Below are 56,337 nucleotides of genomic sequence, written 5' to 3' on the forward strand. Positions count from 1 at the left end.
CGGCGCGGCCGAGCACGACGACGCGTAGGCCCGCAATGTCCCTCGCCGCGCGGATCGAAGACCCGAAATCCGATTCTCGCGACGGGGAGGCGGCCGTGCGTGAGGGTCCCGAGAAGAGCGCGGGCGCCTTCCGCACCATCAAGGAAGCCGCGGACGAGCTCGACGTGCCCCAGCACGTCCTGCGTTTCTGGGAAACGCGCTTCACGCAGATCCGCCCGGTCAAGCGGGCCGGCGGCCGGCGCTACTACCGGCCCGACGATCTCGACCTCCTGAAAGGCATTAAGCACCTGCTGCACGGGCAGGGCTACACCATCAAGGGCGCCCAGCGGGTCCTGCGGGAACGCGGCCTGCGCTTCGTCCAGTCGGTGGGCCGGGGTGAGGCCGTGGCGGCCGCCCCCTCGCTCCAGGATGCCGAGCACGAGGCGCCCGCGGCCGACCTCGCCCCCGGGGACGGCCTCACCGCCGCGCAGCGGGCTGTCCTGGCGGACGCCCTCGCGGACCTCCGGGCATGCCGCGCCGCCCTGGCGGGCCTGCGCCTGCCTCCCGAACCCATCGGCGACGCCTGAGGGCGGAGCGGTGATCGCGGGGAGGGCGAACGCCCACTCGACGGCCGCGCCTGCGATCCCCACATCCGCTGCAGCCGGGCCGAATCCACCGCGTCCCGCGCGGATCGCCCGGCGTGATCGGAGTTCGTCCCGCATGCTGCTCGCCCGTTCCCTCACCTTCCTGGCCGCCGGCACCCTCCTGGCGGGGCCGGCCCTGGCGCAGACCACGGTCACCCGCAGCGAGACCGCCGCCAGCGGCAAGAGCGTGCGCCTTGCCATCGTGCCGAACCTGAAGAAGGATTGCTCCACCGGCCCGATGCCCGAGATCCGCGTCAGCGGCGCGCCGAAGAACGGCTCGCTGATCACCAAGGTCGGCAAGATCAAGACCCCGGCGAAGTACCGCTGCCCCAGCAAGGAGGCCGCCGTGCAGGCGGTGTTCTACCAGAGCAAGGACGGATTCACCGGCAGCGACGAAGTGACGGTGGACGTCAAGGATTCCGACGGGAACGTCCAGACCCAGAACATCAAGATCACGGTCGGCGCCGCCAAACCCGACGCGACCAAGCCGGACGCGGCGAAGAAGGATTCCACGGACCTGTGAGCCTCCCCCGGGGCCGCGGTGGTCTGCCATCCGCGGCTCCGACACCGAACCCGAATGGCAGGGCCGCCTGGTGCACTGTGGCACGCATCCCACGCCCAAGTTCCGTCGTGAATGCGCTGCGACAAAACTGGGCCTGTCAGTTGCATCCAAGGCGAGACAGGATGAAGCTGTCGCTGTCGTGAGGGGATCGGAAAGCCTATGCCGTCGACGAACGACCTGTTCCAGAGCTTCGCCCGTGGCTACGAGGCGCGTCGCGATACGGAGATGAGCCTCTCCGAGTATCTCGAAGCCTGCCGCGACGAACCGTTGATGTACGCCTCCGCCGCGGAGCGCATCCTCGAGGCGATCGGCAAGCCCGAATTCGTAGACACCGCGAAGGATCCGCGCCTCGGGCGCGTGTTCATGAACCGCACGATCCGGGTCTATCCCGCCTTTGCCGAGTTCTACGGCATGGAGGAGACGATCGAGCGGATCGTCTCGTTCTTCCGCCACGCGGCACAGGGGCTGGAGGAGCGCAAGCAGATCCTCTACCTGCTCGGCCCCGTTGGCGGCGGCAAGTCCTCCCTAGCCGAGCGCCTCAAGGCCCTGATGGAGACGCACCCCATCTACGTGCTGAAGGCCGGCAACGAGGTCTCGCCCGTCTTCGAGAGTCCGCTCGGATTGTTCGACCCCGAAACGATGGGTTCCGAGATCGAGGAGCGTTACGGCATCCCCAAGCGACGACTTACGGGCCTGATGAGCCCCTGGGCCCTCAAGCGACTGGACGAGTTCAACGGCGACGTCTCGAAGTTCAAGGTCATCAAGGTCCGCCCCTCGCGCCTGCGCCAGATCGGCATCGCCAAGACCGAGCCCGGCGACGAGAACAACCAGGACATTTCCAGCCTCGTCGGCAAGGTCGACATCCGGCGCCTGGAAACGCTCTCGCAGGCCGATCCCGACGCTTACTCCTACTCCGGCGGGCTCAACCGGGCGAACCAGGGCGTCCTCGAATTCGTCGAGATGTTCAAGGCGCCGATCAAGATGCTGCACCCCCTGCTCACCGCGACGCAGGAGGGCAACTATGTCGGCACGGAAAACATCGGTGCGATCCCGTTCACCGGCGTGATCCTGGCCCACTCGAACGAGTCCGAGTGGCAGACCTTCAAGACCAACAAGAACAACGAAGCCTTCATCGACCGCATCTACGTCATCAAGGTGCCCTACTGCCTCCGTGTGACCGAGGAGCAGCGCATCTACGAGAAGCTGGTCTCGGGCTCCGAACTGTCCGACGCCGCCTGTGCGCCGGGAACCCTGGAGATGCTGGCCCGCTTCTCGGTGCTCTCGCGCCTGCGCGAGCACGCCAATTCCAACGCCTTCTCGAAGATGCGGGTCTACGACGGCGAGTCGCTGCGCGAGGTCGATCCCCGCGCCCGCTCGATGCAGGAGTACAAGGACGCCGCCGGCGTCGACGAGGGCATGGACGGGATCTCGACCCGCTTCGCCTTCAAGGTGATGGCGGCGACCTTCAACCACGACACGACCGAGGTCTCGGCCGATCCAGTCCACCTCATGTACGTGCTGGAGCAGGCCCTGCGGCGCGAGCAGCTGCCTCCCGAAACCGAGAAGCGCTACCTGGAATTCATCAAGACGGAGCTGGCGCCGCGCTACGCGGAGTTCATCGGTCACGAGATCCAGAAGGCCTACCTCGAATCCTACCACGACTACGGTCAGAACCTGTTCGATCGCTACATCGACTACGCCGATGCGTGGATCGAGGATCAGGACTTCAAGGATTCGGAGACCGGGCAGCTTCTGAACCGCGAACTCCTGAACCAGGAGCTCACCAAGATCGAGAAGCCGGCGGGTATCGCCAATCCGAAGGACTTCCGCAACGAGGTGGTGAAGTTCGCCCTGCGCTCGCGGGCCCAGCACGGCGGGCGCAACCCCTCCTGGACCAGCTACGAGAAGCTGCGCGAGGTCATCGAGCGGCGCATGTTCAGCCAGGTCGAGGAGCTCCTGCCGGTCATCTCCTTCGGTTCGAAGAAGGACGGCGAGACGGAGAAGAAGCACGGCGAGTTCGTCGACCGGATGGTGGCCCGCGGCTACACCGAGCGGCAGGTCCGCCGTCTGGTCGAGTGGTACATGCGGGTGAAGCAGGCGGGCTAGGGCATCGACCGAGCCTTGTCCGCACGGTGACGGGGCGGCCGCCACGGGTGGTCGCCCCGCTCCGCCGATCCCACATTGGTCTCGAGGGCGAAGGCACACACATCGGATGCACATCGTCGACCGCCGTCTGAATCCCGGGGGCAAGAGCCTCGCCAATCGCCAACGCTTCCTGCGCCGCGTGAAGGACGTGGCCCAGCGGGCCGTGCGGGAATCCGCGCGGGAAAAGGACATCAAGGATCTCGGCAAGGACGGCCGCGTCTCGGTGCCGGTCGATGGGGTTCGCGAGCCGCGCTTCGCCCGCCAGTCCGGCACCGGCTTGCACGACCACATCCTGCCCGGCAACAAGACCTACGTGGAGGGCGACCGGATCGAGCGCCCGCCGTCGGGCGGCGGCGGGAAGGGCTCGGGGGAGGGCGGCGAGGGCTCGGAGAACAGCGAGGACGCCTTCCGCTTCGTCCTGACCCGCGACGAGTTTCTCGAGCTCTTCCTCGAGGATCTCGAGTTGCCCGATCTCGCCAAGCGCCGGCTCTCGGTGGTGGAGACCGAAGGGCTTCGCCGGGCCGGCTATACGATCTCGGGCTCGCCCGCCAACCTCGCCCTGACGCGCACCCTGCGCAATTCCATGTCGCGGCGCATCGCCCTCAAGCGGCCGAAACCCGACGAGATCGCCGCCCTGGAGGCCCGCATCGCCGCGATGCCGTCGAGCGATCCCGACCTGCCGGACCTGCTCCTGGCGCTCTCGGGCTTGCGCGAGCGCACCAAGCGCATCCCTTACGTGGACCCCCTCGACCTGCGCTACCGCCGGTTCGAGACCTATCCGCGCCCGGTGGCGCAGGCGGTGATGTTCTGCCTCATGGACGTTTCGGGTTCGATGACCGAGCACATGAAGGATCTGGCCAAGCGCTTCTACATCCTGCTGCACATCTTCCTCACCCGGCGCTACCGGCACGTGGAGATCGTCTTCATCCGCCACACCGACAAGGCGACGGAGGTGGACGAGGAGACGTTCTTCGGGTCGCGCGAGACCGGCGGCACCCTGGTCTCCTCGGCGCTGGTGGAGATGAAGCGCGTCATCGCCGAGCGCTACGATCCCAACGACTGGAACATCTACGCCGCCCAGGCCTCGGACGGCGACAACGTGTCGAGCGACGGCCCGACCTCGACGGAGCTGCTGCGCGCCCACATCCTGCCGGCCTGCCAGCACTTCGCCTATCTGGAGGTCGGCGACGAGAACGGCCCGCGGGCCGGCTTCGTCGAGCATCGCACCACCCTGTGGCGGACCTACGAGGGCCTGGCGAAGACGGGCGCACCCATCGCCATGCGCAAGGTCAATCACCGCCGCGACATCTACCCGGTCTTCCGCGAGCTGTTCGGGCGCAAGGACGCCCGGGCGGAAGCCGAGGCCTGAACCTGGCGAGACGGGGCATGGCCAAGCGGGACCCGGACGCTTCGAGCACGGCCCCGTCGAGCACGGACCCTTCGAGCACGGACCCTTCGAGGAAGGCGTAAATCGTATGGTCGGCAGCATCATCCGCCCCACGCCCCAGCGGATCTCCGGTAGCCAGGAGCCGCTCTTCACGGGCAACGACTGGGATTTCGACACGATCCGGCGCATCCATGACGCCTGCGAGGTCGAGGCGCGGGCGCTCGGCCTGTCGTGGTACCCGAACCAAATCGAGATCATCACCGCCGAGCAGATGCTGGACGCCTACGCGTCGATCGGCATGCCGCTGTTCTACAAGCACTGGTCCTTCGGCAAGCACTTCGCCCAGCACGAAGCCGGCTACCGGCGCGGCATGATGGGGCTCGCCTACGAGATCGTCATCAACTCGGACCCGTGCATCTCCTACATCATGGAGGAGAACACGGCGACGATGCAGACGCTGGTCATCGCCCACGCCGCCTTCGGCCACAACCACTTCTTCAAGAACAACTATCTCTTCAAGCAGTGGACCGATGCGGAAGGCATCCTCGACTATCTCGACTTCGCCAAGGGCTTCATCTCGCGCTGCGAGGAGCGCCACGGCCATGCCGCGGTGGAGGCCGTGCTCGACGCCGCCCATGCGCTGATGAGCCAGGGCGTCCACCGCTATCCGCGCAAGAAGCGGCCCGACCTCGCCTCGGAGCAGCGCCGCGAGCGCGAGCGCGCCGAGCACGGCGAGCAGATCTACAACGACCTCTGGCGCACCCTGCCTCAGAAGGCGGCCGCCGGGCGTCCCGACATCGCGGCGGAGCGGCGCAAGGCGCTCCTCGAGCTGCCGCAGGAGAACATCCTCTACTTCCTCGAGAAGGCGGCCCCCCGCCTGCGGCCCTGGCAGCGCGAGATCCTGCGCATCGTCCGCCTCGTGGCGCAGTACTTCTATCCGCAGCGCCAGACCAAGGTGATGAACGAGGGCTGCGCCACCTATTGCCACTACCGGATCATGAATGCCCTGTCCGAGAAGGGCCTGATCGGCGAGGCGGCCTACCTGGAGTTCCTGCAGTCGCACACCAACGTCGTGCGCCAGCCGAACTACAACGAGCGCGGCTACAATGGCCACAACCCCTACGCCATCGGCTTCGCCATGATGCAGGACATCGCCCGCATCGTGGAACAGCCGACGGAGGAGGATCGCGCGTGGTTCCCCGAGATTGCCGGCACCGGCGACGCCATGGCGACCCTGTGCGACATCTGGGCGAACTATCGCGACGAGAGCTTCATCGCGCAGTTCCTGTCGCCCAAGCTCATGCGCGACATGCGCCTGTTCCACGTGGTCGATGACCCCGACGAGTCGGAGCTCTACGTCGAGGCGATCCACGACGAGCGCGGCTATCGCAAGATGCGTCGCTCCTTCGCCCGGCAATACGACGTGGCGTGGCTCGACCCGGATATCGAGGTGGTGGACGTCGATCTCGAAGGCGACCGGCGCCTCATCGTGCATCACCGCGCCCTGAATCGCATCACCCTGCAGAAGGACGATGCCAAGCGGGTGCTTCAGCACCTGGCGGATCTCTGGGGCTACGACGCGGTTCTCAAGGAGATCGATCCGGCCAACGACGCGGTGCTGGCCGAGCACCATGCCAGCGCGCGGCCGATCTTCTTCTGATCCGGGCTGCGTTTCCGCGAAGCGGCGCCCGTATCGGCAAGCCGGCGCGGCGCTCGAGCGAAGCCGAAATCCGCCAGCCCCCGGGGACAGGATTTGGTATGACAGAGCGGTCGCGGCCTAACGGCTCACGCAACAGCGCGGCTCATGAGAGGATTGGCGGCGGCCCCCAGCCGCGCTAGCCTGCGGCGATGATGAACGACGACCTGCGCGAATCGCGCGCCGCCCTGATCCTACTCGCCGCCGCGGTCAGCTCCGTCCTGATCTTCGGTGCCGTCACCATCCTGATCCAGCTCTGACGCGCCGGAGGCAGCGCCTCAGTGGGTCCAGGGAGCGGTGCGATTGAATTTGAAATTGTCCGAATAGGACAGGCCCTTGCGCAGGATCGGCTTCTGCGGCTCCTCGACCCGGTAGGACAGGCCCGCCCGCGTCGCGTAGGCCACGGCGTCCGCGCGCGTCTCGAACTCGAGATGGACCTGCTGTAGCATGTCGGACGAGCCGGTCCACCCCATCAGCGGGTCGGTCTCGCGCGGCGCGGTCTGATCGAATTCCAGCACCCAGGCCTTCGCCCGCGCCGTCCCGGACTGCGTCGGATCCTTCGCGGGCTGGTAGATGCGGGCGCTCGACATCGGGTCGTCCAACTCCAGGGAGCCTCGGCGGAAATGATGGTCGGGGCGATAGGATTCGAACCTACGACCCTCTGGTCCCAAACCAGATGCGCTACCAGACTGCGCTACACCCCGACACGCTTGCGCGTAGAGGGGACGTACGGTTTCGGGGGGCAAATGGCAACTGAATCATGCGCCGGCGTCGGCAATCGACGGCTCCGCCACGTGCAATGCACGGCGTCCAACCCGGCAGAGTGTTCTCACGGCCCGAACGGACGCCGCGAAGGAAGCTTCGCGGCCTCTTACGATGGGATCGAGCTACGACAGGCTCCTGAATGTCAGGGCCGCCGACCGGTCAAGCCAGTTCGGAGAGCCGCGCATTCGCCTCCGCGAGGGCGTCTTCCACGGAGGCATGCTCCGTCTGGGAGGCCTCGTAGAACATCGTCTGCGTGCCGTAGATCGTCCAGAGGTATCGGGACCGGTTGCCGGGCGCAGGGCGGACGCCGATGCGGTACGGCTTAGCGGACTGGGACGACATGGCAGCTCCTGGGCAAGCCTGACGATGGACCTTACGCAGACATCGCTGTCGGTGCCGGACGGGTTCCATCGCGAAGCCCCCGGACAGGCAGAATCATGGCCGCCCGGCCGCGGAAGGGGATCAGGCATGGCGAGCGACAAGCGCTGGACGGTTCACCGATCGGGACACGTCTTCCAAGATCGCTGGATCAGCCTCAGAGCGGATGATTGCTCGACGCCGGACGGCGTGGCGATTGCGCCCTATTACGTTCTCGAGTTTGCCGACTTCGTCCATGTTTTCGCGACGGATGAAGCCGATCGCGTCATCCTCGTCCGACAATACCGGCACGGGCTCCAGGGGATCAGCCTCGAGCTTCCTGGAGGCGTGATGGACGCTCACGACACGGATGCCGTGGCAGTCGGTGCGCGGGAACTCCGCGAAGAGACGGGATATTCCGGCGGGACGCTCGCCCATCTCGCCACGCTCAGTGTCGACCCGGCGCGCTATGCCAACCGCCTGCATCTCATCCGGGCGACGGGCGTCCGTCCTGGCGCGTCCCATCCGGAGCCGACCGAGGACATCGAGGTGGTCCTCGTCTCGCGCCAGGAAGCCAAACACCTCGCTCTGTCTGGGCAAATCGCCAATGCCGGGCATGTCGGGCTGATGCTGATGGCCCTGGCCGGCCCATGAGCCGAGGCCGTGCACCAGACCCGGCCTGGCCCGGCGGGAACATCGTGTCGCCCGACAGGCCGCCTGGGCGCCCATCGCTGGACAGCAGCGGTGCAGCCCCGCCACAACGCGGATGTGAGCCGAATCGACGGAGCCGGGCATGAGCGACGCGAGATACCGCGCCCTGGAGGCGCGCATCGACGCCTTGGAGGGCGAGGTGAAGCGCGCGCGCAACGACATCCAGTGGGCGATCGCCCTGATGTTCGTCGTACCGGTCGGCTTGCTCATCATCCTGCGCGTCTGGTCCTGACGGGCATTACCGGCGGGACGGCCGAACAAGATCTCGCGAACACAGTGCGCATTCGACCCCGAACGTTAACGCGGCGGTCACGATGACAGCAACCAAAGCCATCGCCGCGATCGAACCGTGCTATTGAAAGTTGGACGAGGGTCGATCGATGTTCTTGATTTTACTGGCCGCCATGGGCGGTGGCATGATCTCGACGGTTCTGCTGCTGCCATACGGCATCCTGACCGCCGTGATGGGTGCCCCCCTGAGCGCCAGTCTCTGCGCCGCCGCGGCCGGGGCCGTCATCATGCTGCGCCGGGGCGACGCCTGGAACACGGACGTGGCCTTCGACGAAGACACGGACGACCAGACGGACGCCATGGTCAAGATGCTGCGCGACATCGCCGCCAAGGGGCGCGAGAGCGGTACGGATGCCAAGCGCCCCGCCCGCAATTCCAAGGCGGCCTGAGGCAGTCCCGCGCCTGTTTCCTGAGACTTTTAAATCCAGCGAGAGGATCCAAGGCCTTTGGCGATCCGTGAGGCCTCGGACATCCCCCTGATGACATCGGGAAGGCCCTGAGACCGCAGGGACGGCCGGGCAAGACGCGCCCACCGGAGCGAGGCGCCCACCGCCACGACGAGGACCCCAGCTGACGCGCGTCCTGCGGGGATCGAACGGATCGGAGATTGCGGGCATCGAAACGGTCCATCCCCGCGGACCCGGGCGCGCCCGCGAGCCTTTGCGCCCGCGAGCCTTGGCCGTCGCGAGCCTTGGCCGCACCTCGCGCGGCGGGACGATCTACACCCGCACGTCGACGATGCGGCGTTGGCGGCCCACCACGTCCCCCTCGGCATCCCGTGCCCGATCCACCTCGACGGAAACGGTGCGCGGCTCGGCCTCGTGGCGTCGCGCCGCATCGTTCCGGGCGCCATGCACGATCTCGGTGGCGCGGATGATCCCGACCTGCATGAGGGGAACGGTGATCGTCATGGGCGTCGATCCTCCGGAAATGCGCGAGGGGGAGCCGCGGCTCAGGCGAGGATGTCGAGGACCCGGCGCTCGGAATCGAGCGTGGATTTCAGGATGGCGGTGTTCATCCCGATATTGGCCTTCTCCTGCATGAGCTGGACGGCGGTGGTCGAGAGATCGACCTGGGTCGCGCTCGGCAGGCTGGTGCCGAGGATCGCGATCCCCTCGGCGGCCGTTGCGTAGCGCTGAGTCGCCGCCAGAAGCCCGCCGCTGCTCGCCGAAATTGCGCTGACCATGCCGTCGCTCCCTCATTTCCCGCGAGGCAACCACGGTCCCCTGAATTCCCCGTTGTGAAACTACGGCGCATTTGAACGACCGACCGCGGCCATCCTCCGTCCCGGCTTGACCCCCGTTCCTCCGAGGCCCACCTCGGGCCCGACGCGACCGGACCGAGCCCCGGCGCGCAGCACGGAGACCGCGATGATCGATCTGTACTATTGGCCGACCCCGAACGGCCACAAGGTCACGATGTTCCTCGAAGAGGCGGGGCTCGACTACACCCTGAAGGCGGTGAACATCGGCAAGGGCGACCAGTTCAAGCCGGATTTCCTGGCCATCGCCCCGAACAACCGCATGCCGGCGCTCGTCGACCACGCACCGGCCGGCGGAGGCGCCCCCGTCTCGCTGTTCGAATCCGGCGCGATCCTGCTCTACCTCGCCGAGAAGACCGGGCGCTTCATCGCCGGGGACGTGCCCGGCCGCGCCGAGGTGCTGCAATGGCTGTTCTGGCAGATGGGCGGCCTCGGGCCCATGCTCGGCCAGAATCATCACTTCACCCAGTACGCGCCGGAAAAGGTGCCCTACGCCATCGACCGCTACGTCAAGGAGACCAACCGTCTCTACGGCGTCCTCGACCGTCGCCTCGCCGACCGCCCCTTCGTCGCTGGCGCGGACTACTCGATCGCCGACATGGCCTGCTATCCCTGGATCGTGCCCTACGAGAAGCAGGGCCAGCGCCTGGAAGATTTCCCGAACCTCCAGCGCTGGTTCCGGGCGATCGCCGAGCGCCCGGGGACGAAGGCCGCCTATGCCCGCGCTCCGGAGATCAACCCGGATTTCGGGAAGACCCTGAGCGAGGAGGCCAAGAAGGTGATGTTCGGCCAGACCGCCGCGACGCGCGGCTGACCCGGACCGGGGGGCGCCCTGGCGCGCTCCGATCCGCTCTCCCGGCGGGATCGATCGGATCGGGCCTGCCCGGGTCCTCAGCGCCTCAGGGTGTCGAGCGGCACCGGGGCGGCGTGCGGGCGGGTCGCCAGCATGCCGTCGATCAGCGCCAGCACTTCGGCCCGGCCGCAATTGGCGGCCGGCTCGAAGGGCGTCCAGGTCTGGGTGAAGTCGAGCTGGGCGAAGACGTCGCGGTAGCGCCGCAATTCGTTCGTGGTCAGGGGCACCCCGCGCACGAAGGCCTTGTGGGCCGAGATGGTCAGCGCCCGCCGGAAATCCTGCGGGTCGAGCTCGAACTTCAGGGCGTCGCCGCAGAACAGGATCTTTCGCCCGCGATCGAACAGCACCGCGTGGCCGTCGAAGTGGCCGGCCGTGCGATGGAGTTCGAGGCCGGGGAGGGGCTCGAGGAAATCGTCGTAGGGCCAGGACACCTGCAGCGCCGCGCTCCAGACGAAGTCCGCCGCGGCTAAGCACAGCTCCGGATCGAAGCGGTCCTGAAGCTGCACCAGCGCGCCGTAGGCATGCGGGTGCGAGGAGGACAGCACCTGCATCCCTCCGAGGCGCGCGATGTGCTGGAGAGCGGCCTCGCTGAAAACCGGGCAGGCCTCGAATCCCATGTTTCCGGCCGGAGTCTGGACGAGATAGGCGCTGGGCCCGATGCCCGAGACGGGATCGTTCCAGAACCGCCACACGCCGGGCTCCAATTCCTCCCAATGGCAGGGAAACCGGTCCTGCGCTTCCCGCTCGGTCCAGAACTGCCAACCCTTCTGCGGTACCACGTGGCGCGCATCGAGGCACATCGGGCAGGCCGGCGGGCGATCGAAATGGCGCTGCCAGAACCCGCAATTGTCACAGGTATAGGCGGGAAGGTCGAGGGCGCCGGCGAAGGGCAGGTATCCGGGAGACACGAAGCGTTGCTCTCGTTGGCGGCGTCGGCCGCGGGTAGCCTCGGGCTGAGGCGTGCGCATATAGGCGCGAGGCGGAGACCGGCCATACGGCACCGCACCTGAACGCCACCGGAGGATCATGCCCGTCCCGAGCCTCGCCTTCGACCTGACCCGTCTCATCACCCGCCTGCGGCATCCGAGCCCGAGCGGGATCGACCGGGTCGACCTCGCCTATGCCCGGCACGTCCTGGCCCAGCCGGGCGACCGCTTCGGCCTGGTCTCGACGGCGTTCGGCCCGCGCGTGCTGGCCCGGGCGGAGGCGCTCGGCATCGTCGAGGCCGTGGCGGCGGCCTGGGTCGAGGACCGCGACGCGACGCAGGATCCGGTCTACCGCCGGCTGGCGTCGACCCTCGGGTCGACGAGCGACGACAGGGGTACGGCGGCCGGGGCTCCGGAGCGCGGCGGCATCGGGGACCGACGGCGGATCCAGGCCCGGACGGCGGCCACGACCCTTCGCGCGCGTGGCCCCGAGATCCTGCCGGCCGGGACCGTCTACCTGCACAGCTCGCACCTGCGCCTCGACAAGCCCGGCCGATTCGACTGGCTCTACGACCGGCGCGACGTCCGGCCCGTCTTCTTCGTCCACGACCTCATCCCCATCGACTATCCGGAATACGGGCGGCCCGGGGAGGCGGAGCGGCACCGGGTCCGGATGGAGACCGTCGCCCGCCACGCCGCGCACCTGCTGGTCAATTCCCGCGACGTCGGCGAGCGCTTCGCCGTATACTGCGCGGCGCTGGGGCGGCCGACGCCGCCCGTGACGGCGGCACTCCTCGGGGTCGAGCCGGTGTTCCGGCCGGTGGGGGAGGGACCGTCCTTCACGCCCGCGCAGCCGACCTTCGTCGCCTGCGGCACCATCGAGCCGCGCAAGAACCACTTGGCGCTGCTGCATCTCTGGCGCGACCTCGCCGAGCGGCACGGGCCCGAAACGCCCCGCCTCGTCCTGGTCGGCCGACGGGGCTGGGAGGCGGAGAACATCATCGACATGCTGGAGCGGTGCCCCGCCATCCGCACGCACGTGACCGAAGTCAGCGGCCTGTCGAGCCACGGCCTCGCGGCGCTGCTGCGCTCGGCCACCGCCCTGCTGATGCCCTCGTTCGCGGAAGGGTACGGCCTGCCCGTGGTCGAGGCCGCGGCCTCGGGCCTGCCGGTCGTCGCCTCGGACCTTGCCGTCCACCGGGAGATCGGTGCCGGATTCGCGCGGTTCCTCGATCCCCTCGACGGACCCGGCTGGCGCCAGGCGGTGGAAGAACTCTCGGTGCCGGGCTCCACGCTTCGCGAAGCGCTCGCATGCCGGACGGCCGACACCGACCTGCCGAGCTGGACCGCGCATTTCGAGACCGTCGAGGCGGTTCTGGCACGCACCATTTGCCGTCCTGACGACTGACGCCTAAGAACATCCGTCAGTGACCGACCATGCACGGGACGGTGCGAGAGAGGACAGACGGATGAAGGTTGTCGACCTGGACCGGGATGCGATCAAGGCCGGCCTCGCCGACCAGTCCATGCTGGTGATCGATGTGCGCGAGCCGCATGAATTCGAACAAGGACACATCCCCGGCGCAGTTACCCATCCGCTCTCGACCTTCGACCCGGGGACCCTCGCGGCGCTGATTGCCGAGGACGCCCGGACACCGGTCTTCTCGTGCATGTCCGGCGTACGCTCGGTTCACGCGCTGGCAGCCGCCCAGAACGCCGGCTTGCCGATCGAGGCGCATTACCGGGGCGGATTCAAGGATTGGGCAGGCTCCGGCGAACCGGTTGAGGTCTGAGGCATGCGCGGAGCATGTGTGGCAGCGCACGACATAGGTCGCGGCGGACCTCTAGCTGGCGCATCGTAGGGAATAACCATATGCGCATGCGCTCGATCTTCAGTTTTCTTCCGATCGTCGGACTGGTCGCTTCGGCGCTCGTCGCGCCGGTCCTCGTATCCCCCGCCCAGGCCCAGGCCCCGGGCGGACCGCCGCCGAAGGTCACCACGGCCAAGCCGGTGGTCCGCGAGATCGTCGAGACCGACACCTATACGGGCCGCTTCGACCCCGTCGACATCGTCGACGTCCGGGCCCGCGTCACCGGCTACCTCGAGAAGCTGAACTTCACCGACGGCGCCACGGTGAAGAAGGGCGACCTGCTCTTCGTCATCGACCGGCGACCCTACAAGGCGGCCCTCGACCAGGCCCAGGCGGCCCTGGTCTCGGCCAAGGCCCGGCTGAACTTCTCGCAGACCGACCTCGACCGCGCCCAGACGCTGAGCAAGTCCGGCAACATCTCCGAGCAGGTCACCGACCAGCGCCGGCAGGCCTCCCAGACCGCGCAGGCCGATGTCGACAGCGCCGACGCGCAGCTGCGCCAGGCGCAGCTGAACTACGACTTCACCGAGGTGAAGGCCCCGATCTCGGGCCGCATCAGCCGGCGCCTGGTCACCGAGGGCAACATCGTCATCACCGACCAGACCCTGTTGACGACGATCGTCTCCCTCGACCCGATCTATTTCGGCTTCACCGTCGATGAGCGCTCGTTCCTGAAGTACCAGGGCAGCCTCGGAATCGGCATGGGCGAGACCCAGAAGGGCAAGGGCGTCCCGATCCTGATCGCGCTTACCGGCGAGGCGAAGCCGACCCGCAAGGGCACCCTCGACTTCGTGGACAACCGGGTCGACAACGCCACCGGCACGGTGCTGCTGCGCGCCACCGTGGAGAACCCCGACGGGTTCATCAAGCCCGGCCTGTTCGGCGTCGTCTCGCTGCCCGCCACCAAGCCCTATCAGGGCATCCTGCTGCCCGACGAAGCGGTCTCGGCCAACCAGGACAAGCGCATCGTCTACATCGTCGCCGACGACGGCACGGTGTCCCTGCGCGAGGTCAAGCTCGGTCCCAAGGTCGACGGCTACCGGGTGATCCGCGAGGGGCTGAAGGGCGACGAGAACGTCGTCGTCAACGGCGTCACACGCGTCCGTCCGGGCGCCAAGGTGGCGGCCGAATCCTCTACCCTGCCGCCCAGCAAGACCTGACGCCCACTATGACCTGACGGGTGAGCCCCGAGGCAGGCGCAGCCCCTACGAGGATCATCCCCGACCGGTCACGGCCGGGGAGCGGCCACCAGACCGCGGACGAAGAAACGGTGCCGACTCGAACCCGCGCGTGCGGGCCGCATGCGGCGAGAGGTTCAAGCGATGCGTTTTGCCCACTTCTTCGTCGATCGGCCGATCTTCGCGTCGGTCACGTCGATCGTCTTCCTGATCCTCGGCTACGTCGCCTACCTGTCGCTGCCGGTGGCGCAGTACCCCGAGATCGTGCCGCCGACCGTGACCGTGCGTGCGAGCTTCCCCGGCGCCAACGCCGAGACGGTGGCGGCGACGATCGCGACCCCGATCGAGCAGGAGGTCAACGGCGTCGACAACATGCTTTACATGACGTCGTTGTCGACCAACGACGGCAACATGCTGCTGACGGTCACCTTCAAGGTCGGCACCAACCTCGATATTGCGAACGTTCTCGTCCAGAACCGCCTCTCGGTCGCCCAGCCGCGCCTGCCGCCGGACGTGCGCAACCTCGGCGTCACCGTCCGCAAGGCCTCGCCGGACCTGATGCTGGTGGTGCACCTGCTGTCGCCGAAGAAGACCTACGACCAGAACTACCTCGCCAACTACATCTACCTGAACATCCGCGACGAGCTCCTGCGCCTCGACGGCGTCGGCGACATCACCATCTTCGGCGGCAACGAGTACGCCGAGCGCGTCTGGCTCGATCCGAACAAGCTCGCGGCCTACGGCCTGACCACCTCCGACGTCATCACGGCCCTGTCCGAGCAGAACGTGCAGGTGGCCGCCGGCGCCCTGAACTCGCCGCCGGCCGCGACGGGCCAGGCCTTCCAACTCATCGTGCAGTCGCAGGGGCGCTTCCAGAGCCCCGAGGAATTCGCCGACGTCATCGTCAAGGCCTCCGACGGCCGCCTCGTCCGGGTGAAGGACATCGCCCGCGTCGAGATGGGCCAGAAGGACTACACCACCAACTCGTTCCTGAACGACACGCCCGCCATCGGCATCGGCGCCTTCCAGCGCCCGGGCACCAACGCCCTCGACGCCGCCGCGTCGGTGCGCAAGGTGATGGACAACCTCAAGAAGAACTTCCCGCCGGACATCGAGTACCGCATCGCCTACAACCCGACGGAGTTCATCGAGGAGTCGATCCACGAGGTCTACAAGACGCTCTTCGAAGCCGTCGGCCTCGTCGTCATCGTGGTGCTGGTCTTCCTCCAGAGCTGGCGCACCGCGCTCATCCCGGTGATCGCGATCCCGGTCTCGCTGGTCGGCACCTTCGCGGCCATGTCGGCCTTCGGGTTCTCCCTGAACAACCTCACCCTGTTCGGGCTCGTGCTCGCCATCGGCATCGTGGTCGACGACGCCATCGTGGTGGTGGAGAACGTCGAGCGCAACATGGCCGAGGGCCTGTCGCCGGGCGACGCCGCGCACAAGACCATGGACGAGGTCGGCGGCGCCGTCATCGCCATCGCCCTGGTGCTCTCGGCGGTGTTCATTCCGACCGCCTTCATTCCCGGCATCACCGGCCAGTTCTACAAGCAGTTCGCGCTGACCATCGCGGCCTCGACCATCATCTCGATGTTCAACTCGCTGACGCTGTCGCCGGCGCTCTGCAAGCTGCTCCTGAAGCCCCACCACGCGCACGCCAAGCCGAAGTTCTTTCTCTTCCGCTTCGTCGCCTGGCTGGCGGACATGTTCAACAAGGGCTTCGACTGGCTCTCGAACACCTATGGGCGGATCATCTACGGCCTGACGAACTACGCGGTCGGGCTGATCGCGATGCTGCTCGTCTACGCGGCCGTCATCGCCGCCACCCTCCACCTGGTCCAGACGACCCCCACCGGCTTCATCCCGGACCAGGACCAGGGCTACCTCATCGGCGTGGTGCAGCTGCCCTCGGGCGCCTCCCTCGACCGCACCACCGAGGTGGTGAACCGGGCGGCGGCGGCGGCCCGCAAGATCGAGGGCGTGACCAACACCGTCATCATCGCGGGCTTCGACGGCGCGACCTTCACCAACACCACCAATTCGGGCGTGATGTTCATCACCCTGGCGGGCGCCAAGGAGCGTGCGGGCCAGGGGCGGAGCGCGGCGGTGATCACCAACGAGGTGATCAAAGCGACCGCCGACATCCAGGAAGCCCGCGTCATCGTCATCCCACCGCCGCCGGTGCGCGGCCTCGGCCAGGGCGGCGGCTTCAAGATGCAGATCGAGAGCCGGCAGAGCTCGGCCATCGGCCCGCTCCTCGGCGCGGTCGGCGAGGTGCTGGGCAAGGCGAACCAGAGCAACGACGTGCAGCGGGTGTTCACCACCTTCGGCAACGACACGCCGCAGCTCTATCTCGACATCGACCGCACGGTGGCGCGCATGCTCAACGTGCCGCTCGGCAACGTGTTCTCGACGGTGCAGACGGCGCTCGGTGGCGCCTACGTCAACGACTTCAACACCCTGGGCCGCATCTATCAGGTCCGCGTGCAGGGCGACGCCCCGTTCCGCGTCTCGAAGCAGGACATCGAGCAGTTGAAGGTCCGCTCCTCCACCGGCGCCCTGGTGCCGATGGGGACGCTGGCCACGATCCGCGAGATCACCGGCCCGCAGATCGTCCAGCGCTTCAACCTCTACTACTCGGTGCCGGTCCAGGGCACGGCCAAGCCCGGCATCTCCACCGGTCAGGCCCTCGACGCCATGGAGGCCATCGCCAAGGACAACCTGCCGGACGGCTACGCCTACGACTGGACCGAGATCGCCTACCAGCAGAAGGCCGCGGGCAACACGGCGATCTACGTGTTCGCGCTGGGCGTGCTCCTCGTCTTCCTCGTGCTCGCCGCGCAGTACGAATCCTGGGCCTTGCCGCTGGCGATCCTGCTCGTGGTGCCCACCGGCGTGCTCGCGGCCCTGTTCGGGGTGCAGCTGCGGGGCCAGGACAACAACATCCTGACTCAGATCGGCCTGATCGTGCTGATCGGTCTGGCGGCCAAGAACGCCATCCTGATCGTGGAGTTCGCGCACCAGCTGGAGGAGACCGAGCGGAAGGGCCCCGTGGCCGCCGCCGTCGAGGCCTGCCGCTTGCGCCTGCGCCCGATCCTGATGACGGCCTTCGCCTTCATCCTCGGCACGGTGCCGCTGGTGATCGCCACCGGCCCCGGTGCCGAGATGCGCCAGGCGCTCGGCACCGCCGTCTGCTTCGGCATGATCGGCGCCACGGTGTTCGGCCTCTTCCTGACCCCGGTCTTCTACGTGGTGATCCGGAACTTCCTGATCTGGCTCGCCAAGAAGCGCGGCAAGGACCCGCACAACACCACGCCGGACAAGCACGATCCGCACCCGGCGCCCTCCCACGCCTGAGACCGACCCGAGCCCGGATGCGAACCTCGCATCCGGGCTTCGTGTTTTGGGGTTGCGCCCCGCAAACCGGAAAGCTAAAGACCCCTCACCCCGCGAGGGGCGTCGGAGCGTAGCGCAGCCCGGTTAGCGCACTAGTCTGGGGGACTAGGGGTCGGAGGTTCGAATCCTCTCGCTCCGACCATTTGAGCTCATTGCCCCCACAATGAGATGTCCAGCATCCTGACCATCGATGACCGGCCGCGGGAGCGCCCGGATGCCGGCCTCGGCGCGGTGATCGCGCGACGCGCCCTGCGCTCTCCCGGTCTCGGCAGCCCCCCCGCAAACACGAAATCGTCAGCCGCCCCGCGCCTCGCGAGAGGACGGCCGCCGCCGCTCGTCGCGAGGCGCGACCGGCGGATTGACTCGTGCGCAAGCTTGGCCCTCTCACTCCTCCCGGCGCGCCGCCCGCGGGCGTCACCGCCCGTCCCTGGCCGTCCCCGGCCCCGGGGAGAACGACGGGCCGGTCGTCGGTGAGTAGGTGGGACTCCAATCGGAAATTTGCCACGAATGGCGTCACACAAACACGACGCGACTTGGCTAAGACAGTCGCAGCGGTCGCCCTCGACCTGTCCGACCTTCGGATGGGGAGGCCGTTGCTTTGGTGAGACACGTATTCCCCGCCACACCTGACCCCGATCTCCAGTATCCGGATCGCCCGATCAGGTCGTCCGAGCCACGCACACGCCTCCGACCTGACCACCAGCCACCAACCTGAAAGCACTTCTGCGGCACATGACTGGGACAAAGCGCACGATCGCGACCCTTCTGGCGCCCCTCGGGTTGCTGATCTGCGTGGTGGTGGCCGTTACCCTCTGGCCGGCCCCTGTCATGAGCGTCTTTACGGGGCTGAGCACGGCGATTCGCGAGCGCTTCGGAACGAGTGAGGCCGAGACCGCCGCGGGCGGCGAGCCCCGCGAGGGCGGGCCGGCCCGGCTCTTCCGGCCGAGCCCGGCCCAGCGCGCCGCCCTGAACATCGTCCCCATCGCGACGGTCGGCTTCCGGCCGGAAGGGACGGCCGAGGGCCGCATCGCCCTGAACGAAGACGACAACGTGCCGGTAACCTCGCCCTATGCCGGCCGGGTGACCAAGGTGCTGGTCCGCGCCGGCGATGCGGTGAAGGCCGGCGACGTGCTCCTCACCCTCGAGGCCACGGACATGGTCCAGGCCCAGAACGACTACCAGGCCGCTCTCAACACCCTCGCCAAGGCGACCGCGCTGCTGAAGCTCGACCAGACCATCGCGGCGCGCCAGCAGGAGCTGTTCCAGGCCAAGGCGGTGGCGCTGAAGGATTATCAGTCGGCCCAGAACGACGTCATCGGGGCGCAGAGCGACCTGAAGACCGCCGAGGCCGGGCTCGAAGCGGTGAAGAGCCGCCTGCGCCTCCTCGGAAAGACCGACGCGGAAATCGCGGCCTTCGAGAAGAAGGGCACCCTCAGCCCTGAGACCCAGATCCGGGCGCCCATCGCCGGGACCATCGTCCAGCGCAAGGTCGGCCTCGGCCAGTACCTCTCCACCGCCAGCGACCCGGTCTTCGTCATCGGCGACCTCTCCACCGTCTGGCTGGTGGCCAATGTGCGCGAGAGCGAGATCCCGCGCATCCGGATCGGCCAGGAGGTGGAGGCGACGGTGGCGGGCTTCGGCGACCGCGTCTTCAAGGCGCGGGTCGACTACATGTCCGCCAGCCTCGACCCGGCGACGCGGCGCCTGGCGGTTCGCAGCGAGGTGGAGAACCCGGACCAGGTCCTGAAGCCCGAGATGTTCGCCACCTTCACGATCTTCACCGGGCCGGGGCAGACGGCGCCCGCCGTGCCCGCCGCCGCCATCGTGTACGAGGGCGCGCGGGCGCATGTCTGGATCGCGCGGCCCGACGGGGCCATTGAGGCCCGCGACGTCACCCTGGGCCTGACCGCCCGCGGGATGGTGCAGGTCACCGCCGGGGTCGCGGCGGGGGAGGCGATCGTCACGCGCGGCGCCGTGTTCATGGATCGGGCGACGAGCGGTGACAAGGCCTCCTGACCCGTCGGGCCTGGGGCCCCTTCCTCGTCCTCGGGTCTCGGCCGGAAGAACTCTGCCATGAACAGCCTGATCGTCTTCGCCCTGCGCCAGCGAGTGCTGGTCTGCCTGCTGTTCCTGGTGATGCTGGCGCTCGGCTATGCCAGCTACACGCAGCTCAACATCGAGGCCTATCCCGATCCGGTGCCGCCGCTCGTCGACGTCATCACGCAGAATCCCGGGCAGTCGGCCGACGAGATCGAGCGCTACATCACGATTCCCCTGGAGGTGCAGCTCGCCGGCATTCCCAACGCCACGGTGGTGCGCACCATCTCGCTGTTCGGCCTCTCCGACGTGAAGGTGCAGTTCAGCTACGCCTTCACCTACCAGGAGGCCCTGCAGCGGGTGCTCAACCGCCTGTCGCAGCTGCCCCCCCTGCCCAACGGCGCCCAGCCGCAGATCTCGCCGACCAGTCCCGTAGGCGAGATCATGCGCTACAAGGTGACGGGCCCCCCGGGTTATTCCTCCACCGACCTGAAGACCCTGCAGGACTGGGTGCTGCAGCGCCGCTTCAAGGCGATTCCCGGCGTGGTCGACGTCACGGCCTTCGGCGGCCGGACCAAGGAATACGAGATCGCCGTCGACCTGAACCGGCTCCAGGCCCAGGGCATGACCCTGGTGCAGCTCGTCACCGCGCTCAACAATTCGAGCATCAACGTCGGCGGCCAGACCCTGAACGTGGGCGAGCAGTCGGCGGTGGTGCGCGGCATCGGCCTCATCCGCGACATGGACGACATCCGCGACACGATGCTGACCCAGGTCAACGGCGTACCGGTGCTGGTGCGCGATGTGGCCGAGGTGCGGGTCTCGCACGCGCCGCGCCTCGGCATCGTCGGCCATGACGGCGACGACGACATCGTCGAGGGCATCGTGCTGATGAGCCGGGACGGCGAGAGCCTGCCGACCCTGGGCCTGGTCAATGCCGAGATCGACAAGATCAACGCCAGCGGCATCCTTCCCCCGAACGTGCGGGTGGAGCGCATCTACGACCGCAGCGGGCTCATCCACACCACCACCCACACGGTGATGCACAACCTCGTCTTCGGGGTGACGCTGGTCTTCGTGGTGCAGTGGCTGTTCCTGGGGAGCCTGCGCAGCGCGATCATCGTGGCGGCGACGATTCCCTTCGCGCTCGGATTCGCCATCCTGATCCTGGTCCTGCGCGGCGATTCGGCGAACCTCCTCTCCCTCGGCGCCATCGATTTCGGCCTCATCGTCGACGCCACCGTCATCATGGTCGAGAACGTGTTCCGGCACCTCGCCGAATCGGAACACGGCGAGGGCCAGACGCCGCGCGGGAGCCTGACCGGGCGCCTCGGCACGATCGCCCTCGCGGGTGCCGAGGTGAACCGGGCGATCTTCTTCTCGGCCACGATCATCATCGTGGGCTTCCTGCCGCTCTTCACCCTGACGGGCGTCGAGGGACACATCTTCGGCCCGATGGCCAAGACCTACGCCTATGCGCTGCTCGGCGGCCTCATCGCCACCTTCACGGTCTCGCCCGCCCTCTCGGCCCTGATCCTCCCCAAACACGTGGAGGAGCGCGACACCCTGGTGGTGCGGCTCCTGCGCTTCGGCCACGTGCTGATCCTGCGCTTCGGCCTGCGCAACAAGGTACTGTCGCTCCTCGTGGTCGCCGCGGTGCTCGGCGTCTCGGGCATCGCCGCCCGTACGCTCGGCCTCGAATTCCTGCCCAAGCTGGAGGAGGGCAATCTCTACATCCGCGGCACGATGCCGGCCTCGATCTCCCTGGAGGCCGGCAACGCCTACGTGGAGCGCCTGCGCAAGATCATCGCCGAGGTGCCGGAGGTGGTCACCGTGCTCTCGCACCAGGGCCGCCCGGACGACGGGACCGACGCCACCGGCTTCTTCAACGTCGAGATCCTCGCCCCCCTCAAGCCCTTCGACACCTGGCGCAAGGGGCTCGACAAGGAGGGGCTGGTCCGCGACCTCTCGGCCAAGCTCGACGAGGCCTTCCCGGGGATCGAGTTCAACTTCTCCCAGTACATCGAGGACAACGTCCAGGAGGCCGCCTCCGGCGTGAAGGGCGAGAACTCGGTCAAGATCTACGGCAACGACCTCAACGACCTGACCAAGACCGCGGAAGCGATCAAGGCCACCCTGGCGAAGGTGCCGGGCATCGCCGACCTCGCGGTCTTCGCCTCCCTCGGCCAGCCCACGGTGCGGATCGACATCGACCGGCGCAAGGCCGCCCGCTACGGCCTGTCGCCGGGCGACGTGAACACCACCGTCCAGGCGGCGATCGGCGGCCAGACCGCGGGCGATCTCTACGAGTACGGCTCCGACCGGCACTTCCCCATGCGGGTGCGCCTCGCGCCGCAGTACCGCCGCAGCCTGGAGACCATCCGCAACATCACCGTCGGGGCGGCCAACCCCGCCGGCGGCGTGATCCAGGTCCCGCTCTCGGAGATCGCCACCGTGGAGCTGGTCTCCGGCGCGGCCTTCATCTACCGCGAGAATCAGGAGCGCTACATTCCGGTGAAGTTCTCGGTGCGCGGGCGCGACCTCGGCGGCGCGGTACTGGAGGCGCAGGGCCGCATCGCCGAGGAGGTGACCCTGCCGCCCGGGTTCCACCTCGAATGGGTCGGCCAGTTCACCAACCTGCAGGATGCCGTGCAGCGCCTGACCGTCGTGGTCCCGGTGACGATCGCGCTGATCGCCCTGCTGCTCTACGTCAACTTCAGCTCCGTCACCGACATGGTGCTGACGCTGAGCGTGATCCCAATGGCGATGATCGGCGGCATCTTCGCGCTGTTCCTGACGATGACGCCGTTCTCAATCTCGGCGGCGATCGGCTTCATCGCCCTGTTCGGCATCTCGACCATGGAGGGCGTGATCCTGCTCTCCTACTACAATCAGCTCATCGACGAGGGCTGGGCCCGGACCGAGGCGGTGTGGCACGCCGCCAACGTGCGCATGCGCCCGGTGATGATGACCTGCGTCGCCGCCTGCGTCGGACTGCTGCCGGCGGCGATCTCCACCGGCATCGGCTCGCAGGTGCAGAAGCCGCTCGCCCTGGTGGTGGTCGGCGGCATCCTGCTCGCGCCGAACCTCATCCTCGTGGTGGTTCCGATCCTGATCGCGCTGTTCTCCCGGCGGGTGCCGGCCGCGATCCCGTCGGAGGGGGCCGCCCGGGCGGCGGCCCGCGCGGAGCACGCGTGATGGGCCGGTCACAGCCTCGCGCGCGCGCCGCCGGCCGCGTTGACTTCGATCCCGGCCCGGCGCCTCTACGGCCCAGGACGGCGACAGGATTCCTTGGCACCATGGTGGCATCCCCCCAGAACGCGGCGCCCGCCGGCCGGGGCCGGAGGTCGCGCCGTCTCCGGGACGGCCTGCTCGTCCTGGCGTTCACGGGCCTCGGGGGGTGCGTCGTCGGCCCGGACTACGTGCCGCCGGCCGATCCGCCGGTCACCCGCTACACCCGCGAGCCCCTGCGCAACCCCACCGCCGCCGACACCATCCGCACCGCCCATGGCGGCTCCGCCGACCAGACCTTCGTCTCCGGGGCCGACGTGCCGGGCCAGTGGTGGACCCTCTTCCGCTCCCCCGCCCTCGACCGCCTCGTGGCCGAGGCGCTCGCCAACAACCCGAACCTCGACGCCGCGCAGGCTTCGCTCCGGATCGCGCAGGAGAACGTCGAGGCGCAGCGCGGCACCCTGTTCCCGGTGGTCGGCGCCAACGGCCTCGGCTCGCGCCAGAAGGCCCCCGGCGGTGCCCTGCAGGGGCCGCTCAACGACACCCGGCAGCTGTTCTACAGCCTCTACACGCCGCAGGTGACGGTCTCGTTCACCCCCGACGTGTTCGGCGGCAACCAGCGCCAGATCGAATCCCTGGAGGCGCAGGCCGAGAACCAGCGCTTCCAGCTCGAGGCGACCTACCTCACCCTGACCACGAACGTCGTGCTGGCGGCGATCCAGGAGGCGTCGCTGCGCGCCCAGATCGACGCCACCCGCAAGGTGATCCAGGCCCAGACCGAGGTCCTCAACCTCTACAACAAGCAGCTTTCGCTCGGGCAGATCGCCGGGGCCGACGTGGTGGTGCAGCAGGCCGCCCTCTCGGTCTCGATGCAGCTGCTGCCGCCCCTGGAGAAGCAGCTCGCCCAGCAGCGCAACCTGCTCACGGCCCTGGTCGGGCGCCTGCCGAGCGAGGAGATCGCGCCGACCTTCACCCTGGCCTCCCTGCGCCTGCCCACCAACCTGCCGGTGAGCCTGCCGTCGCGCCTCGTGCAGCAACGCCCGGACGTGAAGGCGGCGGAGGCCAACGTCCAGCAGGCCAGCGCGGCGGTGGGGGTCGCGGTGGCCAATCGCCTACCGCAGTTCACCATCACCGCCAATGGCGGCGCCAGCGCGGTGCGGATCGCGCAGCTCGCGACCTCGGCCGCCTCGTTCTACGGCATCGTCGGCACCGTGGCGCAGCCGGTCTTCGATGCCGGGACCCTGTTCCGGCGCCAGCGCGCCGCGGAGGAGACGCTGAACGAGGCCCAGGCCCAGTACCGGGCGGTGGTGATCGGCGCCTTCCAGAACGTCGCCGACACCCTGCGGGCGCTCCAGTCCGACGCCAGAGCGGTGGCGGCGGCCTCGGCCGCCGAGCGGGCCACCAACGAGAGCCTCGGCCTCATCCGCAAGCAATACGCGGCCGGTGCCCTGAACAGCGCGCAGGTGCTGATCGCCCAGCAATCCTACCTCTCGGCCCTCGTCACCTCGGCGGGCGCGCGCGCAAACCAGTATGCCGACACCGCCGCCCTGTTCCAGGCGCTCGGCGGCGGTTGGTGGAACCGGGCCGACGTGAAGCCGGCCCCGCCGAGCGCGGACCCGGCGAAGTTCCTCTAGGAAGCCGGGCGCGCAGGGAGTTCCAGCCGCGCGGGCAAACCGTTCGTTACCAGGGGGTTAAGCCGCGATTTGTTGGCCTGGGCCGGCGAGATGCGCTATAGGTTTGGGCAGGACATCGCACGGTCCGGCTGAGCGGCCGGAGACGCGCGCGACAACGCCGTGAGCGAGCGGAGCCGACACGGGCCGCCCTTGCTCCGGACCCCGGACAGGTAGAGACCGAAGACCTTGGCAGAGAACGACATTCCGGGTGCCGGCACGCCGCCGCCCGCCTCCGACATCAAGCCCGTCTCCATCACCGACGAGATGAAGCGCTCCTACCTCGATTACGCCATGAGCGTGATCGTGAGCCGGGCGCTGCCGGACGCGCGCGACGGCCTCAAGCCCGTGCACCGGCGCATCCTCTACGCGGCCTACGAGAGCGGGCACCTGCCCGAGCGCAAATACGTCAAGTCCGCCCGCATCGTCGGCGACGTGATCGGTCTCTACCACCCGCACGGCGACCAATCGATCTACGACGCCTTGGTCCGCATGGCGCAGGACTTCTCGATGCGCCTGATGCTCATCGACGGGCAGGGCAATTTCGGCTCCGTGGACGGCGATCCGGCGGCGGCCATGCGCTACACCGAATCGCGCCTGGCCAAGCCGGCCAACGCGCTTCTGGCCGACATCGACAAGAACACCGTCGACTTCCAGCCGAACTACGACGAGTCGCGCGAGGAGCCGACCGTCCTGCCGGCGCGCTTCCCCAACCTCCTCGTCAACGGCGCCGGCGGCATCGCGGTGGGCATGGCCACCAACATCCCGCCGCACAATCTCGGCGAGCTGATCGACGCCTGCGTCGCGCTCATCGACGATCCCGGCCTGTCGATCGAGCAGCTCACCGAGTACGTGCCCGGTCCCGACTTCCCCACCGGCGGCTCGATCCTCGGCCGGGCCGGCACCCGCCAGGCCTACGCCACGGGTCGCGGCTCGATCATCATGCGGGCGAAGTCCCACGTCGAGGAGCTGCGCAAGGAGCGCGAGGCGCTGATCTTCACCGAGATCCCGTATCAGGTGAACAAGGCGACGCTGATGGAGAAGATCGCCGAGCTGGTGAAGGAGAAGCGCGTCGAGGGCATCTCCGACCTGCGCGACGAGTCCGACCGCGACGGCATGCGCATCGTCGTCGAGATCAAGCGCGACGCCATGGCGGACGTGGTGCTGAACCAGCTCTACCGCTTCACGCCCCTGCAGTCGTCCTTCGGCTGCAACATGGTGGCGCTGAACGGCGGCCGCCCCGAGCTGATGAACCTCAAGGACCTGCTCCAGGCCTTCGTGGATTTCCGCGAAGAGGTGGTGTCCCGGCGGACCAAGTTCCTCCTCAACAAGGCTCGCGAGCGCGCCCACGTCCTGTGCGGCCTCGCCATCGCAGTGGCCAACATCGACGAGGTGATCCGCCTGATCCGGACCTCGCCCGATCCCAACACCGCCCGCGACGCGCTGATGGCGCGCGACTGGCCGGCCCACGACATCGCGCCGCTGATCGCCCTCGTGGACGATCCGCGCCACCGGGTCTCGGACGACGGCACCTACCGCCTCTCCGAGGTGCAGGCCCGCGCCATCCTGGATCTCCGCCTGCAGCGCCTCACCGCTCTCGGCCGCGACGAGATCGGCGACGAACTGAAGAAGCTCGCCGACGAGATCGCCGACTACCTCGACATCCTGCGTTCGCGCCTGCGCATCATGGGCATCGTCAAGGAGGAGTTCGCGGAGGTCCGCGAGGCCTACGCCACCCCGCGCCGCACCGTCATCCTCGACTGGGATTCGAACGTCGAGGACGAGGACCTGATCCAGCGCGAGGACATGGTCGTCACCGTGTCCCATGCGGGCTACGTCAAGCGCGTGCCGCTCTCGACCTACCGGGCCCAGCGCCGCGGAGGCAAGGGCCGCTCCGGCATGGCGACCCGCGACGAGGATTTCGTCACCCGCCTGTTCGTGGCCAACACCCATACGCCGGTGCTGTTCTTCTCGAACCAGGGCCAGGTCTACAAAGAGAAGGTCTGGCGCCTGCCGATGGCGGCGCCGAACGCCCGCGGCAAGGCGCTGGTCAACATCCTGTCGATGGATGCCGGCACCGAGCGCATCACCACCATCATGCCGTTGCCCGAGGACGAGGCCTCCTGGGAGACCCTCGACGTCATGTTCGCCACGGCGAGCGGCAGCGTGCGCCGGAACAAGCTCTCGGATTTCGTCCAGGTGAACCGCGCCGGCAAGATCGCCATGAAGCTCGATGCGGGCGACCACATCGTCCACGTGGAGATCTGCCGTGCCGACCAGAACGTGCTGCTCACCACGCAGGCCGGCCAGTGCATCCGCTTCCCCGTCGAGGACGTCCGAGTCTTCAAGGGCCGCGATTCCACCGGCGTGCGCGGCATCAGCCTGGGCAAGGACGACCGCGTCATCTCGATGACGATCCTCAACGCCTTCGACGCCTCGCCCGAGGAGCGGGCGGGCTACCTCAAGATGCGCCGCGCCGTGATCGGCGACGGGGTCGAGGGCGAGGAGACGGCGAGTCCGGAGGCGGAGGAGGGGGTGGCCGAGGCCACCGCCATCTCCCTCGAGCGCTACAACGAGATGGGCGCCAACGAGCAGTTCGTCCTCACCCTCTCCGAGCGCGGCTTCGGCAAGCGGACCTCGTCCTACGAGTACCGGACCTCGGGCCGCGGCGGCAAAGGCATCACGGCGATGCGGGTCAATGCCCGCAACGGCCACCTCGTGGCCTCCTTCCCGGTCCAACCCTCCGACCAGATCATGCTGGTCACCGATGGCGGCCAGCTCATCCGCGTGCCGGTGGACGACATCCGCATCGTCGGCCGCGCCTCGCAGGGCGTGACGGTGTTCAACACGGAGAAGACCGAGAAGGTCGTGTCCGTCGAGCACATCGAGGGCGAGGACGAGAGCGAGGGCGGCGACGAGGCCGCGTAAGGCCGATCGCACCCCGTCAAGCGGACGGCCCCGCGGCCGTCCGCATCCCAGGGCGCGGGGGTTAGCCCGTTTTCGTGCCGGGGCCGGAGGTTCCGTTTCGGGTCGAAATGCTCTACCCCGGGCCGCGATGATCCGCACCGCCCTCTATGCCGGCTCGTTCGACCCGGTCACGAACGGACACCTCGACGTCATCCGTCAGGCGTGCCGGCTCGTGCAGACTCTCGTCATCGCGATCGGCGTGCATCCCGGCAAGGCGCCGATGTTCTCGCCCGAGGAGCGGGCGGAGCTCCTGCGCGCCACCTGCGAGCCCCTGGCCGAGGCCGAGGGCACGGCGCTGACGATCGTGACCTTCGACGACCTCGCAGTGACCGCGGCCCGGCGGGTCGGCGCCAGCGTCTTCATCCGCGGCCTGCGCGACGGCACCGACCTCGACTACGAGATGCAGCTCGCCGGCATGAACGGTGCCATGGCGCCGGAGGTGCAGACCGTGTTCCTGCCCGCCTCCACCGGCGTCCGGCCGATCACCGCCACCCTCGTCCGCCAGATCGCCGCCATGGGCGGCGACGTCTCCCCCTTCGTGCCGCCGCTGGTGGCGACGCGCCTCGCGCAGCGCTTCCGGGCGGCCTGATCTCTCCATCCACGACCAACGAAAGCATGCTGACCCCATGGCCTTTGGACTGAATCGCCGTATCGCCCTCCTCAGCCTCGCCGGTCTCCTCGCGACGGCGCCTGCAGCCTGGGCGGCGGACGACAACACGGTGTACCTCGACACCAAGGACGGCCGCGTCACCATCGAGCTGCGCCCGGAGATCGCGCCGAAGCACGTCGCCCAGCTCAAGACCCTGATCAAGCAGGGCTTCTACAACGGCCTCAAGTTCCACCGGGTGATGGACGGCTTCATGGCCCAGACCGGAGACCCGAAGGGCAACGGCACCGGCGGCTCCAGCCTGCCGAACATCCCGGCCGAGTTCTCGCCGGCGCCGTTCAAGCGCGGCACCGTCGGCATGGCCCGCTCGTCCGACCCGAACTCCGCCAACTCGCAGTTCTTCATCTGCCTCGGCGACGCCCCCTTCCTCAACGGGCAGTACACCGTGGTCGGCCTCGTCTCCTCGGGCATGGAAGCCGTCGACGCGATCAAGAAGGCGGCCCCCGGCGCGCCGGGCGGGGCGGTGCAGAACCCCGACAAGATCGTGAAGATGCAGATGGCGCAGGGAGCCAAGTAGTTTGCAGGGCGGCGTCCAGCTCGGAGCTCTCGCGGCGCTCGTCGCCGTAGGGCTCCCCGCGTGGGCGGCGCCCTCCACGGGCCCGCTGACCCTTCCGGAAACCCTGCGCGGCACGGTCCGGGTTCCCCTGGAGCAAGGCCCGCTGGGCGGCTTGGCCGAGAGCGCGAAACCGGCCGACACCCTGCGAGACCTCTATCCCACCCTCGCGGCCTGCTGGGAGGCCCCCCGGGGATTGTCCCGCTCGGCCCAGGCCGAGATCACCACCCGCTTCGCACTTCGGCGGGACGGCAGCGTCCTCGGGACGCCGCGCGTGACCTTCTCGGCCCCGAATTCAGACCCCCGCGCCCATCGCATCCTCACGGATGCGACCCTGGCGGCGGTCCGGCGCTGCACGCCAGCCCGGATCACCCCCGCCCTCGGCGCGGCCATCGCGGGGCGCCCCATCGCGCTCCGCTTCATCTACCAAGGACCTAAGGGAAAAGGAGTCTAAACCCATGGCAGAGACCGAGACCATCATCCTGGAGACCACCAAGGGCCGCGTCGTGATCGGACTTCGCGCCGACCTCGCCCCCAACCATGTCGAGCGCCTGAAGACGCTCGCCGCCCAGGGCTTCTACGACGGCGTGCCGTTCCATCGCGTGATCGACGGCTTCATGGCCCAGACCGGCGACCCGACCGGCACGGGATCGGGCGGCTCCGATCTCCCCGACCTCAATGCCGAGTTCAACGCCGAGCCGCACGTGCGCGGCACCTGCTCGATGGCGCGCACCAACTTCCCGCACTCGGCCAATTCGCAGTTCTTCATCTGCTTCGGCGATGCCCGCTTCCTCGACAAGCAATACACCGTCTGGGGCAAGGTCGTGGAGGGCATGGACGTGGTCGACACCCTGAACAAGGGCGAGCCGCCGCGCTCGCCCGACAAGATCGTCAAGGCGACCGTCGGCGCCGCCTGATCCGACTCGCTCGATCCGCGTTCGAGGGAAGTGTCCGCGCGAAGGTGCGGACACTTCTTTCGTTTCGAGGCCCGCCACGCCTTGGCAGGGCCCTCGCCAATTGGGACATGGCGGCCCATGACCGGCACGCTTCCGCTTCGCGACATCCTCCTCGCCCTGGCGGTGGTGGCGGTCTGGGGCACGAACTTCGTGGTGATCCGGATCGGGCTCGACCACCTGCCGCCGCTGCTGTTCGCCGCCCTGCGCTTCGTGCTCGCCGCCCTGCCGGGCGTGTTCCTGCTGCCTCGCCCGACAGTCCCCTGGCGCAACCTCGCCGCCTACGGCCTGCTGATCGGGGCCGGACAGTTCGGCCTACTCTTCATCGCCCTGCGCGGCCACATCGCCCCCGGCCTCGCCTCCCTGGTGATCCAGATCCAGGTCTTCGTCACCATCGGCCTGTCGATGCGACTGACCGGGGAGCGGGTGTCCGGCCCGCAATGGGCGGCCCTCGGCCTCGCCGCGGCCGGGCTCGCCGTCATCGCCGCCCATACCGACGCCGCGACGACGCCCTTCGGCCTCGGGCTCGTGGTCTGCGCCGCCCTGAGCTGGGCGGGCGGAAACATGGCGGCCAAGCGCAGCGGGGCGCGGGCGATGCTGCCCTACGTCGTCTGGGCGAGCCTGTTCTCGGCGCCCCCGCTTCTCGCCGCCTCGGTCCTCCTCGAAGGCTGGGACACCATCCGCAACGGCCTCCTGCGGGCCGACCTGACGACCTGGGGTGCGGTGGTGTGGCAGTCCGTCGGCAATACGATGTTCGGCTACGCGATCTGGGGCTGGCTGCTCGCGCGCCACCCCGCCGCCCAGATCACCCCGATGGCCCTGCTGGTGCCGGTCTTCGGCATGGGGGCCTCGGCCGTCTGGCTCGGGGAGCCGCTGCCGGCCTGGAAGCTCGCCGCCGCCGGCCTGGTCCTCGGCGGCCTCGCCCTCGGGCTGCTCTCTCCGCGCTGACGGGCGCGCGCCGCGGTCGAGAGCGCCCCGCCCTGAGGCGTCAGGCGTCGTCGTTCCCGCCAAGCCGGGCCTCGGCCGCCGCCAGATCCTCCGGCGCGTTGATGTTGGCGAAGGGGTCCGCGGGCTCCGATGGCCAGGACACCGCCACCGCGCCGTGGCGCCTCAGGAAGCCGCCAACCCGGCGCTCGCCGCGGGCCACCAGGGCCTCGCGCAGGTCCGCCCGCAGGGCCACCGGCCAGAGCGCCACGGTGAAGTGCTCGCGCCCGCCCGACGCCGCCATGGCAATGACGCCCTCCCGCCCGGCCGCTTCGGCGAGGCGGACGACGAGGTCGCGGGGCAGGAACGGCGCGTCGCCGGAGACGCTGGCCACGTGGCGCGTGGTCGGATGATGGATGGCCGCGTGGTCCAGCCCCGCGAGGATGCCGGCGAGCGGCCCCGGATTGTCCGGCACGCCATCGGGCACGATCGCGCCCGGGAAATCCGGGAAGCGGCCCGGATCGCCGTTGGCGTTGAGGATCACGCCGGCGGCGCACTGGGGGGCGAAGCGGGCGAGCACCCGGTCGAGCAGGGTGCGGCCGCCGAGGGTGCGCAGGGGCTTGTCGCCCCCGCCCATGCGGCGCGCCAGCCCGCCGGCGAGGATCACGCCCAGCACCGGCGCCATTGCGGCTACTCGATGACGATGCGGGGAGCCGCCCGCGGCGCGGGACCGCCGGTCAGGTTGCCCCAGAGCTTGGCGGCGATGCCGCGATAAATCTGCGCGTACGGCCCGTCCGGGTCCACCGCCACCACGGGGCGGCCGGCATCGGAGGTCTCGCGGATCGTCATGTTCAGCGGCACCTCGCCGAGGAACGGCACCTCCAGCCGCTCGGCCTCGGCGCGGGCGCCGCCATGCCCGAAGATGTGCGAGGCCGTGCCGCAATGGGGGCAGATGAAGGTCGCCATGTTCTCGATGACGCCGAGGATCGGCACCGCGACCTTGCGGAACATCGTCACGCCGCGGCGCGCGTCGATGAGGGCGAGATCCTGCGGGGTCGAGACGATGACCGCCCCGGAGAGCGGCGTCGCCTGCGCCATGGTGAGTTGGGCGTCGCCGGTGCCGGGGGGCATGTCGACCACGAGCACGTCGAGTTCGCCCCAGGCGACCTCGCGCAGCATCTGGGTGATGGCCGACTGGACCATGGGCCCGCGCCAGATCATCGCCGTCTCGGGCTCGATCAGGAAGCCGATCGACATGACCTTGATGCCGAACCCTTCCATCGGGGCCAGCAGCCGCTCCTCGATGACGCGGGGCTTCCCCGACAGGCCGAACAGCTTGGGCACCGAGGGGCCGTAGATGTCGGCATCGAGCAGGCCGACCTTGAGGCCCTGGGCCGAGAGGGCGAGCGCAAGGTTGCAGGCCGTAGTGGACTTGCCGACGCCGCCCTTGCCGGAGGCGACGGCCACGATGTGGCGCACGCCCGGAAGGGCCGGGCCGGTCCGCGGCGGCGGCGCGGCGGGACGGCCGGGGGCGGGCGGCTGCGGAGGGGCGGCTTGCGGGGCGTTCTGGGCCGGCTGGTTCGGGCCACGCTCGGAGGTCAGGCTGGCGAACACGCCCGAGACCCCCGGCGTCGCCAGGATCGCGCCCTCGGCCCGGCGCCGGATCGGCTCGAAGCGCTCGGCCTCGCTGGGGTCGATCAGGATGGAGAACATCACACGGTTGGTCGGATCCACCACCACCTGGGACAGGCGCCCGGAGGCGGGCAGGGTGGTGCCCGCGGCATCGACGGTCACCGTCGAGAGCACCTTCAGCACGTCGTCACGGGTGATCGCCAAGGTTCGGGCTCCTGGCCGCGTCCGGCCGGAGGGCCGAGGCGCGGCGACAAACGGGGGATCGCGGACGCTGCGGCCTCGGCCGGCCCACCCGCGACGAACCCATGCGACAGCACAGGCGGTGCCGGAGTGCAAGCGCTTCCCTGATCTGCCGGGGGCGAGACCCCTGGTCGCGGCGGGGGCCGGAACATGTCGGGACGGGGCGCCGCGCCCGGGGTTTCCATGGAGGCGTTCAGGTTTCGCTAGGCATGAGTCGACGGGACGGCCGCGGTTTTGGGTCCGCGCGGCCCGCCGCAACGTTCGATGCAACACAAAGAGACCGCCCGGCGGCGGTCTCGCCCGTTGCAGGAACGCTCATTCGTGTACGCCTGGATCCGATACAGGTTTTCCGACCCCGCGCGGCCGTCGAGACGGCACCCGCGCGGCGACGTCGCTCAAGGCGACCTGACCATGAGCCCGTATCTCCTGCGGTTCTCCCGGCCCGTCTCGGCCCGCTACGAAATCGATACCGGCCGGGAACGGGCGCTCCATCTGCGCCGGACGATCCTCATCGGCCTCGTCTTCCACAACGCCTACAACCTCACCACCGCCCTGCTGATGCCGGGCATGCTGCCCCTGGCGATCGGCCTGCGGCTGTTCCTGGTCACGCCCCTCGGCCTGCTGCTCGCCTGGTCCGTCACCCGGATGCCGGGGCCGCGGCGCGAGCGCATGGTCACCGCCACGATGCTGCTGGTGACGGCGGTGCCGATCCTGCTGTTCAGCCTGGAGCGGGAGGCGATGAGCGCCATCTGCTACATCGAGTACCCGCTCATGATGGTGTTCGCCACCATGATGCTGGTGCTGCGCTTCCCCCATGCGCTCCTCCTCACCGGCCTCAGCGCGGCGGCCTCGTTCGCCAGCATCGCCCTGCGCACGGATCTCGCCCCGGAGCTCGCCCTCTGCCTCGCGTTCCAGACCCTGGCGGGCGCCTTCTTCGTCCTCTACGGAAACCACCAGATCGAGGGCGTGCGCCGCCGGGCCTACCTCGTCTCCCTGCGCGAGATCCTGCGCTCGGCCGGCCTCGAGCAGGATCGCCGGGTCCTGACCGTGCTGTCGGAGACGGATGCCCTGACGGGCCTCGCCAACCGCCGCGCCCTCGATGCCGCCCTGGCCAGGACGGCCCGCCAGGCGCGGGGCACCGCCCTGCTGATGATCGACGTCGATCACTTCAAGCGCTTCAACGACGCCTACGGCCATCCGGCCGGCGATGCCTGCCTGCGCCGGATCGCGGAAGCCATCGCGGGGGAGACGCGCGGCGGACGCGACTGCGTCGCCCGCTACGGCGGTGAGGAGTTCTCCGTGCTCATGCGCGGATGCGACGCCCGGTCCGTCGCCCGGGTGGTCCGACGCCTGCGTGCCGGCATCGCCGGCCTGCAGATCCCGCACGTGGCCCGGGGCGACGGCCATCCCTTCGTCACCGTGAGCATCGGCGTCGCCGCGGTGCCAGCCGGACGGACGACCTCCCCGGCCGAACTCCTGGCCGAGGCGGATGCCGCCCTCTACGAGGCCAAGGGCCTGGGCCGGAACTGCCACGTGGTCCGGGTCATCGGCGACGCGGCCGTGATCCTCGATGACCGCCGCCTCGGCCGGCTCGGCGCGATGCGTCGCAAGCCCGCCCGGACGTCGCCCCCGGCCGCCCTCGCGCCGCCGGCGCCGGCCCGCCTCTCCGAAACCAATGCGGTCCTGGCTCGTTGAGCCCACGATCCGGTTGCCGATGATCGCGCCGGAAACCCTTTCGACGAGTTGGAGACTGCGATCCCATGCACCAGGGCAACCACCGCGACCACGAGGGCGCCAAGAAGCTGTTCGCCCTCATCAAGGACGTCAAGGTCGCGATGATGACCACCGCCGACCAGGACGGGAAGCTCTACAGCCGCCCGATGTGGTGCCAGGAGGCGGACGAGAACGGCGACCTGTGGTTCTTCACCAAGCTGCACTCCCCGAAGACCGCCGAGATCAGCAAGGACAACCAGATCAACCTCGCCTACTCGGATCCGTCGAGCCAGACCTACGTCTCGATCGCCGGCAAGGCCGAGATCGTCACCGACCAGGCGGTCATCAACGACAAGTGGAGCGAGAGCCTGAAGACCTGGTTCCCCAACGGGAAGGAGGATCCCGAGGTCGCCCTGCTGCGCGTCCATCCCGAGAAGGGCGAATACTGGGACAGCCCGAACGCCACGATGCTGCACATCTACGGCTACGTGAAGGCCGCGCTGACCGGCGAGTCGCCCAAGACCGAGACCAAGAAGGTCGACCTCGCCTGAATCGGACGCCCGTGTCGTGCCGGAGGGCGGCGTGCCGAAGGGCGCGCCGCCCTCTTGGTTCGTAGAGTGCCGTCTGCGGACAGGCATCGCGCCGGAACGACGCGCGTGGCCTGGCCTCATCCCGGGGGCGGGCAGGGGAGCCGCGCCGGGCCCACCGGCGACAGGCACGCGGGCTGCGTCCCTGCCGATTGCCGGGAAATCCGGCATGCGGGCTGCGGCGCGAAAGACAAGCGTCCCGTGGGACGCTTGCGCGCCTCGGTTCGAGGGGTCGCCCCGCTCGCCGGCGACGCCCTCAATTCGCCCGCGCGACCTCGACGAGATTGTCCGAGAAGGACGGTGCGTGGCCCATGTCGGTGAAGGCCCCCGACGAGATGCTGTTGACGGTCCCCTCGTTGAGTTGGCGCCAGTAGCCCAGCGTCGCGACCACGATGCCGGCCTTCACGTCGTCGGTGATGCGCGCCACGCCCTTGAAGGCGCCGCGATCGTTGGCGACCTGGACCCGGTCGCCGTCCCGGATGCCGCGGGCATCGGCGTCGTGCTGGCTGATCATGACGAACTGCTCGCCCTGGCCCTTCTGCTTGTCCTCCATGTTCGCGTAGCAGGAGTTCAGGAAGTAGTGGCTCTTGGGCGAGACGATGTTGAGCGGGAAGCGCTTGGCCAGCTCCGGGTCGTTGGTGTGGGACTCGCGCGGGCCCAGATAGTCGGGCAGCGGGTCGAGGGCCTCGCCGGGCTGGAAGCCCTCGTACATCTGACGGAACGGCGGGGCGACGAAGTTCGTGGCACCCTCGACCATCAACATGCACTTGCCGGTTGGCGTCGGGAAGTTGCCTTCCTTATGTGGCGCCCGGTCGTCCGGCGTACCGACCTTGAGTCGGGCGAAGCCGTGCGCGCGCATGTACTGGAGGTCGATGCCCTCGCAGGCCGGGGCGTTCCAGTCGACGTAGTGCTCCAGGCACTCCGTGTCGGTCCACTTGAAGTTCTCTTCCTCGAAGCCGAGCCGCGCGGCGAGCTGACGGAAGATCTCGTTGTTCGGGATCGCCTCGCCGGGCGCGTCCGCACACTTGGTGTTGTAGGTCAGGTAGAGGTGGCCCCAGGACAGGATCATGTCCTCCATCTCCGCCCCCATCGTGGCCGGGAGCAGGATGTCGGCGTAGGAGGCGGTATCCGAGATGAAGTGCTCGGCGGAGACCATGAACAGGTCCTCGCGCATCAGCCCTTCGACGATCTTGTCGGTCTCGGGCGCCTGCGTGACCGGGTTCGAATTCCAGCACATCATCGACATGATCGGCGGGTCGAGCTTCATCTCGCCGGTGAGCGCGCGTCCGATCTGCAGGTTGCTGACGACGCGGGTCCCCTCGGGGATCAGGTCGGGCCGGCACATCACGCCGAACTTGTAGGGGTGCTCCCAGACGCCGAACTGCGTGACGCCGCCGCCGACGTGGCGCCAGGCGCCCGTGAGCGCCGGAATGCAGGTGACGGCACGGATCGTCTGGCCACCGCCGTAGTGGCGCTCCAGCGCCACGCCCATGCGGATGCCCACGGGCTGCTCGGTCGCCATCTCGCGGGCGAGCTTACGGATCTCCGCGGCCGGGACGCCGGTGATTGCGGCGGCCCATTCCGGCGTGCGAGTGCTGGCCCGCTCCTTCAGCTCCTCGAAGCCGACGGTGTAATTGTCGACGTAGTCCTGGTCGACGAGGCCCTGCTCGATGATGGAATTGATCAGCGCCATGGCCAGCGCCCCGTCCGTGCCGGGCTTCGGCGCGATGTGCCAGTCGGCCGCCTTCGCCGTGCGCGAGGCGTAGGTGTCGATGACGACGACCTTGGCTCCCTTCTTTTGGGCGTCCTTGACGATAGCCCAGTGGTGTAGGTTCGTGCTGACCGAGTTGCAGGCCCAGATCACGATGTACTTGGAGTGGATGTAGCTGTCCGGGTCGAGGCCGGCGGTCGGGCCGACGGTGAGCAGCCACGCCGTGCAGGACCCCTCGCCGCAGAAGGTCCGCTCCATCACCGTGGCGCCCATCCGGTTGAAGAAGGCGTCGCCGCCGTTCAGCCCGTGCACGAGGCCCTGGTTGCCGAGATAGCTGTAGGGCGCGATGGCCTGCGGCCCGTGCTGATCGATGATCGCCTTCCAGCGCGTCACGATGGTGTCGAGGGCCTCGTCCCAGGTGATGCGCTCGAACTGCTTGGAGCCCTTCGGCCCGACCCGCTTCATCGGATAGAGAAGCCGGTCCGGGTGGTAGTGGCGCTTCTCGTAGTCCTTCAGCTTCACGCAGAGACCGCCGCGGGTCATCGGGTGATCCGGGTTGCCCCGAACCCCGATGAGTTCGCCGTCCTTCACCTCGAACAGCATCGAGCAGGTGTCGGGGCAATCGTGCGGGCAGCCGCCGAAGAAGGTTTCGGTCAGGCTCTCGGCCTCGGCGACGATCAGGGAGTCGGGCTTGACGATCTCGTTCATGTGTCCTCCACGGCCGAGCGTCCCGTCTTATTGTTCCTGACGAGCCGGCCCGATGCCCGGGCAGGATGCACTCAAGTGCGAACAATTCCAAATTCCGTTTTGGCCAAGAATCCCGTTTCGGCCAAGCATTCCGTTTCGGTGAAGGCGGGATCGCGCTCGGACCGAGATTCGCGTCCGCGCCGCGCTGCGAAGCGGCGAGGTCGGGTCGCGGGCAGTCGTTGAGAACCTGCCCTCAGCGTGGGGCACCGGTGACGTGGATGCCGCCGCGGCACCCGCCATCGCCCGAACCGGCCGGGTCGCCGCCTCGCCCACAGCCGCACCCCCAACCGCTCCGCGTCACCGATTGACTCGGCCCGCGGTGCCGTGCGCCTCTGCGGCCGCGCGGACGCCCGGGGGCGCCGCCTGAGGGGCCGTGATCCGAACCATGCTTGATCTTGCCACGCGGGTGTACAACCACAGCTTCAAGATCGACCCGATCGTCCGGTCCCTGCTCGACACGGACTTCTACAAGCTCCTGATGGCGCAGACGATCTTCCGCCGCCATCGCGACGCCCGCGTCACCTTCGGCATCCAGAACCGCTCGCGGCAGGTGCGGCTGGCCACGTTCGTCGATGCCGGCGAGCTGCGCGAGCAGCTCGACCATGCCCGCTCGGTGCGCCTGAGCCGGGGCGAATCCACCTGGCTGCGCGGCAACACCTTCTATGGCCAGCGCCAGATGTTCTCGGCCGACTTCATGGACTGGCTGGAGGGCTTCCGCCTGCCGGATTACGAGCTGGAGGCGCGGGACGGGCAGTACGTCCTGACCTTCCACGGCCCCTGGCTCGAGACCACCATGTGGGAGGTGCCGGCCCTCGCCATCCTCAACGAGCTGCGCACGCGCGGCGTCGTGCGCCACCTCGGCAAGCTCGACCTGCAGGTGCTCTATGCCCGGGCCATGACCCGGGTCTGGGAGAAGATCGAGCGGCTGCAGCGCCTGCCCGGCCTGTCCATCGCGGATTTCGGGACCCGGCGCCGCCACGGCTTCCTGTGGCAGGACTGGTGCGTCGAGGCGATGCACGAGGCCCTGGGCGACCGCTTCCTCGGCACCTCGAACTGCCTCATCGCCCTGCGCCGCGAGGTCGAGGCGGTCGGCACCAACGCCCACGAGTTGCCGATGGTCTACGCGGCGCTGGCCGACGACGATGCGGGCCTCGCCCGCGCGCCCTACGCGGTACTGGCCGACTGGCAGCAGGACTACGCCGGCAACCTCCTGGTGATGCTGCCCGACACCTACGGCACCACGGGCTTCCTGGCGAACGCCCCCGACTGGATGAACGCCTGGACGGGCATCCGCATCGACTCGAAGGAGCCGATCGCGGGCGGCGAGGAGGCCATCGCCTGGTGGCGCTCCCGGGGCTCCGACCCGCGCGAAAAGCTCGCGATCTTCTCCGACGGGCTCGACATCGACACCATCGAGGCGATCCACGCCCATTTCCACGGCCGGATGCGGATCGGCTACGGCTGGGGCACGCTGCTCACCAACGACTTCCGCGGCCTGGTGCCGAACGGCCGCCTCGACCCGATCTCCATCGTCTGCAAGGTGATCGCCGCCGACGGCCGGCCCACCGTGAAGATCTCCGACAATCCATCGAAGGCGATCGGCCCGGCCGAGGAGATCGCGCGCTACATCCGCGTCTTCGGCGCCGCGGGGCAGGCCGCGATGCCGGTCCTGGTCTGAGCGCGCTCACTCCGGCGTCTGGACGATGACGCCGTACCAGCCGAGGCCCCCATAGGTCTCGTAGCCCGGCGTGCGGTGGAAGGCGACGATCCGGCCGGTCCGGGGATCCTGGTCGGCGCCGCTCAGCCGCCCGCCGGCGGCCAGCGGCAGGGTTTCCTCCAGGACGCCGCACCCGTCCGAGGCGGCGATCACCCGGTTGCGCGCGTCGACGAGGAGCACGCGGGTTCGGGCCCGGTCCTCCTGCGCCACCCGCACGCCGTCGACGATGGCCCGGGCCTGGGCTTGCCAGTCGAAGTGGATCGCCAGGACGCCGATCGGCCCGGCCCGGCTGTCGCCGTCCGCGCGGACGCTCGCGCAGTAGGTCGCCACCTGCGCCCCGCCGAGACCGGGCTGCCCCATGACGTCGGCGGCGACGTAGGCCTCCCCGTCGGGGAGGGCGGCGGCGCGCCGGAACCAGTCCTGGTCGGCGACGTTGCGGCCGATGAGGCCGGGATAGCGGTTGGGGCGTCCGTGGGCGATCACGTTGCCCTTCAGGTCGCAGAGCCAGAGGTCCAGATAGACCGTGTAGGCGTCGAGGATGATGCCCAGTCGCCGGGTCGCGTGGGTGGCGGCTTCCGGGCTTGGTTCCGCCGCGCAGGCGACCAGGGCCGCGTCGGTGGCCCACCAGCGCACGTCGCAGGTGCGCTCGTAGAGGTTGCGGTCGATGAGTTCGACGGCGTTGAGCGCGAGGTCGATCAGCCGTTGGGTCTGGGACTCGTCGGCGAAGCTCCGGACCCGGACCTGGAGCCCGGCGATGCGGTTCGAGAGCTCGACCTCGAGGGCGCGGGCGACGGTCTCGACCTCGGCGCCGATCGCACGCACCTCCTGCGCCACCACCGAGAAGCCGCGGCCCATCTCGCCGGCCCGGGAGGCCTCGATCAGGGCGTTGAGGGCGAGCATCTTCACCTGGCCGGTGATCGACTGGATGCGCCGGCTCTTGTCGGAGGCGATGCGCTGGAGCGCCGCGATCTCGGTGGCAATGCCCCGCAGGTTGGTGGCATCGGCCACGCCGGGTCCCGTGCCAGCATCACTCGCCGTGTCGTGCACACCTGCCTCCAGCCATCGTCGGACGGGCCCCGTCCCCTCGCTGTCGAACACCGTACGCAACCAAGCTTAGAGTTCCATTAAAACCAATCGCTGCGCCTGCACATCCCAAAATAGACTCCGAAATTATCTTATGTTTAGCACATATATCCCAATACAGATATAGAATTCGCGCAGTCCAAGCACGTCTCCATGCGGCGTCGAACACGATCGGCCCATCCTCTTCGAGGCGCGATCAGGTCGAACCGCCTTCGGCGCAAGACACACCCGAGCATCGATGAAGCGCTCGTCCTCCCGCTGGCACCCGAACGTTCAGGATGATGGCGTCCAGGCGGACGGATACGCGGCAACCCCGGGCGGACGGCGCGAAGACCGGTGCGGCGCCACCGCTCAGCTATGCATCGGAGGCAGGCTCAACCCGCCTCGATCACGGTTTCGCGACGAGATAAACCCCTGGGAGGGATCGATTCGCGCGTGCGGGTCGTTCTCACCGCGTCGGTGCCGGCCACGTCGGCGGCCCGCGCGTCGCGTCTCGAACACGGAATCGGAATGGCCCTGCGATCCCCCCCGAAGCCGTCCCTCGTCCCCCCGCGACCCACGCGCATCGCGGCCGCCGGCACGCCGACCCAGGCCGTGACGTCGCCGATCATCGTCGCCGCCCTGATCATGGTGGGACTGTATGTCGGCCGCGACGTCCTCATCCCGATCGCCATCGCGATCCTGCTCTCCTTCGTCCTCGGCCCCCTGGTGAACCTGCTGCGGCGCTGGCATTTCGGCCGCTTCCTCTCGGTGGCGGCCTCAGTCCTCCTGGCGCTGGGCACCGCCGCCGCCCTGGCGACGCTGATCGGCGTGCAGCTCGCCGACATCGCCAAGGACGTGCCGCGCTACCGCAGCACGATCGAGCGCAAGATCGAGGGCCTCAACGACACGCCCGCCGGGCGCCTGGCCGGCTACGTCGCCAGCATCGGCCGGACGATGCACGAGAGCCACGAGGAACCGAAGCCCGAAACCAAGCCGGAATCCCAGGCCAATCCGGCCCCGCCCGAGAAGGCGATCCTGGTGGAGGTCAAGGAGCGCGTGCCGGGTCCGGTGACCATGGCGGGCACGCTGATCTCGCCCATCCTGCACCCCCTCGCCACCATCGGCATCGTCTTCGTGGTGCTGCTCTTCCTGCTGATGCAGCGGGAGGACTTGCGCGACCGGATGATCCGGCTCGCCGGCTCCAGCGACCTCCACCGCACCACCGTGGCGATGGACGATGCCGCCAAGCGCCTCAGCCGCTACTTCCTGGTCCAGCTCGGCCTCAACGCCTCTTTCGGCCTCGTGGTCGGGATCGGGCTGTACCTCCTCGGCGTGCCGAATCCCGTCCTGTGGGGCATCTTCTCGGCGCTGATGCGCTTCGTGCCCTATGTGGGCGCCTTCGTGTCGGCCCTGTTCCCCCTGGCGCTGGCCGCCGCGGTCGATCCCGGCTGGTCGATGGTGATCGGGACGCTGATCCTGTTCCTCATCCTGGAACCCCTGGTCGGGCACTTCATCGAGCCGATGCTCTACGGCCAGTCCACCGGCATGTCGCCCTTCGCGGTCCTGGTCTCGGCGCTGTTCTGGACCTGGCTCTGGGGACCCGTCGGCCTGCTCCTGTCCACGCCGCTGACGGTCTGCCTCGTGGTGCTCGGGCGCCACGTGGACAAGCTCGAATTCCTCGATGTCCTGTTCGGCGACCGGCCGGCCCTGACTCCAGTGGAGAACTTCTACCAGCGCATCCTGGCCGACGACCCGGAGGAGGCGCAGGAGCATGCCGACCTCATCCTGAAGACCTGCTCGCTCACCGCCTATTACGACGAGGTGGTGGTGAGGGGCCTCGAGCTCGCCGCCCGGGACGCCGCCCGCGGCGTGCTCACCACCGAGCAGAAGAACGACATCCGGGCCAGTGTCGGCGGACTGATCGAGGAGATGGCCGACCGCGACGACCTGCGCGGCGACACCGAGGCGAAGGCCGATCCCGACGCCCCGCGCCCGGACCCGGTGCCGGAAGCCTGGCGACCCGACGGCACGGTGCTGTGCGTCGCCGGGCGCAGCTTCGTCGACGAAGCCGCCTGCGCGATCCTGGCCCAGCTCCTCGCCAAGCGCGGGATCGGCACCCGGGTGGTGCCGTTCGCCGACGTGGCACGGGCGCGGATCGACGCCTTCGATCCCGGCCCGGCAAAGCTCGTCTGCATCGTGTCGATGGCGATCAGCGGCGAGCCCACGCACCTGCGCCGGCTGGCCGACCGCCTGCACCGCAAGCTCCCGGGCGCCTGCTTCGTCCTCGGCCTGTGGCAGGCGGACGATGCCAGCCTCGACGAGGCGACCCGGCGCCGGGCGGTGGAGGCCGACATCCATGTGTCGTCTCTGAAGGCCGCCGTGGAGGCCGTCGTGGCCGCCGCGCACGGGACCCGTCGTCCGGCCGACGAACCGCCCGCGGTCGAGACAAAATTCGCCCCGGTCCAACCGATGCCGGTCTGACGGCACGGTTTTGGGCTTGACCGCCGCCCCCTCCCTCCGCTTCGCTCCCCGACCATCCCGATGGAACTCTGCCGGATGGGGCTTTGTCCGGCGGGCACCGACCGGAAGAGGGGTATGCCGATGAGCGTCGTCGATCTCGCGCGGTTCATGGACGATCTCGCCGCGGCCTCGGGACAAGCGATCCTGCCCTTCTTCCGCGCCGCCTTCGGCATGGACGACAAGGCTCGGGGCGGGGCGGCCTTCGATCCGGTGACGGAGGCGGACCGGGCCGCCGAGGTGGCCATGCGGGGCATGATCCGGCGCGACCTGCCGACCCACGGCATCCTCGGCGAAGAGTTCGGGTCCGAAAACCTCGAGGCCGAATGCGTTTGGGTCCTGGACCCCATCGACGGCACCCGCGCCTTCGTCGCCGGCCTGCCCACCTGGGGCACCCTGATCGGCCTGACCCATCACGGGGCGGCGGTGCGCGGCCTGATGCACCAGCCCTATCTCGGCGAACTGTTCTCGGGCGACGGCGCCCAGGCCCGCCTGCGGTCGCCCCGCGGCGAACGCAGGCTGCTGACCCGCCGCGGCACCGCCCTCGACCAGGCGGTCCTCGCCACCACCGACCCGCGCCTGTTCGCGGACGGGGCGGAGCGGGAGCGCTTCCTCGACCTGGAGGGCGCGGTGCGCCTCTCCCGCTATGGCACCGACTGCTACGCCTACTGCATGCTGGCGGCCGGGCAGATCGACCTGGTGGTGGAGGCCGGGCTCAAGCCCTACGACATCGTCGCGCTGATCCCGATCATCGAGGGCGCCGGCGGCATCGTGACGACCTGGGACGGCGGACCGGCGACGGGGGGCGGGCGCATCGTCGCCGCCGGGGACCGCCGCCTGCACGAGGCGGCCCTGCGCCACCTCAATCCGTGAGGCGCACGGCTTTTTGACGCTCCTCGGGGCTCACCCGCCCAGTGGTCCAGCTCTGGCCCTTGGTCCTCCCTCGGGAGGCCTACAAAGAACAGTCAGCGGCAACCCGATCGAGTCGCTCCGGACGACCGCCGTCGGATCGGGAGCGGACCTTCTTCCGTAATGGGCGGATCCCTACGCGGGGAGAAGGCCGGTCGCGCGATAGTGGTCGATGAGAGTGTCGAAGAGCGAGAGATCTGCTCGACCTCTCGCCATGAGTTGGGCGCCCGCAACGGCCGCGTAAATGGCGCCCGCCCGCCCGTCGCTGTCGACCGCCTCCACCACCCCCGCTGCGGTCAAAGCGTTGCTCAACCAAGCGACGTTCACCTCGGCAAAGGCCCGCACCTCGTGCTTCACGACGTCCGGCAGATCGTCGTATTCGGCCGTCATGAAGCTCGACAGGCACATGCGGTTGTCGTTCTGCAAGGACGTGCGAAAAATCTCGGGATATCTGTGCAGACTGGCAAGAGGGTCAGACGCTTGGTTCGAGATGGCGTCGAGATCGGCGGCGATGTCTTCCCAATAGCGCTTCGCAACCGCCACACCGAGTTCGGCCTTGCCCGGGAAATGGTAGTAGACACTCGCTGCCTTGATGCCGACCTCGGCCGCAAGATCGCGGAAGTTCAAGCCAGCGTAGCCATGCGCCATCGCCGTCCGCTTCGCTGCCGCGAGGATCGCCTCCTTGTTGTCTGCCTTCATCGCGCCGCCTCGCGTTCCTTTAGTGCCTGCCAGTTGGCAGATAGGTGTTGACCGATCGAAAGGACAGCCCTAGCTCTCCGCCTGCCTACTGACAGACAGGGAGATTTGAATGACCACCGAGACCGCGTCCCGCCTTCAGCTTTTCACCTCGCCCTCGGCATTCCCGAATCCGCAACGTCTGCGCATCTTCCTGTACGAGAAAGGCATCGCGGATCACTTCGCCGAACGGGTCTACGACATGTCACCGGGCGGCGAGCAACGGCAGTGGCCGCACCTGAAGATGAACCCCTGGGGCGAAACGCCGACCCTCAAGCTGGAGGATGGGAGCGTCCTCTCGGAGACGGCCGCGATCGTTCGATATCTCGATCAGGCGTTCCCCGGTCGGCGCATCATGGGTGAAGACCCCTTGCAGCAGGGGCTCGACACGATGTGGGACAACCGCATCTGGGTGCACATCCTCTACCGGATCGTCACCGCGTTCCACGTTCTGCACCAGGGCCTGGGGCCGAAGCTCGAACTCATCAGCAATCCGGCCTGGGGCGAACACTGCCGCAAGGAAGCCCTGGCGCATGCGAGCCTGGTGAACCAGCATCTGTCGGACGGTCGCGAATGGCTTCTCGGCGGCGCGGCACCCACCTTCTCGGACATCACCATGGCGACCGCCATTGCCTTCTCGAAGTTCCCGGTCAACGCCACGCCGCTGGATGAGCGCTTCGAGCACATCGACGCATTCTGGAAGCGCTGGCAGCAGCGCCCGGCCTTCAAAGCGGCCTATGCGGACCGTCAGAGCGGCGTCGCGGAGTTGGACGACCGCACCTGATCCTGAAGCGCACGCCCCTCCTTGCTCCCGAGTCATGCGCCGCTTCCCGCTCCTGAGCTTCACGCCTCCTGCCGCACGCGCGTGTCGGTCGGTTCCGTCGCGTCGGAGCCGGGCATGAAGGCGTCGAAGGCCGCCCAGAAGTCCTGCCGGATGCTGTCGCGCTCCGACAGGATCTCGTGCCGGGCATCGGGCAGCACCAGGATGTGCCCGGCGCGCAGGCGGCGGGCGAACCGCTCGGTGGTGGAGGTGCCGCAGACGGGGTCGGCGCCTGCCGCAACGATGAGAGTCGGCACCGAGATTCGGCCCGGCACGCGCGGGTCGGCGAGGCGCTTCATCGCCCGGAAGGCGCTCGCGAGCCAGGCGATGCTCGGATCGCCCACGGCACCGGCCCCGACATCCCGGGCGGCCGCCGCGTTGCGGGCGTAGCGCTTCGGATCGCGGCACAGGCGATTGTTCGGATAGGGCTTCGTCGCGATCGAAACCGCCGAGCCGAAGGGGATGTAACGCCGGCCCCACCCGATCGCGTGCAGGGTGCCGGCCAGGAGGGCCGCCCCGGCCGGCCATCGCACCATCCGGATCGACAGCATCGGCGCCACCATGACGACGCGCCGGAACGGCAACCAGCCGTCATGGGCACCGGTCAGGGCGACGGCCCCGCCCATCGAGTGCGCGAGGCAGAGATGCGGATGCGGCATCAGGGGATGCAGGATCGCATCCGTGATCGCCTTCAGGTCGAGGCGGTAATCGTCGAAATGGGCGACGTGGCCCCGATGCGGATCGTCGACCTGCCGCTGCGACTCGCCCTGTCCGCGCCAGTCGAAGGCCACGACGGCGAAGCCCCGCCCGCGCAGGTCCGCGATCGTCTCGTAGTACTTCTCGATGAACTCGGCCCGGCCCTGGAGGAGGCAAACGGTGCCCTTCACCAGGCGGGTGGTCGGACGCCAATGGGCGGCCCGCAGCTCGAGTCCGTCATCGGTGCGCACCGCCTTCAGGGCACCGCCCGGTGGAACGGGATTGTCCGGGGTGGAACGCAGGGTCAGCATCGACGCAGTCTCGCGGCAAGAAAGGAACCGAATTTTTTGGCCGAGGCGCCGGCTGAGGCTCTTGCGAGGCTGAAACCCGGCTCCGATATCAGGCGAGCACCGGCCAATACGGCGGTGCGACTGGTCCGGCCCTCGGGCGGACCCAGAACCAGCATGTTGCTTCTTACGGAGAATATGTGATGCGTCAGTTCGACCTTGCTCCCCTTTATCGCTCCACCGTCGGTTTCGACCGCCTGTTCTCGGCCCTCGACCAGTTCGTGAGCGCCGACGCGGCCCCGACCTATCCGCCCTACAACATCGAGCGCACCGGCGAGAACGCCTACCGGATCACGGTGGCGGTGGCCGGCTTCACGGAGTCCGATCTCGCGATCGAGGTGAAGGAGAATGCGCTGACGCTGAAGGGCGAGCGTCAGTCCGAACCCGCCAAGCCGGCGGAATTCCTGCACCAGGGCATCGCGGCCCGCGCCTTCGAGCGTCGGTTCCAGTTGGCGGACTACGTCCAGGTGACGGGGGCCGCCCTCGAGAACGGCCTCCTTCACATCGATCTCGTCCGCGAGATTCCGGAGGCGAAGAAGCCGCGTCAGATCCAGATCGCCACCGGCCGCACCCCGCGGGCCCCGGTGATCGAGGGCTCGACGCAGCAGGCCGCCTGATCGGCCCAGACGGACGTTCGGAGCGCCCCGGTCCCATGGCCGGGGCGCTTTCCCATGGGGCGATGCGATCGCGTCAGAAACCGCCGTCGAACCAGTCGCTGCGGCTCGGCTCCTTGCAGCGGTAGCCGATGAAGCAGCGCGGCGTATCCTGTGCCGGCACGAAGGCCGGGACCGTGATCTCGGTGACCTCGCAGAAGCTGCGATCGCGCACGAAGCGGTCATAGGTCTGCCCGCCGGTTCCGAGCACGAGGCCGCCCCGCCGGTCCACCAGCCCCTTGGCTTGACCGCAGGACATGGCAACCGGCGAGGCCCGCTGCGCGAGCGCCGGGACGCTGCAGAGGGCGAGAACGAGGGCGGCGAGGGCGACGCGGTTCGGCATGGCGGGCCAACGCGCAGCCCGCCCGGTCGATCCCGCGAGAGAGACGCGGAACGCCCCACGCCTAGGCTCCTCGACCGCCGGGTGCGATCACAGGTCGCCGAAGATCAGCTGTCCTTGCGGGCTCGGACGCCGCGCAGGCGGCGTTCCCTTCGCCCGCTTGGCCGCGGGCTTGCCCACGGACCGGCGGGCGGCCGGTCGCTCGGCCGGCGGATCGGCGCGCAGGCGGGCCTTCGCCCTGTCGCGGGCGACCGCCTCCGGGGCGTGGGGATCGTCGTCGAGCCACTTGCCGCGCTTGATCACTTCGTTGACCCGGCCCTGGTTCACGCCGACCTTGAAGGCGATCTCCTGCTGGGTCATGCCGGTGGAGGCGTGGAGGTCGAGGATCGCGCGGGCGAGTTCCGAGGTCATCTTCTGGCCAGTCAGGCGCCGGGCCGGCTTGATCGTCCGCGTCGCCCGGTCCCGCTCACGCAGGCGCTCCAGCAGGGCGAGGGCCATGTGCATGCCGTGCTCGCGCAGGGACTCCTCGAATTCCTTCAACGTCGCCATGGTCGGCATCCTCATCGCCGCAGGGTTCCGTGAGGTCGGAACCGCGACTGTTCCATCAACGCGACCGAAACGCCAGGGTTGCTCCGGACAGGCCGTCAGGGTTGGGCCGGTTCGGGCGGTGTGACAACAGGCAAGCGCCGTCATCCACCGCTATCCGTCGGGACCGATCCGGGCCGGGACGGGCAGGGGGATCGACGACGGGCCGCCGCGCCCGTGGCCAGCGGCGCGCCGTTCGGCTAAACCGCCGGTCCCGCCGCGGTTTTCGAGGATCCCCGCCCGATGATCAGCCCGATCGTATCCGTCTCACGCGCGGGGCCGCCCCCCGGCACGCCGTCTCTGGTGGATGCCCTCGAAGGCGGCGCGGTCCTGATGTTCCCCGACCTCGACTTTCCCCTGAGCCCCTTCGAGGAGCGCTTCGTCGAGCGCCCCTTCGCCGACGGCAAGGCCAAGAACGTCAACATCCGCGGGCCGCAAGCCACCCTGCGGGGCGCGGCCGGCACGCCGGAGGAGCAGGAGGCCCTGCGCCAGGTCCTCATCCGCTACCGCGCCTTCGCCGAGGCTTTGGTCGCCGCGCACCTGCCGGCCTATGCCGGCAAGGTCTCCTTCGCGGGCACCTCCTATCGCCCCTTCGAGGTGGACCAGCGCAAGCTGAGCTGGCGGCGCGACGACACCCGCCTGCACGTGGACGCCTTCCCGTCGAACCCGATCGGCGAGAAGCGCATCCTGCGCATCTTCCGGAACATCAACCCCAACGGACAGCCGCGCCACTGGCGGGTCGGCGAGGACTTTCCGTCGATGGCGCGGAAATTCCTGCCGCGCCTGCCCGGCTACTCGCCGCTCTCGGCCCGGATGCTGGCGCTCCTCAAGATCACCAAGGCGCGGCGCAGCGAGTACGACCACCTCATGCTGCACCTGCACGACGCCCTGAAGCAGGACATGACCTACCAGGAGACGGCGCCCCAGGCCGATGTCCACTTCTCCCCCGGCCAGACCTGGGTGACCTTCTCGGACCTCGTGATGCACGGCGCCATGGGCGGCCAGTACATGCTGGAGCAGACCGCCTACCTCGCGGTGGCCGACCAGGCCCGCCCCGAGCGCAGCCCGCAGCGCCTGCTCGCCCAGGCCCTCGGCCGCCCCCTTCGCTGATCCCCCCTCGAACCTTACGGCCGGAGAGATTCATGATCCTCGAAATCGCGCAGATCGACGTCAAGCCAGGCCTGGAGGCCGAGTTCGAGGCCGGCATCGCCAAGGCGGCGGCGATCTTCAAATCCGCCAAGGGCTGCCGCAGCTTCGCCGTCCGCCGTTCCATCGAGAAGCCGCAGCGCTACCGCCTGCTCATCGAATGGGAGACCCTGGAGAACCATACCGTGGACTTCACCGGCTCCCAGGCCTGGAAGGACTACCGGGCCATGGTCTCGCCCTGCTTCGAGGCGCCGCCCAGCGTCGAGCACACCGAACTGGCGCTCCAGGCCTTCTGAGGCCGCGTCACGAGCCGGAGCCGCGCACCAGCATCTTGATGCGGTCGTCGAGCCGACCGATCCGCGCGCGGACGCCGCGCGCGGCACAGCCCGACAGGGTCTCGCCGGCGAAGAAGCCGAACTGCTCGGCGCGCTCGCGACAGGCCAGGACCGGCGGCAGCCCGATCACCAGAGCGAAGGGCGCGGTGAGCAGGAGGAGGCTGAGGAGGAGGGACGGCGCCCAGCCCAGGATGAAGGACCGGACCTCCGCGTCCGCTTCGCCGTCAAGCTCCCCGAACCGGCGCACCGTCCGGGGCGTGCGCAGGCCGTCGCGGATGATCGCCTCACGGATCCGGGCGTGCGCGGACGTGGCCGCGTCGACCGCAGGGTCGTCCCGCACCGGCGCGGCGATCGTCTCCAGGGGCATGGTCCGAGCTCCGAGCTTCACCGCGGCCTCCCGCCACGATCGCGATGGTCCGTCCCGATCACGCCGCGCTACCGCAGGCCGTTCGCGACCGTTCGAAGGTCGCTGTCGAGATGGAGAACCCGGCCGGCCAGGTCGCGGCGGGCGCAGGCTGTGCTGCGCAGGATGTCGGGGACCCAGGATCCCCGGACGCCCCCCTGGCAATCCATCAGCAGGCTCGCAGCCAGCAGGATCGTCATGGGTCCGAGCATCAGCGTGACCTTGAGCAGACGGACGATGCCGGACCCGCCGCGCCGCCCCCGGGGCCTGGCCGGCGCCCGATCCCGACCGGACGAACGCCGAAGCGGGCGGTCGTCCGGCTCGTCGTCGCGCGGACCGAACTCCTGCTCGTAATAGGCTTCAAGCTTGCTGCGCTTCATCGGTGAGCGTCCGCCGACCTGGCTCGTGACATCCTCGTCGCACGAGATACACGCCGAGAGCGATAAGCTTGGCCTAAGATCGCGGGGCGCGGGAGGCGCGACCTGTACGCGTGGTTTCGGAATACTTAGCGGTCGGCGGCGGATCGAACGCGGTCCCGGTGACATCCGCGCGCGGACTGCGTACCTAGGATCGGCAGACCGGACCGGCCCGGTCCCCCGGGTTCCGGCCGCCCCTACCACCGAGCGATCCTCGCCCATGATCCAACGTCCCCTCCGCATCGGAACGCGCGGAAGTCCGATGGCCCTGGCCCAGACCGGAATGGTCCGGGACAAGATCGTCGCGGCCAATCCGGGCCTCGAGACCGAGATCGTGGTGGTCAACACCGTCGCGGATCGCATCCTCGACCGCCCGCTCTCCGAGATCGGCGGCAAGGGGTTGTTCACCAAGGAACTCGAGCAGGCGCTTTATGCCGACGTGGTCGACGTTGCCGTCCACTCCATGAAGGACGTGGAGACATGGCTGCCCGACGGGCTCGTCATCGCCTGCATTCTGGAGCGGGATGACCCCCGCGACGCCTTCCTGTCGCCGCGCGCGTCCGGCTTCGCCGAGCTTCCGTCGGGGGCCCGGGTCGGCACCTCGTCCCTGCGCCGCGCGGCGCAGGTGTTGATGCGCCGTCCGGACCTGCGGATCGTGCCCCTGCGCGGGAACGCCAACACGCGCATGCGCAAGCTGGAGGAGGGGACCTGCGACGCCACGCTCCTGGCGCTCTGCGGCCTGGAGCGCCTCGGCATGGCCGACATGGCCCGGAGCGTGCTCGATGTCGGCGAGATGCTCCCGGCCGTTGCGCAGGGCGCCCTCGGCATCGAGTGCCGCGCGGCGGACACCGCCGTGCGCGCCCTCCTGGCCCCCCTGGTCTCGGCCACCGCCACCGCCGAGCTCGAGGCCGAACGCGGACTGCTGGCCGAGCTCGACGGCTCCTGCCGGACGCCGATCGCCGCCCTGGCACGGATCAGCGGCGACACGCTCAACCTCGACGGCCTGCTGTTCCTGCCCGACGGCAGCGCCCACTGGGCCGTCCAGCGCTCCGGCGCCGTGGCGGACGCCGCCCGCATCGGGCGCGAGGCCGGCGCCGAATTGAAGCGCGCGGCGGGCGACACCTACACACGGCACCTCCAGTAGGCACTCACGTCAGGCTTCGCTCGATGGCCTCCTCGTCGCAGATCACACTGGCCGCGCGGCGATACTCGATTCCGAGGGGCTGAGTCAGGATCGGGGCCTTCGCCCGTGTGGTGAAGGCGTCGAGGAACACCCGCATCACGTGGGCGACCGCTGTGGGCGTAACCGAACGCAGGTCGTCCTCGTAGTAGCGCGCGGCATTGGCGGTACTCGTGACGATCTCGTAGGCGGGAAAGTAGACGGCGCGCGGCTCGGCCGCGACGATCTCCTCGGCCGCGGCTCGCAGAGCAGCTTTGCTGTAGGTGTTGGAGACCAGAACGTGCCGGTCCGCGTAGGTCGCGATCAGGGGCACCGGCGAGACCGTGAGGATGACCCGGGCGGCTGGATTGACCGCGAACAGCCGCTCGAGGAAGGTCAGCATGTCGTCGCGGACGTCACCCACCCGCGCATTCACGAAGGCGTAGGCATCCGGGTCGAAGCTGCCGCCGATGACCCCGGGGGCCACCGGGAGCATCGCGCCATCCGCGCGATGCATCCAGCCCTCCGTCAGTCCCAAGGTGAAGACGAAGACGTCGAGGCTTTCGAACATCGCCCGGACCGCCGCGAGATGCCGCCGGCGATCGGCATCCACCTCGGCCGCGTCAGCGAAGCCCGCCGGCTCGATCCCGGGGCGGAACGGATCGACCAGGCGACCGTCCGGACGCGTCCAGATCGAGAGGGCAGGGGCGTAGGTGCCGTAAGCCCGGTCGAAGAGCTGCAGAAGCTGGCGGGCGGTGTAGAGGTTGCCGTAGCGGGCCGAGTAGATCCCGTATTGACGGTCGGCGGCGGTTTCGGGCGCCATGCCGTCGGGCGCGGCCTCGGCGAGATAATGCCCGAACCCTGCCCGGGTCAGGGCGCGGGCGACATGCTGGGCGAAACACGAACCAGCGGTCGCCACCCGGGACTCGGGGGCGATGGTAAAGCGGCCGCTCGGGGCGGGTGCCAGGGCGAAGGGCGCCACGCCTGCCACGGCCTTGCGCCAAAATCGCTCGGCCGGTAGATCGGCGTAAGGGTTCATCACCACGGCGGCATCTCCATCCGATCGCTCAGGCCATTGCCGCGCACGTCCACCAAGACACTGGTCCCGGACTCTGTCGCGGCCTTGGCTGCCTCCCTCGCACGCCCGGGTTCATCGTGGCGATCCTGGGCGGGAGCATGGCGCAAGCCCCGCATCGACTCGCTTGACCCGGTTCGGGACGGATCGCGGATAGCGGTCTTAGGCAACTGCCAGGCCGAGGGCGTCGCCCAATCTCTGAGACTGCTGCTTCCGAGCGCGCAGGTCCACCTCGTACCCTTCGACGGCCTCGGACGACGGTATGGCAGCCTCGAGCGCCTGAAGGCCGATCTCGCCCCCTTCGACCACGTCTTCACGCAGTTCTTCCCCGAAGGGTTCGTCGAGGGCGGCAACGTCCATGCCCTCGGCGACGGCGATCCGCGCCTCCGCCTGTACCCGACCATCCTGTTCCCGGGCTATCAGCCCGACATGGTCCTCGTGGGTGATGTCGGTGCGCTCTCCGCCTCGCGCCTCATCGCCTCGCCGACAGGTCCTTATCACTCCGCTATCGTCCTGTGCGCCTATCTGGAAGGGCTGGGACTGGAGGAGACCGTGAAGCTGTTCCGCGAGTCGGTCTATACACGACTCGGCTTCTACGAAGCTTGGAACGTCGCCGCAGCGGAGCTTCTCGGCAGCGCACGCGACATCATGTTTCCGCTGGAGCCGGAGCTCGCCCGATGGTCCCGACGCGGCTGCTTCATGCACGTCCTGAACCATCCCAAATTGTTCGTGCTGGCTGATATTGCCCGGCGGCTCGCCACCGAAGCGGGCCTTGAACCGCTTCCGGCCCGGGTCGAGGACTATCTCCCGGATGATCTGGCCGCCGACGTGGTCTGGCCCCTCTACCCTGACCTCGCGGTGCACTATGGCCTAACCGGCACGATGCTGTTCAAGGACCGGGCCCGCCGGGGCGACCCGAAGCTCTACGACTTACGGGCCTTCATTGCGGCGAGCTTCGCGATCTATCGGCGCCATGCGCCGGAGGCTCTCGGATGCATCCGGGTCGCGGGCTGGCGGGCGAACCCCGCCGTGCGGGCATTGTTCAGGGCCTGACTGCGCCCCGACATCAGCCTGTCGCCGGCAGACTCAGCGGCTCCCATCCGGCGGCGGGTTCACGCTTTAGCGAGCCGGCGAAAACAAGCACATCCCGGGTCCGGAAGGGCTTGCCAGGAAGACGCTGTCTGGCACGGCATGGCGATCTTTGCAGACGCGGGTCGACGAACAGACGACCAGTCCATCGGGATCGAGCGCGCGAAAAGCCGGCACAACGGACCAGCCGTCGATGAGGCCTGGAAGGTTGATGGCGGTGAACAGGAGTACGAAGTATTGCCCACTCCGTTCTCTGTCGCGCTGGCCTGCCGGAGGACGGCCACAGCCGCCTCGCCGCCGGAAACCGAGACCACGGCAATGCCGTTCCGCTGGCACAGGGCGGTCGGCATTTCAGGAAGCCCGTGATTGTCCCCGACGACGAGGACCTGACGCCGGTGCATGGATCGCACCAACTCTTTGCACAGTGGGCTTTGTCCGGTAGAGGTTAACCACCGATCAACAGAGGCGGTGGTTGGGCCAAGTCCCGCCCTCGACCTAGTCTGGACGACCTCATGCTGGACCATTCGACCCGCGAGGCCGAGACGTCCGCAGCCCCTGATGCGCCCGCCCCGCGGGTCGGGCCGATCTACGAGCCCCGCACACTCAAGGAGTTGGAAGACATCTTCGGCCGGGCCCGCCTAATGGATCTTCTCGACCGTTTGAGAACCGAGATCGGCCGACGGCTTCAGGCGCCGGCCTCGGAACGCATCGTCCTCGGGCAGGATGCCCACATCCTGCTTTCCGCGAGTGGGTCCCTGGGCTTCTTCGATCTCTCCCAGCGCTGTTCGGAGATGGAGCGGGCTTGCCTGGATGGAACCGATCTTGCGGCGCCCTTGGCAGCCGTCCGGCGATCCGCTGAAGCCGCGGTGACGGCGATCCGTGCGATCCGAAACCAATCCTAAAGCCCGCGGGGCTTCGTATGTTGCCATGCCGCCACGGATTGGACGCGCGTACAAACATCGACTTCAGCGTCGCGCCGATGCCGCAATCGGGGCCGATCTCCGGGGTTCGTCTCACCTCGCCGTCAATGGAGCGATCCGGAGCGGGCGTGCATGGAGACTGGGTTTCACGAGACTTTGGCCGATTTCGGCAAGATCCGTTCAAGGTTGACGGAACCTTCGCTTAACCGAGACCGCATAAGAACCGCCGCTGTGTCCCCGAGGGGGTCACATGAGGCGACGTCGTCAGCCTGATCATCAGGGATCCGGCGGCTGTGCCCGAGGAGAACAGGATCATGTCCATGATTGCGCGCTTCCGCGTGTTTCCGCTGGCGGCCGCCCTCTGCGCCGCCCTCAGCGTCGCAGCCTGCACCAACGACAAGGATCTGGCCGACGCCTCCGGGTTCGGCGCCGGCGGTGGCATGAACGGCGGCGCCAACACCCCCGGCAGTGCCCAGGACTTCGTGGTGAATATCGGCGACCGGGTGTTCTTCGAATCGGACTCCACCGATCTGACCTCGACCGCCACCGCCACCCTGGATAAGCAGGCCAACTGGCTGCAGCGCTATCCGCGCTACACCTTCCTGATCGAGGGGCACGCCGACGAGCGCGGCACCCGAGAGTACAACTTCTCCCTCGGCGAGCGCCGCGCCCAGTCTGTGAAGGACTACCTGGCCTCGCGCGGCATCGCGAATGGGCGGATCCGTACCGTCTCCTATGGCAAGGAGCGTCCGGTGGCCGTGTGCAACGACATCTCGTGCTGGTCCCAGAATCGCCGCGCCGTCACCGTGCTCGATCGCGGCGCTGGTTCCTGACGCAAGGATGCCGCGGGATCTCGGAGCCGAACCCTCTTCAGGATCCCGCGCCCGAAACGATGTGCCGCGGCATGGCCGCATTTTTGCCGCGTGGGACAGCATTTGCTATCGGCGGGTTGCGATCTTCGCGAACGCACCTCCGCTCCTCGACCACCGGTAACGCCCGTCATGCTTGCCCGCCTCCTCCTCGCGACCCGCCTCGCCGCCGCAGCCGGATCCGTCACGGGATCGATCCTCTGGGGGATGTCGGCTCCCGCGATGGCGCAGGACGCGTCCGACTTCGTCGTCCGGCTCAATCGGCTGGAGAACCAGTCGCGTCAGACCGCGGGGCAGATCGAAACGCTGCAGTATGAAAATCGCCAGTTGAAGGAGCAGCTCCGCAAGTTTCAAGAGGACGTGGAGTTCCGCCTGCAGGAGGCGAAGGGGGGCCGCAGCGGCGCTCCATCGGGGACCAATCCGGCTCCGGCCAAGCCCCAGAAGCGCAGCGACGCCTTCGATCCCGAGCACAATCTTGGCAAACCGGGCGCGCCGATGCAGCTGGGTACCGCCACGCCGAGCGGGGCGGGGGCCGAAGCGCCCCGGGCTCGCAACGTGCCTCCGGCGGTCGTCGAGGCGGATGACGAGGAGCCCGGCCTGACGCCACCTGGTCTCGGCGGCCCAGTCGACCTGTCACCGCCCGCCCGCGTTCCGACCACCGGTGCACTTCCGAATTCGCCCCGGGCCGGCAGCGTCGCTGCTACGGGGACGGGGGATGCGCGCGCCGATTACGAGATTGCCTACGCCTACATCCTTCAGCGCCAGTACGAGCAGGCCGAGATGGGCCTGCGCCAATTCATCCAATCCCACCCGCGCGACGCACTGGTGCCATCAGCAACCTACTGGCTCGGCGAGAGCTACCTACAGCGCAATCGCAACCGCGAGGC

General features: G+C 68.8%; 54 protein-coding genes and 2 tRNA genes (2 of these 56 running past the window's edge). 39 read left to right on the forward strand and 17 right to left on the reverse strand.

The features are described from left to right. The 6 genes from ASG63_RS20460 to ASG63_RS20485 all read left to right on the forward strand — a co-directional run. A protein-coding gene (locus ASG63_RS20460) for an integration host factor subunit alpha (RefSeq protein ID WP_056220962.1) crosses the window boundary here: on the forward strand, positions 1-28 show its final stretch. 293 nt of this gene lie to the left of the window's left edge; 28 of the gene's 321 nt are visible here — the last part of the coding sequence; the start codon falls outside the window, past its left edge; its stop codon occupies positions 26-28. A 7-nt stretch (positions 29-35) separates the two neighbouring features. Continuing rightward, positions 36-566 carry a MerR family transcriptional regulator gene (locus ASG63_RS20465; RefSeq protein WP_056220965.1) on the forward strand — a complete coding sequence of 177 codons (531 nt, stop codon included), beginning with the start codon at positions 36-38 and terminating at the stop codon, positions 564-566. A 133-nt stretch (positions 567-699) separates the two neighbouring features. After that, complete coding sequence (locus ASG63_RS20470; RefSeq protein ID WP_056220968.1) at positions 700-1,146, forward strand: hypothetical protein; 447 nt, start codon at positions 700-702, stop codon at positions 1,144-1,146. A gap of 198 nt (positions 1,147-1,344) precedes the next feature. Further along, positions 1,345-3,291, forward strand: a complete 1,947-nt coding sequence (locus ASG63_RS20475; RefSeq protein ID WP_056220971.1) for a PrkA family serine protein kinase — start codon at positions 1,345-1,347, stop codon at positions 3,289-3,291. Between the two features lie 106 nt (positions 3,292-3,397). Beyond that, positions 3,398-4,699: a YeaH/YhbH family protein gene (locus ASG63_RS20480; RefSeq protein ID WP_056220974.1), complete on the forward strand. Its 1,302-nt coding sequence runs from the start codon at positions 3,398-3,400 to the stop codon at positions 4,697-4,699. 106 nt (positions 4,700-4,805) lie between these two features. Beyond that, positions 4,806-6,377: a SpoVR family protein gene (locus tag ASG63_RS20485; RefSeq protein ID WP_056220978.1), complete on the forward strand. Its 1,572-nt coding sequence runs from the start codon at positions 4,806-4,808 to the stop codon at positions 6,375-6,377. Positions 6,378-6,691: 314 nt separating this feature from the next. On the opposite strand, the gene ASG63_RS20490 is transcribed toward ASG63_RS20485, so the two are convergent. From ASG63_RS20490 to ASG63_RS20500, 3 genes are all read right to left on the reverse strand, one after another. Further along, on the reverse strand, positions 6,692-7,003 hold the full coding sequence (locus ASG63_RS20490) for an ETC complex I subunit (protein ID WP_056221279.1): 312 nt from the start codon (positions 7,001-7,003) through the stop codon (positions 6,692-6,694). A gap of 37 nt (positions 7,004-7,040) precedes the next feature. Continuing rightward, a tRNA-Pro gene (locus ASG63_RS20495) sits at positions 7,041-7,117 on the reverse strand. A gap of 220 nt (positions 7,118-7,337) precedes the next feature. Next, complete coding sequence (locus ASG63_RS20500) at positions 7,338-7,520, reverse strand: hypothetical protein (protein ID WP_056220981.1); 183 nt, start codon at positions 7,518-7,520, stop codon at positions 7,338-7,340. Positions 7,521-7,646: 126 nt separating this feature from the next. Between ASG63_RS20500 and ASG63_RS20505 the strand changes: the two genes are divergently transcribed. The 3 genes from ASG63_RS20505 (at position 7,647) to ASG63_RS20510 (ending at position 8,926) form a co-directional block, all read left to right on the forward strand. Next, positions 7,647-8,189 carry an NUDIX hydrolase gene (locus ASG63_RS20505; RefSeq protein WP_056220984.1) on the forward strand — a complete coding sequence of 181 codons (543 nt, stop codon included), beginning with the start codon at positions 7,647-7,649 and terminating at the stop codon, positions 8,187-8,189. 139 nt (positions 8,190-8,328) lie between these two features. Beyond that, positions 8,329-8,478, forward strand: coding sequence for a hypothetical protein (locus ASG63_RS25670; RefSeq protein ID WP_156394287.1), 150 nt, complete (start codon positions 8,329-8,331; stop codon positions 8,476-8,478). A 148-nt stretch (positions 8,479-8,626) separates the two neighbouring features. After that, positions 8,627-8,926, forward strand: a complete 300-nt coding sequence (locus ASG63_RS20510; protein ID WP_156394288.1) for a hypothetical protein — start codon at positions 8,627-8,629, stop codon at positions 8,924-8,926. Between the two features lie 330 nt (positions 8,927-9,256). Here ASG63_RS20510 and ASG63_RS20515 read toward each other — a convergent pair whose 3' ends face one another. Further along, positions 9,257-9,448: a hypothetical protein gene (locus ASG63_RS20515; RefSeq protein WP_056220990.1), complete on the reverse strand. Its 192-nt coding sequence runs from the start codon at positions 9,446-9,448 to the stop codon at positions 9,257-9,259. 41 nt (positions 9,449-9,489) lie between these two features. Further along, on the reverse strand, positions 9,490-9,723 hold the full coding sequence (locus tag ASG63_RS20520; protein WP_056220993.1) for a hypothetical protein: 234 nt from the start codon (positions 9,721-9,723) through the stop codon (positions 9,490-9,492). Positions 9,724-9,907: 184 nt separating this feature from the next. Between ASG63_RS20520 and ASG63_RS20525 the strand changes: the two genes are divergently transcribed. Then, the gene (locus ASG63_RS20525) at positions 9,908-10,612 is read left to right on the forward strand and encodes a glutathione binding-like protein (RefSeq protein ID WP_056220996.1); all 705 of its coding nucleotides are present in this window, start codon (positions 9,908-9,910) and stop codon (positions 10,610-10,612) included. Between the two features lie 77 nt (positions 10,613-10,689). Here ASG63_RS20525 and ASG63_RS20530 read toward each other — a convergent pair whose 3' ends face one another. Further along, positions 10,690-11,559 (reverse strand): MBL fold metallo-hydrolase, encoded by an 870-nt coding sequence (locus ASG63_RS20530; RefSeq protein WP_056220999.1) that lies wholly within the window; start codon positions 11,557-11,559, stop codon positions 10,690-10,692. A 118-nt stretch (positions 11,560-11,677) separates the two neighbouring features. Here ASG63_RS20530 and ASG63_RS20535 point away from each other — a divergent pair, with 118 nt between their 5' ends. From ASG63_RS20535 to ASG63_RS20600, 14 genes are all read left to right on the forward strand, one after another. After that, complete coding sequence (locus ASG63_RS20535; protein WP_056221002.1) at positions 11,678-12,985, forward strand: glycosyltransferase family 4 protein; 1,308 nt, start codon at positions 11,678-11,680, stop codon at positions 12,983-12,985. A gap of 61 nt (positions 12,986-13,046) precedes the next feature. Beyond that, entirely contained in the window at positions 13,047-13,370 is a 324-nt protein-coding gene (locus ASG63_RS20540) for a rhodanese-like domain-containing protein (protein ID WP_056221005.1), read from the forward strand. 86 nt (positions 13,371-13,456) lie between these two features. Beyond that, positions 13,457-14,608 carry an efflux RND transporter periplasmic adaptor subunit gene (locus tag ASG63_RS20545; protein ID WP_056221282.1) on the forward strand — a complete coding sequence of 384 codons (1,152 nt, stop codon included), beginning with the start codon at positions 13,457-13,459 and terminating at the stop codon, positions 14,606-14,608. 162 nt (positions 14,609-14,770) lie between these two features. Next, complete coding sequence (locus ASG63_RS20550; RefSeq protein WP_056221009.1) at positions 14,771-17,983, forward strand: efflux RND transporter permease subunit; 3,213 nt, start codon at positions 14,771-14,773, stop codon at positions 17,981-17,983. 103 nt (positions 17,984-18,086) lie between these two features. Continuing rightward, a tRNA-Pro gene (locus tag ASG63_RS20555) sits at positions 18,087-18,164 on the forward strand. 590 nt (positions 18,165-18,754) lie between these two features. Continuing rightward, on the forward strand, positions 18,755-20,038 hold the full coding sequence (locus ASG63_RS20560; RefSeq protein WP_082559430.1) for an efflux RND transporter periplasmic adaptor subunit: 1,284 nt from the start codon (positions 18,755-18,757) through the stop codon (positions 20,036-20,038). 57 nt (positions 20,039-20,095) lie between these two features. Then, positions 20,096-23,257 carry an efflux RND transporter permease subunit gene (locus ASG63_RS20565; protein ID WP_056221012.1) on the forward strand — a complete coding sequence of 1,054 codons (3,162 nt, stop codon included), beginning with the start codon at positions 20,096-20,098 and terminating at the stop codon, positions 23,255-23,257. A gap of 101 nt (positions 23,258-23,358) precedes the next feature. After that, positions 23,359-24,924, forward strand: coding sequence for an efflux transporter outer membrane subunit (locus tag ASG63_RS20570; RefSeq protein WP_082559431.1), 1,566 nt, complete (start codon positions 23,359-23,361; stop codon positions 24,922-24,924). A gap of 225 nt (positions 24,925-25,149) precedes the next feature. Then, a complete protein-coding gene (gyrA, locus tag ASG63_RS20575) occupies positions 25,150-27,888 on the forward strand; it encodes a DNA gyrase subunit A (RefSeq protein WP_056221014.1) in 2,739 nt (912 codons plus the stop codon). A 127-nt stretch (positions 27,889-28,015) separates the two neighbouring features. Beyond that, positions 28,016-28,516: a pantetheine-phosphate adenylyltransferase gene (coaD, locus tag ASG63_RS20580; RefSeq protein WP_056221017.1), complete on the forward strand. Its 501-nt coding sequence runs from the start codon at positions 28,016-28,018 to the stop codon at positions 28,514-28,516. Positions 28,517-28,565: 49 nt separating this feature from the next. Further along, on the forward strand, positions 28,566-29,111 hold the full coding sequence (locus tag ASG63_RS20585; protein ID WP_056221289.1) for a peptidylprolyl isomerase: 546 nt from the start codon (positions 28,566-28,568) through the stop codon (positions 29,109-29,111). 1 nt (position 29,112) lies between these two features. Then, complete coding sequence (locus ASG63_RS20590; protein WP_443189820.1) at positions 29,113-29,601, forward strand: hypothetical protein; 489 nt, start codon at positions 29,113-29,115, stop codon at positions 29,599-29,601. Positions 29,602-29,605: 4 nt separating this feature from the next. Continuing rightward, complete coding sequence (locus ASG63_RS20595) at positions 29,606-30,064, forward strand: peptidylprolyl isomerase (RefSeq protein ID WP_056221020.1); 459 nt, start codon at positions 29,606-29,608, stop codon at positions 30,062-30,064. Between the two features lie 117 nt (positions 30,065-30,181). Continuing rightward, a complete protein-coding gene (locus ASG63_RS20600; protein ID WP_056221023.1) occupies positions 30,182-31,048 on the forward strand; it encodes an EamA family transporter in 867 nt (288 codons plus the stop codon). A gap of 40 nt (positions 31,049-31,088) precedes the next feature. On the opposite strand, the gene mobA is transcribed toward ASG63_RS20600, so the two are convergent. Next, the gene (gene mobA, locus ASG63_RS20605) at positions 31,089-31,709 is read right to left on the reverse strand and encodes a molybdenum cofactor guanylyltransferase MobA (RefSeq protein WP_056221026.1); all 621 of its coding nucleotides are present in this window, start codon (positions 31,707-31,709) and stop codon (positions 31,089-31,091) included. Between the two features lie 5 nt (positions 31,710-31,714). Continuing rightward, positions 31,715-32,860, reverse strand: a complete 1,146-nt coding sequence (locus tag ASG63_RS20610) for an Mrp/NBP35 family ATP-binding protein (RefSeq protein WP_056221029.1) — start codon at positions 32,858-32,860, stop codon at positions 31,715-31,717. A 447-nt stretch (positions 32,861-33,307) separates the two neighbouring features. Here ASG63_RS20610 and ASG63_RS20615 point away from each other — a divergent pair, with 447 nt between their 5' ends. Beyond that, the gene (locus ASG63_RS20615; RefSeq protein WP_056221030.1) at positions 33,308-34,591 is read left to right on the forward strand and encodes a GGDEF domain-containing protein; all 1,284 of its coding nucleotides are present in this window, start codon (positions 33,308-33,310) and stop codon (positions 34,589-34,591) included. A 65-nt stretch (positions 34,592-34,656) separates the two neighbouring features. Continuing rightward, on the forward strand, positions 34,657-35,160 hold the full coding sequence (locus ASG63_RS20620) for a pyridoxamine 5'-phosphate oxidase family protein (RefSeq protein WP_056221034.1): 504 nt from the start codon (positions 34,657-34,659) through the stop codon (positions 35,158-35,160). Positions 35,161-35,452: 292 nt separating this feature from the next. Here the strand turns inward: ASG63_RS20620 and ASG63_RS20625 are convergent, their stop codons facing one another. Beyond that, positions 35,453-37,615 (reverse strand): molybdopterin-containing oxidoreductase family protein, encoded by a 2,163-nt coding sequence (locus ASG63_RS20625; RefSeq protein ID WP_056221036.1) that lies wholly within the window; start codon positions 37,613-37,615, stop codon positions 35,453-35,455. 424 nt (positions 37,616-38,039) lie between these two features. On the opposite strand from ASG63_RS20625, the gene ASG63_RS20630 reads away from it, so the two are divergent. After that, positions 38,040-39,332 (forward strand): nicotinate phosphoribosyltransferase, encoded by a 1,293-nt coding sequence (locus tag ASG63_RS20630; protein ID WP_056221039.1) that lies wholly within the window; start codon positions 38,040-38,042, stop codon positions 39,330-39,332. 6 nt (positions 39,333-39,338) lie between these two features. Here ASG63_RS20630 and ASG63_RS26900 read toward each other — a convergent pair whose 3' ends face one another. Beyond that, on the reverse strand, positions 39,339-40,379 hold the full coding sequence (locus ASG63_RS26900; RefSeq protein ID WP_082559433.1) for a methyl-accepting chemotaxis protein: 1,041 nt from the start codon (positions 40,377-40,379) through the stop codon (positions 39,339-39,341). A 585-nt stretch (positions 40,380-40,964) separates the two neighbouring features. Here ASG63_RS26900 and ASG63_RS20640 point away from each other — a divergent pair. Both ASG63_RS20640 and hisN read left to right on the forward strand, forming a co-directional pair. Continuing rightward, entirely contained in the window at positions 40,965-42,917 is a 1,953-nt protein-coding gene (locus ASG63_RS20640) for an AI-2E family transporter (RefSeq protein ID WP_082487111.1), read from the forward strand. 120 nt (positions 42,918-43,037) lie between these two features. Beyond that, positions 43,038-43,826 carry a histidinol-phosphatase gene (hisN, locus tag ASG63_RS20645; RefSeq protein WP_056221298.1) on the forward strand — a complete coding sequence of 263 codons (789 nt, stop codon included), beginning with the start codon at positions 43,038-43,040 and terminating at the stop codon, positions 43,824-43,826. A 171-nt stretch (positions 43,827-43,997) separates the two neighbouring features. Here hisN and ASG63_RS20650 read toward each other — a convergent pair whose 3' ends face one another. After that, on the reverse strand, positions 43,998-44,561 hold the full coding sequence (locus ASG63_RS20650; protein ID WP_056221044.1) for a TetR/AcrR family transcriptional regulator: 564 nt from the start codon (positions 44,559-44,561) through the stop codon (positions 43,998-44,000). Positions 44,562-44,670: 109 nt separating this feature from the next. Between ASG63_RS20650 and ASG63_RS20655 the strand changes: the two genes are divergently transcribed. Further along, positions 44,671-45,381 carry a glutathione S-transferase family protein gene (locus tag ASG63_RS20655; protein WP_056221047.1) on the forward strand — a complete coding sequence of 237 codons (711 nt, stop codon included), beginning with the start codon at positions 44,671-44,673 and terminating at the stop codon, positions 45,379-45,381. 59 nt (positions 45,382-45,440) lie between these two features. Here ASG63_RS20655 and ASG63_RS20660 read toward each other — a convergent pair whose 3' ends face one another. Next, a complete protein-coding gene (locus tag ASG63_RS20660; RefSeq protein ID WP_056221050.1) occupies positions 45,441-46,424 on the reverse strand; it encodes an alpha/beta fold hydrolase in 984 nt (327 codons plus the stop codon). A gap of 179 nt (positions 46,425-46,603) precedes the next feature. Here ASG63_RS20660 and ASG63_RS20665 point away from each other — a divergent pair, with 179 nt between their 5' ends. After that, a complete protein-coding gene (locus ASG63_RS20665; protein ID WP_056221052.1) occupies positions 46,604-47,077 on the forward strand; it encodes an Hsp20 family protein in 474 nt (157 codons plus the stop codon). Between the two features lie 73 nt (positions 47,078-47,150). On the opposite strand, the gene ASG63_RS20670 is transcribed toward ASG63_RS20665, so the two are convergent. Together ASG63_RS20670 and ASG63_RS20675 are read right to left on the reverse strand one after the other, a co-directional pair. Further along, positions 47,151-47,456 carry a hypothetical protein gene (locus tag ASG63_RS20670; protein ID WP_056221056.1) on the reverse strand — a complete coding sequence of 102 codons (306 nt, stop codon included), beginning with the start codon at positions 47,454-47,456 and terminating at the stop codon, positions 47,151-47,153. Between the two features lie 87 nt (positions 47,457-47,543). Then, positions 47,544-48,002: a hypothetical protein gene (locus ASG63_RS20675; RefSeq protein WP_056221059.1), complete on the reverse strand. Its 459-nt coding sequence runs from the start codon at positions 48,000-48,002 to the stop codon at positions 47,544-47,546. A gap of 279 nt (positions 48,003-48,281) precedes the next feature. On the opposite strand from ASG63_RS20675, the gene ASG63_RS20680 reads away from it, so the two are divergent. Continuing rightward, complete coding sequence (locus ASG63_RS20680) at positions 48,282-49,148, forward strand: Kdo hydroxylase family protein (protein ID WP_056221061.1); 867 nt, start codon at positions 48,282-48,284, stop codon at positions 49,146-49,148. Positions 49,149-49,180: 32 nt separating this feature from the next. Next, a complete protein-coding gene (locus ASG63_RS20685; protein WP_056221064.1) occupies positions 49,181-49,480 on the forward strand; it encodes an antibiotic biosynthesis monooxygenase family protein in 300 nt (99 codons plus the stop codon). Between the two features lie 7 nt (positions 49,481-49,487). Here the strand turns inward: ASG63_RS20685 and ASG63_RS20690 are convergent, their stop codons facing one another. Further along, positions 49,488-49,886, reverse strand: a complete 399-nt coding sequence (locus ASG63_RS20690; RefSeq protein WP_056221067.1) for a hypothetical protein — start codon at positions 49,884-49,886, stop codon at positions 49,488-49,490. A gap of 68 nt (positions 49,887-49,954) precedes the next feature. After that, a complete protein-coding gene (locus tag ASG63_RS20695; RefSeq protein ID WP_056221070.1) occupies positions 49,955-50,302 on the reverse strand; it encodes a hypothetical protein in 348 nt (115 codons plus the stop codon). A gap of 256 nt (positions 50,303-50,558) precedes the next feature. On the opposite strand from ASG63_RS20695, the gene hemC reads away from it, so the two are divergent. Continuing rightward, positions 50,559-51,482, forward strand: coding sequence for a hydroxymethylbilane synthase (gene hemC, locus ASG63_RS20700; RefSeq protein ID WP_056221073.1), 924 nt, complete (start codon positions 50,559-50,561; stop codon positions 51,480-51,482). Between the two features lie 4 nt (positions 51,483-51,486). On the opposite strand, the gene ASG63_RS20705 is transcribed toward hemC, so the two are convergent. Next, positions 51,487-52,536 carry a GSCFA domain-containing protein gene (locus ASG63_RS20705; protein ID WP_056221076.1) on the reverse strand — a complete coding sequence of 350 codons (1,050 nt, stop codon included), beginning with the start codon at positions 52,534-52,536 and terminating at the stop codon, positions 51,487-51,489. Positions 52,537-52,620: 84 nt separating this feature from the next. Here ASG63_RS20705 and ASG63_RS20710 point away from each other — a divergent pair, with 84 nt between their 5' ends. The 5 genes from ASG63_RS20710 to ybgF all read left to right on the forward strand — a co-directional run. Beyond that, the gene (locus tag ASG63_RS20710) at positions 52,621-53,625 is read left to right on the forward strand and encodes a WcbI family polysaccharide biosynthesis putative acetyltransferase (RefSeq protein WP_244479988.1); all 1,005 of its coding nucleotides are present in this window, start codon (positions 52,621-52,623) and stop codon (positions 53,623-53,625) included. Between the two features lie 138 nt (positions 53,626-53,763). Next, the gene (locus ASG63_RS25675) at positions 53,764-54,027 is read left to right on the forward strand and encodes a hypothetical protein (RefSeq protein WP_156394289.1); all 264 of its coding nucleotides are present in this window, start codon (positions 53,764-53,766) and stop codon (positions 54,025-54,027) included. Positions 54,028-54,173: 146 nt separating this feature from the next. Then, positions 54,174-54,563: an Hpt domain-containing protein gene (locus ASG63_RS20715; protein WP_082559434.1), complete on the forward strand. Its 390-nt coding sequence runs from the start codon at positions 54,174-54,176 to the stop codon at positions 54,561-54,563. Positions 54,564-54,895: 332 nt separating this feature from the next. Then, positions 54,896-55,414 carry a peptidoglycan-associated lipoprotein Pal gene (pal, locus tag ASG63_RS20720; protein ID WP_056221079.1) on the forward strand — a complete coding sequence of 173 codons (519 nt, stop codon included), beginning with the start codon at positions 54,896-54,898 and terminating at the stop codon, positions 55,412-55,414. 168 nt (positions 55,415-55,582) lie between these two features. Then, a protein-coding gene (gene ybgF / locus ASG63_RS20725) for a tol-pal system protein YbgF (protein ID WP_056221082.1) crosses the window boundary here: on the forward strand, positions 55,583-56,337 show its 5' portion. The gene runs 214 nt beyond the window's last position; only the first 755 of its 969 coding nucleotides appear in the window; its start codon is at positions 55,583-55,585; its stop codon lies off the right edge, out of view.

The organism is Methylobacterium sp. Leaf94, assembly GCF_001426045.1.
In the GTDB taxonomy this organism is placed as follows: domain Bacteria; phylum Pseudomonadota; class Alphaproteobacteria; order Rhizobiales; family Beijerinckiaceae; genus Methylobacterium.

Bases quoted from the DNA above. Each gene is read 5' to 3' on its own strand.
- hisN (WP_056221298.1), top strand. From the start codon at position 43,038: ATGAGCGTCGTCGATCTCGCGCGGTTCATGGACGATCTCGCCGCGGCC.
- ASG63_RS20560 (WP_082559430.1), top strand. From the start codon at position 18,755: ATGACTGGGACAAAGCGCACGATCGCGACCCTTCTGGCGCCCCTCGGG.
- ASG63_RS20485 (WP_056220978.1), top strand. From the start codon at position 4,806: ATGGTCGGCAGCATCATCCGCCCCACGCCCCAGCGGATCTCCGGTAGC.
- ASG63_RS20475 (WP_056220971.1), top strand. From the start codon at position 1,345: ATGCCGTCGACGAACGACCTGTTCCAGAGCTTCGCCCGTGGCTACGAG.
- ASG63_RS20535 (WP_056221002.1), top strand. From the start codon at position 11,678: ATGCCCGTCCCGAGCCTCGCCTTCGACCTGACCCGTCTCATCACCCGC.
- ASG63_RS25675 (WP_156394289.1), top strand. From the start codon at position 53,764: ATGGCGATCTTTGCAGACGCGGGTCGACGAACAGACGACCAGTCCATC.
- ASG63_RS20505 (WP_056220984.1), top strand. From the start codon at position 7,647: ATGGCGAGCGACAAGCGCTGGACGGTTCACCGATCGGGACACGTCTTC.
- ASG63_RS20490 (WP_056221279.1), bottom strand. From the start codon at position 7,003: ATGTCGAGCGCCCGCATCTACCAGCCCGCGAAGGATCCGACGCAGTCC.
- ASG63_RS20565 (WP_056221012.1), top strand. From the start codon at position 20,096: ATGAACAGCCTGATCGTCTTCGCCCTGCGCCAGCGAGTGCTGGTCTGC.
- ASG63_RS20570 (WP_082559431.1), top strand. From the start codon at position 23,359: ATGGTGGCATCCCCCCAGAACGCGGCGCCCGCCGGCCGGGGCCGGAGG.
- ASG63_RS20525 (WP_056220996.1), top strand. From the start codon at position 9,908: ATGATCGATCTGTACTATTGGCCGACCCCGAACGGCCACAAGGTCACG.
- ASG63_RS20465 (WP_056220965.1), top strand. From the start codon at position 36: ATGTCCCTCGCCGCGCGGATCGAAGACCCGAAATCCGATTCTCGCGAC.
- ASG63_RS20695 (WP_056221070.1), bottom strand. From the start codon at position 50,302: ATGAAGCGCAGCAAGCTTGAAGCCTATTACGAGCAGGAGTTCGGTCCG.
- ASG63_RS25670 (WP_156394287.1), top strand. From the start codon at position 8,329: ATGAGCGACGCGAGATACCGCGCCCTGGAGGCGCGCATCGACGCCTTG.
- coaD (WP_056221017.1), top strand. From the start codon at position 28,016: ATGATCCGCACCGCCCTCTATGCCGGCTCGTTCGACCCGGTCACGAAC.
- ASG63_RS20595 (WP_056221020.1), top strand. From the start codon at position 29,606: ATGGCAGAGACCGAGACCATCATCCTGGAGACCACCAAGGGCCGCGTC.
- ASG63_RS20705 (WP_056221076.1), bottom strand. From the start codon at position 52,536: ATGAACCCTTACGCCGATCTACCGGCCGAGCGATTTTGGCGCAAGGCC.
- ASG63_RS20515 (WP_056220990.1), bottom strand. From the start codon at position 9,448: ATGACGATCACCGTTCCCCTCATGCAGGTCGGGATCATCCGCGCCACC.
- ASG63_RS20660 (WP_056221050.1), bottom strand. From the start codon at position 46,424: ATGCTGACCCTGCGTTCCACCCCGGACAATCCCGTTCCACCGGGCGGT.
- ASG63_RS20715 (WP_082559434.1), top strand. From the start codon at position 54,174: ATGCTGGACCATTCGACCCGCGAGGCCGAGACGTCCGCAGCCCCTGAT.
- mobA (WP_056221026.1), bottom strand. From the start codon at position 31,709: ATGGCGCCGGTGCTGGGCGTGATCCTCGCCGGCGGGCTGGCGCGCCGC.
- ASG63_RS20640 (WP_082487111.1), top strand. From the start codon at position 40,965: ATGGCCCTGCGATCCCCCCCGAAGCCGTCCCTCGTCCCCCCGCGACCC.
- ASG63_RS20545 (WP_056221282.1), top strand. From the start codon at position 13,457: ATGCGCTCGATCTTCAGTTTTCTTCCGATCGTCGGACTGGTCGCTTCG.
- ASG63_RS20680 (WP_056221061.1), top strand. From the start codon at position 48,282: ATGATCAGCCCGATCGTATCCGTCTCACGCGCGGGGCCGCCCCCCGGC.
- ASG63_RS20650 (WP_056221044.1), bottom strand. From the start codon at position 44,561: ATGAAGGCAGACAACAAGGAGGCGATCCTCGCGGCAGCGAAGCGGACG.
- ASG63_RS20620 (WP_056221034.1), top strand. From the start codon at position 34,657: ATGCACCAGGGCAACCACCGCGACCACGAGGGCGCCAAGAAGCTGTTC.
- ASG63_RS20540 (WP_056221005.1), top strand. From the start codon at position 13,047: ATGAAGGTTGTCGACCTGGACCGGGATGCGATCAAGGCCGGCCTCGCC.
- ASG63_RS20625 (WP_056221036.1), bottom strand. From the start codon at position 37,615: ATGAACGAGATCGTCAAGCCCGACTCCCTGATCGTCGCCGAGGCCGAG.
- ASG63_RS20600 (WP_056221023.1), top strand. From the start codon at position 30,182: ATGACCGGCACGCTTCCGCTTCGCGACATCCTCCTCGCCCTGGCGGTG.
- ASG63_RS20630 (WP_056221039.1), top strand. From the start codon at position 38,040: ATGCTTGATCTTGCCACGCGGGTGTACAACCACAGCTTCAAGATCGAC.
- ASG63_RS20510 (WP_156394288.1), top strand. From the start codon at position 8,627: ATGTTCTTGATTTTACTGGCCGCCATGGGCGGTGGCATGATCTCGACG.
- ASG63_RS20670 (WP_056221056.1), bottom strand. From the start codon at position 47,456: ATGCCGAACCGCGTCGCCCTCGCCGCCCTCGTTCTCGCCCTCTGCAGC.
- ASG63_RS20470 (WP_056220968.1), top strand. From the start codon at position 700: ATGCTGCTCGCCCGTTCCCTCACCTTCCTGGCCGCCGGCACCCTCCTG.
- hemC (WP_056221073.1), top strand. From the start codon at position 50,559: ATGATCCAACGTCCCCTCCGCATCGGAACGCGCGGAAGTCCGATGGCC.
- ASG63_RS20685 (WP_056221064.1), top strand. From the start codon at position 49,181: ATGATCCTCGAAATCGCGCAGATCGACGTCAAGCCAGGCCTGGAGGCC.
- pal (WP_056221079.1), top strand. From the start codon at position 54,896: ATGTCCATGATTGCGCGCTTCCGCGTGTTTCCGCTGGCGGCCGCCCTC.
- ASG63_RS20675 (WP_056221059.1), bottom strand. From the start codon at position 48,002: ATGGCGACGTTGAAGGAATTCGAGGAGTCCCTGCGCGAGCACGGCATG.
- ASG63_RS20480 (WP_056220974.1), top strand. From the start codon at position 3,398: ATGCACATCGTCGACCGCCGTCTGAATCCCGGGGGCAAGAGCCTCGCC.
- ASG63_RS20500 (WP_056220981.1), bottom strand. From the start codon at position 7,520: ATGTCGTCCCAGTCCGCTAAGCCGTACCGCATCGGCGTCCGCCCTGCG.
- ASG63_RS20665 (WP_056221052.1), top strand. From the start codon at position 46,604: ATGCGTCAGTTCGACCTTGCTCCCCTTTATCGCTCCACCGTCGGTTTC.
- ASG63_RS20655 (WP_056221047.1), top strand. From the start codon at position 44,671: ATGACCACCGAGACCGCGTCCCGCCTTCAGCTTTTCACCTCGCCCTCG.
- ASG63_RS20550 (WP_056221009.1), top strand. From the start codon at position 14,771: ATGCGTTTTGCCCACTTCTTCGTCGATCGGCCGATCTTCGCGTCGGTC.
- ASG63_RS20520 (WP_056220993.1), bottom strand. From the start codon at position 9,723: ATGGTCAGCGCAATTTCGGCGAGCAGCGGCGGGCTTCTGGCGGCGACT.
- ASG63_RS20690 (WP_056221067.1), bottom strand. From the start codon at position 49,886: ATGCCCCTGGAGACGATCGCCGCGCCGGTGCGGGACGACCCTGCGGTC.
- ASG63_RS20615 (WP_056221030.1), top strand. From the start codon at position 33,308: ATGAGCCCGTATCTCCTGCGGTTCTCCCGGCCCGTCTCGGCCCGCTAC.